This is a genomic window from Streptomyces sp. NPDC102490, assembly GCF_044765285.1.
Lineage (GTDB): Bacteria > Actinomycetota > Actinomycetes > Streptomycetales > Streptomycetaceae > Streptomyces.
Window position 1 is genome coordinate 341079 of record NZ_JBIWJU010000010.1, and the last position, 48202, is coordinate 389280.

Annotated in this window: 51 protein-coding genes (1 of these 51 running past the window's edge); 28 read left to right on the forward strand and 23 right to left on the reverse strand. The window is 72.2% G+C overall.

Going from position 1 to position 48202, the window contains the following annotated elements:
• The 5 genes from ACIRGB_RS24700 to ACIRGB_RS24720 form a co-directional block, all read left to right on the forward strand.
• A protein-coding gene (locus tag ACIRGB_RS24700; RefSeq protein WP_403868949.1) for an alpha/beta hydrolase family protein crosses the window boundary here: on the forward strand, positions 1–710 show its 3' portion. It extends 418 nt beyond the left edge of the window; 710 of the gene's 1128 nt are visible here — the last part of the coding sequence; its start codon lies off the left edge, out of view; its stop codon occupies positions 708–710.
• A 205-nt stretch (positions 711–915) separates the two neighbouring features.
• Positions 916–2334, forward strand: a complete 1419-nt coding sequence (locus tag ACIRGB_RS24705; RefSeq protein ID WP_403868952.1) for a hypothetical protein — start codon at positions 916–918, stop codon at positions 2332–2334.
• Between the two features lie 250 nt (positions 2335–2584).
• Positions 2585–4183, forward strand: coding sequence for an ABC-F family ATP-binding cassette domain-containing protein (locus ACIRGB_RS24710; RefSeq protein ID WP_398912475.1), 1599 nt, complete (start codon positions 2585–2587; stop codon positions 4181–4183).
• Positions 4184–4519: 336 nt separating this feature from the next.
• On the forward strand, positions 4520–4741 hold the full coding sequence (locus ACIRGB_RS24715; RefSeq protein WP_003976983.1) for a helix-turn-helix domain-containing protein: 222 nt from the start codon (positions 4520–4522) through the stop codon (positions 4739–4741).
• A gap of 158 nt (positions 4742–4899) precedes the next feature.
• Positions 4900–5703: an enoyl-CoA hydratase/isomerase family protein gene (locus ACIRGB_RS24720; protein WP_403868956.1), complete on the forward strand. Its 804-nt coding sequence runs from the start codon at positions 4900–4902 to the stop codon at positions 5701–5703.
• Between the two features lie 16 nt (positions 5704–5719).
• Here ACIRGB_RS24720 and ACIRGB_RS24725 read toward each other — a convergent pair whose 3' ends face one another.
• Entirely contained in the window at positions 5720–6478 is a 759-nt protein-coding gene (locus tag ACIRGB_RS24725; RefSeq protein ID WP_403868959.1) for a nucleopolyhedrovirus P10 family protein, read from the reverse strand.
• An 87-nt stretch (positions 6479–6565) separates the two neighbouring features.
• Here ACIRGB_RS24725 and ACIRGB_RS24730 point away from each other — a divergent pair, with 87 nt between their 5' ends.
• From ACIRGB_RS24730 to amaP, 5 genes are read left to right on the forward strand one after another with little or no spacing between them, the layout of a single operon-like run.
• Positions 6566–7048, forward strand: coding sequence for an Asp23/Gls24 family envelope stress response protein (locus ACIRGB_RS24730; protein ID WP_403868962.1), 483 nt, complete (start codon positions 6566–6568; stop codon positions 7046–7048).
• A gap of 58 nt (positions 7049–7106) precedes the next feature.
• Positions 7107–7292: a hypothetical protein gene (locus ACIRGB_RS24735; RefSeq protein ID WP_403868965.1), complete on the forward strand. Its 186-nt coding sequence runs from the start codon at positions 7107–7109 to the stop codon at positions 7290–7292.
• The gene (locus ACIRGB_RS24740; protein WP_403868967.1) at positions 7289–7672 is read left to right on the forward strand and encodes a hypothetical protein; all 384 of its coding nucleotides are present in this window, start codon (positions 7289–7291) and stop codon (positions 7670–7672) included. Before ACIRGB_RS24735 ends, ACIRGB_RS24740 begins: the two co-directional genes overlap by 4 nt.
• A complete protein-coding gene (locus ACIRGB_RS24745) occupies positions 7669–8349 on the forward strand; it encodes a DUF6286 domain-containing protein (RefSeq protein WP_403868970.1) in 681 nt (226 codons plus the stop codon). The genes ACIRGB_RS24740 and ACIRGB_RS24745 overlap by 4 nt, the downstream gene beginning before the upstream one ends.
• Entirely contained in the window at positions 8346–8933 is a 588-nt protein-coding gene (gene amaP / locus ACIRGB_RS24750) for an alkaline shock response membrane anchor protein AmaP (protein ID WP_403868973.1), read from the forward strand. The genes ACIRGB_RS24745 and amaP overlap by 4 nt, the downstream gene beginning before the upstream one ends.
• Before the next feature lie 262 nt (positions 8934–9195).
• Here amaP and ACIRGB_RS24755 read toward each other — a convergent pair whose 3' ends face one another.
• From ACIRGB_RS24755 to ACIRGB_RS24790, 8 genes are all read right to left on the reverse strand, one after another.
• The gene (locus ACIRGB_RS24755; RefSeq protein ID WP_403868976.1) at positions 9196–9951 is read right to left on the reverse strand and encodes an SDR family oxidoreductase; all 756 of its coding nucleotides are present in this window, start codon (positions 9949–9951) and stop codon (positions 9196–9198) included.
• A gap of 5 nt (positions 9952–9956) precedes the next feature.
• Positions 9957–11744: a glycoside hydrolase family 15 protein gene (locus ACIRGB_RS24760; RefSeq protein ID WP_403868979.1), complete on the reverse strand. Its 1788-nt coding sequence runs from the start codon at positions 11742–11744 to the stop codon at positions 9957–9959.
• Positions 11745–11807: 63 nt separating this feature from the next.
• Entirely contained in the window at positions 11808–12599 is a 792-nt protein-coding gene (locus tag ACIRGB_RS24765) for an SURF1 family protein (RefSeq protein WP_403868981.1), read from the reverse strand.
• A gap of 69 nt (positions 12600–12668) precedes the next feature.
• On the reverse strand, positions 12669–12902 hold the full coding sequence (locus ACIRGB_RS24770) for a hypothetical protein (RefSeq protein WP_052841811.1): 234 nt from the start codon (positions 12900–12902) through the stop codon (positions 12669–12671).
• Between the two features lie 63 nt (positions 12903–12965).
• On the reverse strand, positions 12966–13952 hold the full coding sequence (locus tag ACIRGB_RS24775) for a DEDDh family exonuclease (protein ID WP_403868984.1): 987 nt from the start codon (positions 13950–13952) through the stop codon (positions 12966–12968).
• A 115-nt stretch (positions 13953–14067) separates the two neighbouring features.
• Entirely contained in the window at positions 14068–15054 is a 987-nt protein-coding gene (locus ACIRGB_RS24780) for a CopD family protein (RefSeq protein WP_403868987.1), read from the reverse strand.
• Positions 15051–15614 carry a hypothetical protein gene (locus tag ACIRGB_RS24785; RefSeq protein WP_403868990.1) on the reverse strand — a complete coding sequence of 188 codons (564 nt, stop codon included), beginning with the start codon at positions 15612–15614 and terminating at the stop codon, positions 15051–15053. Before ACIRGB_RS24785 ends, ACIRGB_RS24780 begins: the two co-directional genes overlap by 4 nt.
• 83 nt (positions 15615–15697) lie before the next feature.
• On the reverse strand, positions 15698–17236 hold the full coding sequence (locus ACIRGB_RS24790; RefSeq protein WP_403868993.1) for a S8 family serine peptidase: 1539 nt from the start codon (positions 17234–17236) through the stop codon (positions 15698–15700).
• 355 nt (positions 17237–17591) lie between these two features.
• On the opposite strand from ACIRGB_RS24790, the gene ACIRGB_RS24795 reads away from it, so the two are divergent.
• The 3 genes from ACIRGB_RS24795 (at position 17592) to moaA (ending at position 20737) form a co-directional block, all read left to right on the forward strand.
• The gene (locus ACIRGB_RS24795; RefSeq protein WP_403868995.1) at positions 17592–17948 is read left to right on the forward strand and encodes a DUF485 domain-containing protein; all 357 of its coding nucleotides are present in this window, start codon (positions 17592–17594) and stop codon (positions 17946–17948) included.
• Positions 17945–19579 carry a cation acetate symporter gene (locus ACIRGB_RS24800; protein ID WP_403868998.1) on the forward strand — a complete coding sequence of 545 codons (1635 nt, stop codon included), beginning with the start codon at positions 17945–17947 and terminating at the stop codon, positions 19577–19579. The genes ACIRGB_RS24795 and ACIRGB_RS24800 overlap by 4 nt, the downstream gene beginning before the upstream one ends.
• 168 nt (positions 19580–19747) lie before the next feature.
• Positions 19748–20737 (forward strand): GTP 3',8-cyclase MoaA, encoded by a 990-nt coding sequence (gene moaA / locus ACIRGB_RS24805; RefSeq protein ID WP_403869001.1) that lies wholly within the window; start codon positions 19748–19750, stop codon positions 20735–20737.
• Positions 20738–20771: 34 nt separating this feature from the next.
• On the opposite strand, the gene ACIRGB_RS24810 is transcribed toward moaA, so the two are convergent.
• Together ACIRGB_RS24810 and ACIRGB_RS24815 are read right to left on the reverse strand one after the other, a co-directional pair.
• On the reverse strand, positions 20772–21002 hold the full coding sequence (locus ACIRGB_RS24810) for a hypothetical protein (RefSeq protein ID WP_403869004.1): 231 nt from the start codon (positions 21000–21002) through the stop codon (positions 20772–20774).
• Positions 21003–21211: 209 nt separating this feature from the next.
• Positions 21212–21610 carry a DUF3099 domain-containing protein gene (locus ACIRGB_RS24815; protein ID WP_403869007.1) on the reverse strand — a complete coding sequence of 133 codons (399 nt, stop codon included), beginning with the start codon at positions 21608–21610 and terminating at the stop codon, positions 21212–21214.
• 262 nt (positions 21611–21872) lie between these two features.
• Between ACIRGB_RS24815 and ACIRGB_RS24820 the strand changes: the two genes are divergently transcribed.
• Positions 21873–22154 (forward strand): GlsB/YeaQ/YmgE family stress response membrane protein, encoded by a 282-nt coding sequence (locus ACIRGB_RS24820; protein ID WP_403869010.1) that lies wholly within the window; start codon positions 21873–21875, stop codon positions 22152–22154.
• Positions 22155–22247: 93 nt separating this feature from the next.
• Here ACIRGB_RS24820 and tyrS read toward each other — a convergent pair whose 3' ends face one another.
• The 3 genes from tyrS to ACIRGB_RS24835 form a co-directional block, all read right to left on the reverse strand.
• Positions 22248–23516 carry a tyrosine--tRNA ligase gene (gene tyrS / locus ACIRGB_RS24825; RefSeq protein ID WP_403869013.1) on the reverse strand — a complete coding sequence of 423 codons (1269 nt, stop codon included), beginning with the start codon at positions 23514–23516 and terminating at the stop codon, positions 22248–22250.
• A gap of 73 nt (positions 23517–23589) precedes the next feature.
• Positions 23590–24987, reverse strand: a complete 1398-nt coding sequence (locus ACIRGB_RS24830; RefSeq protein WP_403869016.1) for a metallopeptidase TldD-related protein — start codon at positions 24985–24987, stop codon at positions 23590–23592.
• On the reverse strand, positions 24984–26507 hold the full coding sequence (locus ACIRGB_RS24835) for a TldD/PmbA family protein (protein WP_403869019.1): 1524 nt from the start codon (positions 26505–26507) through the stop codon (positions 24984–24986). Before ACIRGB_RS24835 ends, ACIRGB_RS24830 begins: the two co-directional genes overlap by 4 nt.
• Positions 26508–26783: 276 nt before the next feature.
• Between ACIRGB_RS24835 and fabG the strand changes: the two genes are divergently transcribed.
• Together fabG and fabI are read left to right on the forward strand one after the other, a co-directional pair.
• Entirely contained in the window at positions 26784–27488 is a 705-nt protein-coding gene (gene fabG / locus ACIRGB_RS24840) for a 3-oxoacyl-[acyl-carrier-protein] reductase (protein ID WP_403869022.1), read from the forward strand.
• Between the two features lie 5 nt (positions 27489–27493).
• Positions 27494–28261, forward strand: a complete 768-nt coding sequence (gene fabI, locus ACIRGB_RS24845; RefSeq protein ID WP_403869025.1) for an enoyl-ACP reductase FabI — start codon at positions 27494–27496, stop codon at positions 28259–28261.
• Positions 28262–28349: 88 nt separating this feature from the next.
• Here fabI and ACIRGB_RS24850 read toward each other — a convergent pair whose 3' ends face one another.
• Positions 28350–29042, reverse strand: a complete 693-nt coding sequence (locus ACIRGB_RS24850) for a FadR/GntR family transcriptional regulator (RefSeq protein ID WP_403869028.1) — start codon at positions 29040–29042, stop codon at positions 28350–28352.
• 58 nt (positions 29043–29100) lie between these two features.
• Between ACIRGB_RS24850 and ACIRGB_RS24855 the strand changes: the two genes are divergently transcribed.
• The 4 genes from ACIRGB_RS24855 (at position 29101) to ACIRGB_RS24870 (ending at position 31671) form a co-directional block, all read left to right on the forward strand.
• Positions 29101–30429, forward strand: a complete 1329-nt coding sequence (locus tag ACIRGB_RS24855) for a CynX/NimT family MFS transporter (RefSeq protein ID WP_403869031.1) — start codon at positions 29101–29103, stop codon at positions 30427–30429.
• Between the two features lie 124 nt (positions 30430–30553).
• Positions 30554–30670: an SGM_5486 family transporter-associated protein gene (locus ACIRGB_RS24860; RefSeq protein WP_037922852.1), complete on the forward strand. Its 117-nt coding sequence runs from the start codon at positions 30554–30556 to the stop codon at positions 30668–30670.
• Positions 30671–30853: 183 nt separating this feature from the next.
• Positions 30854–31060 carry a hypothetical protein gene (locus ACIRGB_RS24865; protein WP_403869034.1) on the forward strand — a complete coding sequence of 69 codons (207 nt, stop codon included), beginning with the start codon at positions 30854–30856 and terminating at the stop codon, positions 31058–31060.
• Between the two features lie 92 nt (positions 31061–31152).
• On the forward strand, positions 31153–31671 hold the full coding sequence (locus ACIRGB_RS24870) for a SixA phosphatase family protein (protein ID WP_403869037.1): 519 nt from the start codon (positions 31153–31155) through the stop codon (positions 31669–31671).
• A gap of 81 nt (positions 31672–31752) precedes the next feature.
• Here ACIRGB_RS24870 and serB read toward each other — a convergent pair whose 3' ends face one another.
• Positions 31753–32997: a phosphoserine phosphatase SerB gene (serB, locus tag ACIRGB_RS24875; RefSeq protein WP_403869040.1), complete on the reverse strand. Its 1245-nt coding sequence runs from the start codon at positions 32995–32997 to the stop codon at positions 31753–31755.
• 295 nt (positions 32998–33292) lie between these two features.
• On the opposite strand from serB, the gene ACIRGB_RS24880 reads away from it, so the two are divergent.
• Positions 33293–35878 carry an FHA domain-containing protein gene (locus tag ACIRGB_RS24880; RefSeq protein ID WP_403869043.1) on the forward strand — a complete coding sequence of 862 codons (2586 nt, stop codon included), beginning with the start codon at positions 33293–33295 and terminating at the stop codon, positions 35876–35878.
• Between the two features lie 124 nt (positions 35879–36002).
• On the opposite strand, the gene ACIRGB_RS24885 is transcribed toward ACIRGB_RS24880, so the two are convergent.
• The 3 genes from ACIRGB_RS24885 to ACIRGB_RS24895 form a co-directional block, all read right to left on the reverse strand.
• Positions 36003–36740, reverse strand: coding sequence for a transglycosylase SLT domain-containing protein (locus ACIRGB_RS24885; protein ID WP_403869046.1), 738 nt, complete (start codon positions 36738–36740; stop codon positions 36003–36005).
• A 353-nt stretch (positions 36741–37093) separates the two neighbouring features.
• Entirely contained in the window at positions 37094–38173 is a 1080-nt protein-coding gene (locus tag ACIRGB_RS24890) for an S-adenosylmethionine:tRNA ribosyltransferase-isomerase (protein WP_403869049.1), read from the reverse strand.
• Positions 38173–38868 carry an SDR family NAD(P)-dependent oxidoreductase gene (locus ACIRGB_RS24895; RefSeq protein ID WP_403869052.1) on the reverse strand — a complete coding sequence of 232 codons (696 nt, stop codon included), beginning with the start codon at positions 38866–38868 and terminating at the stop codon, positions 38173–38175. Before ACIRGB_RS24895 ends, ACIRGB_RS24890 begins: the two co-directional genes overlap by 1 nt.
• 218 nt (positions 38869–39086) lie before the next feature.
• Here ACIRGB_RS24895 and ACIRGB_RS24900 point away from each other — a divergent pair, with 218 nt between their 5' ends.
• From ACIRGB_RS24900 to chpE, 3 genes are all read left to right on the forward strand, one after another.
• On the forward strand, positions 39087–40232 hold the full coding sequence (locus ACIRGB_RS24900) for a GAF domain-containing sensor histidine kinase (protein ID WP_403869055.1): 1146 nt from the start codon (positions 39087–39089) through the stop codon (positions 40230–40232).
• Positions 40225–40866 (forward strand): response regulator, encoded by a 642-nt coding sequence (locus tag ACIRGB_RS24905; protein WP_403869058.1) that lies wholly within the window; start codon positions 40225–40227, stop codon positions 40864–40866. The genes ACIRGB_RS24900 and ACIRGB_RS24905 overlap by 8 nt, the downstream gene beginning before the upstream one ends.
• Positions 40867–41021: 155 nt before the next feature.
• Positions 41022–41270, forward strand: coding sequence for a chaplin ChpE (chpE, locus tag ACIRGB_RS24910; protein ID WP_030184918.1), 249 nt, complete (start codon positions 41022–41024; stop codon positions 41268–41270).
• 170 nt (positions 41271–41440) lie between these two features.
• Here the strand turns inward: chpE and ACIRGB_RS24915 are convergent, their stop codons facing one another.
• A complete protein-coding gene (locus ACIRGB_RS24915) occupies positions 41441–42223 on the reverse strand; it encodes a hypothetical protein (protein ID WP_403869063.1) in 783 nt (260 codons plus the stop codon).
• A gap of 152 nt (positions 42224–42375) precedes the next feature.
• Between ACIRGB_RS24915 and ACIRGB_RS24920 the strand changes: the two genes are divergently transcribed.
• From ACIRGB_RS24920 to ACIRGB_RS24930, 3 genes are all read left to right on the forward strand, one after another.
• Entirely contained in the window at positions 42376–43173 is a 798-nt protein-coding gene (locus tag ACIRGB_RS24920) for an ABC transporter ATP-binding protein (protein ID WP_403869066.1), read from the forward strand.
• A 54-nt stretch (positions 43174–43227) separates the two neighbouring features.
• The gene (locus ACIRGB_RS24925; RefSeq protein WP_403869069.1) at positions 43228–43659 is read left to right on the forward strand and encodes an NfeD family protein; all 432 of its coding nucleotides are present in this window, start codon (positions 43228–43230) and stop codon (positions 43657–43659) included.
• 179 nt (positions 43660–43838) lie between these two features.
• Positions 43839–44786, forward strand: a complete 948-nt coding sequence (locus ACIRGB_RS24930) for an SPFH domain-containing protein (RefSeq protein ID WP_403869072.1) — start codon at positions 43839–43841, stop codon at positions 44784–44786.
• 112 nt (positions 44787–44898) lie between these two features.
• On the opposite strand, the gene ACIRGB_RS24935 is transcribed toward ACIRGB_RS24930, so the two are convergent.
• The 3 genes from ACIRGB_RS24935 to ACIRGB_RS24945 all read right to left on the reverse strand — a co-directional run bounded on the left by ACIRGB_RS24935 (position 44899) and on the right by ACIRGB_RS24945 (position 46977).
• Positions 44899–45405 (reverse strand): HNH endonuclease, encoded by a 507-nt coding sequence (locus tag ACIRGB_RS24935; protein WP_403869075.1) that lies wholly within the window; start codon positions 45403–45405, stop codon positions 44899–44901.
• Positions 45406–45604: 199 nt separating this feature from the next.
• Positions 45605–46144: a YbhB/YbcL family Raf kinase inhibitor-like protein gene (locus ACIRGB_RS24940; RefSeq protein WP_403869078.1), complete on the reverse strand. Its 540-nt coding sequence runs from the start codon at positions 46142–46144 to the stop codon at positions 45605–45607.
• Between the two features lie 50 nt (positions 46145–46194).
• On the reverse strand, positions 46195–46977 hold the full coding sequence (locus ACIRGB_RS24945; RefSeq protein ID WP_403869081.1) for a sporulation protein: 783 nt from the start codon (positions 46975–46977) through the stop codon (positions 46195–46197).
• A 146-nt stretch (positions 46978–47123) separates the two neighbouring features.
• Between ACIRGB_RS24945 and ACIRGB_RS24950 the strand changes: the two genes are divergently transcribed.
• Positions 47124–47765, forward strand: coding sequence for a DNA-3-methyladenine glycosylase (locus ACIRGB_RS24950; protein ID WP_403869084.1), 642 nt, complete (start codon positions 47124–47126; stop codon positions 47763–47765).
• The last annotated feature ends 437 nt before the right edge of the window (positions 47766–48202 follow it).

The following is a 48202-nucleotide window of genomic DNA, read 5'->3' on the forward strand; positions in this document are numbered from 1 at the left end:
GGGAACTCGGTCCGCTCCCGGCCTGGTTCCTGCCCGGGGCCCGCCCGACCTGGGTCATCGCCGTGCACGGCCTGGCCGCCACCCGCGAACACGCCCTGAACGTGATCGCCCCCCTGCACCGCCGGAACGTGCCGGTGCTCGCCCTCGCCTACCGCGGCGACGTCGGGGCACCGCCCTCGCCCGACGGCCTGCACCACTTCGGCGAGACCGAGTGGCGCGACGTGGACGCCGCCGTCCGCTACGCCCTCGACCACGGCGCCCGCCAGGTCGTCCTGCTCGGCTGGTCCACCGGCGCCACCATGGCCCTGCGCACCGCCGCGCTCTCCGGCGTGCGCGAGCGCATCGCGGGGCTCGTGCTGGACTCCCCGGTGCTCAGCTGGGAGACCACCCTGCGCGCCCTGGCCGCCGCCCGCCGCACCCCCGGCGCGCTCCTGCCGCTCGCCGTCCGCGCCGCGCAGGGCCGCGCCGGGCTGCACGCCGACCGGGACGCCGGCACCGCCGGTCTGTACCGCCCGGCCGTCCCCACCCTGATCTTCCACGGCCCCGGCGACGCGGTGGCCCCCTGGCGCCTGTCCCGCCGCCTCGCCGACACCCACCCGCGTCTGGTCGCCCTCCACGCCGTCCGGGACGCCCCGCACGGCGCCATGTGGAACGCCGACCCCGCGGACTACGAGGAGACCCTCCGCCGCTTCATGACCCCACTGGTGTGATCCCCTCCCACGAACCCCTCCCGTGCCCCCGTCGCCCGCCCCGCGGCACCCGCCCGCGGGCGCGGCGAACCGGTTCCGTTCAACGCCGTACCACTGTCCTGATCCGGTGCCCGAACAGCGCGCCCGGGCTCCGCGACCACCGTTCCAGGAGGCCCCCGGGGCATTCCGTTTGGGTTTTCGGACCGTCAACCGGAAGACTGCACCCGTGACGTCCCGTATCCCGCGCGACTCCAGGCTCCGACTCGTCCGCCCGCGACCCCTGGCCGCCGCCCCCCCAGCGATGAATCAGCGGCGTCCACGCCGCCCCGCGCCGCGTCCCCCGGAAGGCACCCCCGCCCGCTCGGAGCTGGCCGGAATGGCACGCTCCGGTCTTGCCGACGCGGCCCGCGTCGCCCGCTGGGCCGACTCCGCACTCGGCCCCGGCCGCGGCAGCGCGACCGCCGACGGCAAAGCCACCCTGTCCGACGCCACCGCCGAGCACGCGGCGCGCGAACTGGGCCTGCCCGTGGCCAAGGTCCGCGCCGACTGGGACACCGCCCGCCTCGCCGGACTGGTCGAGGTGCAGGGCGGCACGGCCCGCCCCGGCTGGCGGCTGCGCGCCTGGAACCGCGACGACAGCGCCGTGCTGCGCGGCTGGGTCGCCCTCTTCGACGCCTGGTCACTCGCCCACCCCGAGCCCGCCGGGCAGGAACCCGCCGCGGTGGCCGAGGTCGTCTCCGCGATGCCCCAGCTGCTCTCCTTCCTCCAGCTGTCCGCCGGACCCGTCCCGGTGGCCCAGCTCCTGGACCTGCTGGAGCAGCGCGTCACCGAACTGCGCACCGAACGCTGCGAGGTGCCCTACGGCCCCCGGCTCGAACCCGGCACCCCGGGCTCCGAGCCGGACCCGGCCCCGGCCACCGACACCCCGCTCGCCCCCCTCCTCGACTGGGCCCTGCACGCCCTCGCCTCCGTCGGCGCCCTCACCTGCGGCGACGGACACGCCACGCTCACCCCGCTGGGCAACTGGGCGGTCTGGGTCAAGCTGGAGCAGATCTGCGTCGCCGCGCAGAGCCCGGCCGGCAACATCGAGCAGTCGGCCGAGGACATGCTCCGCGGCTGCGCCCAGCTCCGCCCCAACGCCGCCCGCGCCGAGTACCGCGCCTGGCTCGCCGCCCGCCCCGTGGGCAGCGCCGTCGCCGAACTGCTCGGGGCGGCACGCGGCGAGGACGCCCTGCTGCGCGGCCTCGCCTTCGAGGCGCTGCGCGTCGTCGGGGCCCCCGCCGAGCCCGACGTCCGCGGCGTCCTCGACGAGCCGACGCTCCGGCCGTACGCCCTGCTGTGGCTGGCCGAGCACGACGGCGTCGACCCCGAGGACGCCCACGAGGTCCTCACCCGCCCGGAGGCCACCTGGCTGTGGGTCGACACCGCGGCGGCCGTCGCCGACCACGGGGAGGCCCCGCTGCTGGTGCGGCACCTGGAGTCGGCGGTCCAGGCCACCGTCCCGGCGCTGCTCGCCGAGGTCCGCGCCGTCGGACACCCCCGCACCGTGCAGGTGCTGGTGGCGCTCGCCGCCGCGCACCCGGACCCCGCCCTGGCCAAGGCCGTACGCCGGGCGGCCTTCCAGGTCCACACCGGGGGCAGCTGACCGGCGGAGCCCCAGGGACGAACCGCCGGAGGCCCCCCGCGTGCTTCCGGCGGGCAGCCCGCGCACCCCGCGAGCGTGGTGAAGGGGACCCGTTCGCCCGGCCTTCCACCGGCCACCGACGACGCTCGCGGGGAAAAGCGGTTGCACCGCCCCGTTAGACTGGCCCTCATGGCCATTCTCCTCGTGCATTAGAGCGGCGGGAACCTCCACAGCCGCCCATCCCGCCACCCACCCGCCCAGGAGTCTGACCGTGATCTCCGCCTCCGGCATCGAGCTGCGCGCCGGTGCCCGTGTCCTCATCGAGAGCGCCACCTTCCGCGTCGCCAAGGGCGACCGCATCGGCCTGGTCGGCCGCAACGGCGCCGGCAAGACCACCCTCACCAAGGTCCTGGCCGGCGAGGGCCAGCCCGCCGCCGGCAACGTCACCCGCTCCGGCGAGGTCGGCTACCTCCCGCAGGACCCGCGCACCGGCGACCTCGACGTGCTCGCCCGCGACCGCATCCTCTCCGCGCGCGGCCTGGACGTCCTGATCCGCAAGATGCGCGAGAACGAACAGCGCATCGCCAACGGCCAGGGCGCCACCCGCGACAAGGCCCTCCGGCAGTACGAGCGCCAGGAGACCGAGTTCCTCACCAAGGGCGGGTACGCCGCCGAGGCCGAGGCCGCCACCATCGCCGCCGCGCTGAACCTGCCCGACCGGGTGCTCGGCCAGCCACTGCACACGCTCTCCGGCGGTCAGCGCCGCCGTATCGAGCTGGCCCGGATCCTGTTCTCGGACGCGGACACCCTGCTGCTCGACGAGCCGACCAACCACCTCGACGCGGACTCGATCATCTGGCTGCGCGACTACCTGAAGACCTACCGCGGCGGCTTCATCGTGATCTCCCACGACGTCGACCTGGTCGAGACGGTCGTCAACAAGGTGTTCTACCTGGACGCCAACCGCTCCCAGATCGACGTCTACAACATGGGCTGGAAGCTCTACCAGCAGCAGCGCGAGGCCGACGAGAAGCGCCGCAAGCGCGAGCGCGCCAACGCCGAGAAGAAGGCCGCCGCCCTGCACTCGCAGGCCGACAAGATGCGCGCCAAGGCCACCAAGACGGTCGCCGCGCAGAACATGGCCCGCCGCGCCGACAAGCTGCTCTCCGGCCTGGAGGCGGTCCGCCAGTCCGACAAGGTCGCCAAGCTCCGCTTCCCGGAGCCGGCGCCCTGCGGCAAGACCCCGCTGATGGCCGAGGGCCTTTCGAAGTCGTACGGCTCGCTGGAGATCTTCACCGACGTCGACCTGGCCATCGACAAGGGCTCCCGGGTCGTCATCCTGGGTCTCAACGGCGCAGGCAAGACCACGCTGCTGCGCCTCCTCGGCGGCGTCGAGAAGCCCGACACCGGCCAGGTGATCGAGGGCCACGGCCTCAAGCTCGGCTACTACGCGCAGGAGCACGAGACCCTCGACCCCGAGCGCACCGTCCTGGAGAACATGCGCTCGGCCAACCCGGACCTGGACCTGGTCGAGGTCCGCAAGACGCTGGGCTCGTTCCTGTTCTCCGGCGACGACGTCGACAAGCCCGCCGGTGTCCTCTCCGGCGGCGAGAAGACCCGTCTCGCGCTGGCCACCCTCGTGGTGTCCTCGGCGAACGTGCTGCTCCTCGACGAACCCACCAACAACCTCGACCCGGCCAGCCGCGAGGAGATCCTCGGAGCGCTGCGCACCTACAAGGGCGCCGTCGTCCTCGTCACCCACGACGAGGGCGCCGTCGAGGCGCTCCAGCCGGAGCGGATCATTCTGCTTCCGGACGGCGTCGAGGACCTGTGGGGCGCCGATTACGCGGACCTTGTCGCCCTCGCTTGATCGAATGGATGATCCACTGCTGATGGATCATTCGGCCGATCCGTGATCCACCATCTGTGTGAGATCTCCTCATCAAGAGGTGTGTCCTACACCGATTTCGCGGCCGGGCCCCTCATTGCCGGGGGCCCGGCCGCGCCGCCTTTCTGACCTGGAACGACGCGGCGAAACCCGTTCGGCCGAACGCGCCCGATTCCCTGGAATTACGGATTCCGTATGTGCGGACCCGCTCCTGTCGTCACCACCTTGTCTCATCGACCTTGCCGAATGGGTGGCCAGGAGGGCCGGGAGGGGTGATCATGAGGAGTACCAGAGCGCACTTCCCATGAGGAGGCACGGGTGGCCGAGACTCTGAAGAAGGGCAGCCGGGTAACCGGCGCCGCGCGCGACAAGCTCGCGGCAGACCTGAAGAAGAAGTACGACGCCGGTGCGAGCATCCGGGCGTTGGCCGAGGAAACCGGCCGCTCGTATGGCTTTGTGCACCGCATGCTCAGTGAGTCGGGTGTCACGCTCCGAGGGCGTGGCGGGGCTACCCGGGGCAAGAAGGCCACGTCGGCCTGATGCCCCGGGCGGCCCCTCGGCTCCGAAAGTGACGGTGGCCACCCGGTCGGTCGTCCGACCGTCCGGGTGGTTACTGTGCAGTCACTTAGCCCTGCCGTCGCACGGCGCACCGTCCGGCGCGCGGCGGGGACGACGACCGCATCTTTCGGAGGCGCCCCATGGCTTCGCCCGCCCACGACCCCGGTCCCGCACTCGACCAGGACGGCGTGCGGCTCACCGTCGACGACGCGATCGCCACGGTGACGCTGACCAACCCGGCCAAGCGCAACGCGCAGAGCCCCGCTCTGTGGCGGGCGCTGGCCGAGGCCGGCCGGCTGCTGCCGGGCTCCGTCCGCGCCGTGGTGCTGCGGGCCGAGGGCAAGTCCTTCTCGGCCGGGCTCGACCGGCAGGCGTTCACCCCCGAGGGCTTCGACGGCGAACCGTCGTTCATCGACCTCGCGCGGGGCGGCGACGCCGAGCTGGACGCGACCATCGCCGAGTACCAGGAGGCGTTCACCTGGTGGCGGCGCAGCGACCTCGTGTCGGTCGCCGCCGTGCAGGGGCACGCCATCGGGGCGGGCTTCCAGCTGGCCCTCGCCTGTGACCTGCGGGTCGTCGCGGACGACGTGCAGTTCGCCATGCGCGAGACCAGCCTGGGCCTGGTGCCGGACCTGACGGGCACGCATCCCCTGGTGTCCCTGGTCGGGTACGCCCGCGCGCTGGAGATCTGCGCGACCGGGCGGTTCGTCACCGCCGAGGAGGCCGTGAGCACCGGCCTGGCCAACCTCGCCGTGCCCGCGGACCAGCTCGCCCCCACCGTGCACGACCTGGTGTCGGCGATCCTGGCCGCACCGCGCGACGCGGTCGTCGAGACCAAGGCGCTGCTCCAGGGCGCCCTGACCCGGGACTACGAGGCCCAGCGCACCGCCGAACGGGCCGCCCAGGGACGCCGGCTGCGCGACCTGGCGGGGCTCGGCGAGTAGCAGCGCCGGGCGCCGCTCAGCCGACGTCCGTCACCACCACCGCCACCGACGGGCGGTCCGGCAGGGCCTCGGACACCACCGCGCGGACCCGCCGGGCCACCTCGACGGCCCGGTGGTCCGCGCGCACCGCCAGCTCCACCCGGACATGCCGGCGCGGCAGGGCACCCTCCCGCGCCGGCGGCACCGTCACCTGCACCGGACGGCCCAGCACCCCCGTCAGCCGGAGCACACCCGGCACCGCCCGCGCGGCCCGGGCGACGCGCCCCTCGTCGCCCTCGCCGTCGCCGTCACCCTCGCCTCCGCCGTCCGTCCCGTCGGGCCCCCCGGAGGGCCCCGGGCCGGGCCCGGCGCCCGCCCCCGGGGCCACCGTCTCGTCGAGCAGGCCGGTCACCCGCAGGTCCACGTCCGCCGCCGCGAGGCCGATCCGCTCTGCCGCCGCCTCGGTCAGCGCGGCCCGCAGCCGCGCGGCCGTCTCCGGCAGGGCCGCCGTCGGCCCCACGACCGCCGAGAAGTCGGCGGTCACCCGCAGCGGTCCGGGCGGCAGCGCGCTCGGCGGGGGCGGCACGGCGGGTTCCCGTACGTCGTCCGGGTCGGCGGTGCCGATCCGCAGGTCACCCGGACGCACCCCCGCCACCCGCCGGGCCTCCGCCAGCAGCACCTCCCGGGCCGCGCGCTCGGCGATCCACGCTCCGTCCTCCGGGCCGCCCAGCGGCAGCAGCCTGCCGAGACCCAGCTGCTCCCGCACCGCACGCGTCCACCGGTCCGCCGTCGTCATTCCCCCAGCCTGCCGCATCCGTGGCGCGAGTCACCGCAACCCCGCCTAACGTGGTCACAGGACTACGACCGAAAGGGACGTACGGCGATGAGCGACATGGAGACCCACCGGAGCGGGCAGGACACGATCGACACCCCCGGGGCGGCCAAGGGCCAGACGACGCGGCGCGGCGGCGGGGACCCCGGCACCCGGGGACGGACCACCATCGCCGACGGCGTCGTGGAGAAGATCACCGGAATGGCGGCACGGGACGTCGCCGGCGTGCACGCGATGGGCAGCGGGATGTCCCGCACCTTCGGCGCCGTGCGCGACCGGGTGCCCGGAGGGACCAAGTCCGGGGTGTCGCGCGGGGTGAAGGCCGAGGTCGGCGAGAAGCAGACCGCCCTCGATCTGGAGATCGTCGTCGAGTACGGCGTGTCGATCGCGGACGTGGCCCGTGATGTGCGGGAGAACGTGGTGGCGGCGGTGGAGCGGATGACCGGCCTGGAGGTCGTCGAGGTCAACATCGCGGTCAGCGACGTGAAGCTGCCCGACGAGGAGGACGAGGAACCGGAGCCCCGGATCAAGTGACGCGGACGCTGACCGAACGGTGAATCGTGAATCAAACGGTGAACGAGGGGAGCGCGCCATGAGCATGGCCGTGGTCGGCATGATCGCCGGCATGGCACTGGGCTTCGCCGGATACTTCGGCGGCTTCGGTGCCTTCCTGCTGGTGGCGGCCCTGGGGGCCGTCGGGTTCGTGGTGGGCCGCTTCCTGGAGGGGGACATGGACCCCGCCTACTTCTTCCGCACCCGCGACGACCGGCGGCGGTGACCGGCGTGAGCGAGGGGTCCGGTGAGCTCCTCGAACCCCTGGCCCGCGTGGCGCCGGGCGAGCGCGGTGCCACGCGGATCGCCGACCGGGTCGTCGCCAAGGTCGCCGCACGGGCGGCCCGCGAGGCGCTCGGCCCGCTCCACCCGGACGCCGCACGGCCGTACGCCACCGTCGACGTCCACCACGACACCGCCCGCGTCCGGGTGCACCTGGAACTCGACTACCCGTGCGACATCGGCGCCCGCTGCGGCCGGGTGCGTCACCAAGTGGTCCAGCGGGTACGTGCGTTGGTGGGCATGGCGGTACCGGAGGTCGCCGTCCAGGTGGAGCGGCTGCACCTGGCGGCGGAATACGGTGCGAGGCACGGGAGGACGCGATGAGCGAGCCCCAGAGCGCCGGGACGGGAGAGGGCAGCACCCAGCGCCTGCCCGTCGTGGAACGCGGCACGGAGCCGGGCGCGGCCCCGACCTCGGAGAAGCACGGGCCCGGCCTGCCGGACGACTCCGGAAGCGGACGGGCCGGCCGCTTCTGGTCCACGCGCCGCGTCCCCGCCGGCCTCGTCGCGCTGCTGCTCCTGATCCTCGCCGGGGCCTTCCTCTACGACGTCGTCGCGGTGCGCGCCGGCCGGACCGCGCTCGGCTGGCGCCGTGACCTGGCCCGGCAGCTCGCCGAACGGCCCGTCGACGACACCTGGGTGCTGGTCGGCGCGGGAGTCGCCGCGGCCCTCGGGCTCTGGCTGCTCCTGCTGGCCCTCACGCCCGGACTGCGCCGGGAGCTGCCGATGCGGCGCACCCACCCGGACGTACGCGCCGGGCTGCACCGGGACGCCGCCGCCACCGTGCTGCGCGACCGGGCCATGGAGGTCCCCGGAGTGCAGTCGGCGCGAGTGCGGATGCGCCGCCGCAGGGCCCGCGTACGGGCGCTGTCGCACTTCCGGGAACTGGACGACGTACGGGCCGATCTGCACGGCGCGCTCGACGACGCGGTGCGCGGTCTGGGCCTGGCCCGGCCGCCCGCGGTGTCGCTGCGGGTGGCGCGACCCGGACGGAAGGGGTGAGCGCGGTGCTCAGGACGGTGAACCGGGTACTGACCGCACTGGCGGGCCTGATCCTGCTGGCGCTCGGCGGCGCGGTGCTGGCCGTGGGCCTCGACGCCCCCGCGCCCTCCTGGTGGGTCCACCAAGGGCCGCACGACGTGCTGCTGAGCGACACCGAACGGACCCGCTGGCGGGACGCCGGCTGGTGGTGGCCGGTCGTCATCGCGGCCCTCGCCGTCCTGCTGCTGCTCGCCCTGTGGTGGCTGGTCGCGGTGGTACGCCGCCGCAGGCTCACCGAGGTCCTCGTCGACACCGGGGACGGCGAGGGCGCCGCGCTGCGCGGCCGGGCGCTCGAGGACGTCCTCGCCGGTGAGGCGGACCGCGTGGACGGGGTCGAACGGGCCGGGGTACGGCTCACCGGCCGCCGTGACGCCCCGGCGGCCCGCGTCCGGCTGCTCCTGGCCCCCCACGTGGACCCCGGCACCGCCCTGCACGACCTCACCACCGGGGCCCTGACCCACGCCCGCGAGTCGGCCGCCCTCACGTCCCTCCCGGCGGAAGTCCACCTCCGGGGCGTCAAGCACGGGGCGGAGCGGGTCAGCTGAGGGCACGCCCGGCCGCCGGGGACCGTCCTGTCCGGGCGCCCGAAAGCAGCCCACGGCGCGTCCCGCCCGGCCGGGCGGGTCAGCTGAGGGCGCGCCTGGCTGCCGGGGACTGTCCTGTCCCCGGCGTTTGAAAGCAGCCCACGGCGTGTCCCGCCCGGCCGACGGTTCTCGGGCGCGGTCCCGGGCCATCGGCGCGGGGCGGCGGCCGCCTCCAGGGCGGCTCGCCGGGCGTGGCGCCCGCGACCGGGGCCGTCCGGCCGTCCTAGAACCCGTGCCGCATGCCGCCGTCCACCGGCAGCATCACGCCCGTGATGTACGCCGCCGCGGGGGAGAGCAGGAACGCGGACGCGCGGCCGAACTCCTCCGGGGCGCCGTAGCGGCGCAGCGGGATGCGGGACTCGGCGGCCGCCCTGGTCGCCTCCGGGTCGGCGGACAGACCGTCCAGCTCGCGCACCCGGTCGGTGTCCACGCGGCCCGGCAGCAGGCCCACGACGCGGATGCCGCGCGGGCCCAGCTCGTCGGCGAGGGACTTGGCGAAGCCCGCGAGCCCGGGGCGCAGGCCGTTGGAGATGGTCAGGCCCGGGATCGGCTCGTGCACCGAGCCCGAGAGCACGAACCCGATCACCCCGCCGTCCGCCAGCTCGGCCGCCGCCGTCCGGGCCAGCCGCACCGCGCCGAGGAACACCGACTCGAACGCCGACTGCCACTGCTCGTCCGTGTTGTCGGCGACGAACCCGGGCGGCGGCCCGCCCACGCTGATCAGCACGCCGTCGAACCGGCCGAAGTGCTCCCGGGCGGTCGCGATCAGCCGTCCGGCGGCCTCCGGGTCGGCGTTGTCCGCGGCCACCCCCACCGCCCCCGGCCCCAGGGCCGAGGCCGCCTCCGAGGCGCTCTTCTCGTCCCTCCCCGTGACGACCACCTTCGCCCCGTCGGCGACCAGCTCCCGCGCGGCGGCGTTGCCCAGGCCCCGGGTGGCACCCGTGACGACGTACACCCGGTCCTTCAGTCCAAGATCCATGGCCCCTATCCTGCCTCCTCGTCCCCGAACAGGGCGAGGGCCGTGTTCACCAGGCCGACGTGGCTGAAGGCCTGCGGGAAGTTGCCGAGCTGGTGCCCGCTCACCGGGTCGTACTCCTCGGCCAGCAGCCCCACGTCGTTGGCGAGCGCCACCAGCCGCTCGAACAGCTCCCGGGCCTCCTTCGTCCGGCCGGTCGCGTGCAGCGCGTCCGCGTACCAGAACGAACACACCAGGAACGTCCCCTCGCCGCCCGGCAGACCGTCGACGGGATCGCCCTCGGTGCTGTAGCGCCGGACCAGGCCGTCCCGGGTCAGCTCCGCGCCGACCGCGTCGACCGTGCCGACCACGCGCGGGTCGTCCGGCGGCAGGAATCCCACGCGCGGGATGAGCAGCACCGAGGCGTCCAGCTCCCGCGAGCCGTAGTACTGGGTGAAGGTGTTGCGCGCCGGGTCGTAGCCCTTCTCGCACACCTCGCGGTGCACCTCGTCACGGAGCGCGCGCCAGCCGTCGAGGTCACCGCCGCCCAGCTCGGGATGGTCCTCCAGGGTGCGCACCGCCCGGTCCAGGGCCACCCACGTCATCACCTTCGAGTGCACGAACTGCCGGCGCCCGCCCCGCACCTCCCACAGCCCCTCGTCCGGTTCCCGCCACGCCGTGGCCAGGAACTCCACCAGGGCGCACTGCAACTCCCACATCTGCGGCCGGGGCTGCATCCCCGCCAGCCGGGCCAGCGACAGGGAGTCCATGACCTCGCCGTACACGTCCAGCTGGAGCTGGTTCACGGCGTCGTTGCCGATGCGCACGGGCCTGGACCCGGCGAAGCCGGACAGCCACGGCAGCTCGAACTCGGGCAGCCGTCGCTCGCCCGCCACGCCGTACATGATCTGGAGGTCCGCCGGGTTGCCCGCGACCGCGCGCAGCAGCCAGTCGCGCCAGGCCTCGGCCTCCTCCAGATAACCGGCCGACAGCAGGGCGCCCAGGGTGAGCGTGGAGTCCCGCAGCCAGCAGAAGCGGTAGTCCCAGTTGCGCACGCCGCCCGGCTCCTCCGGCAGCGAGGTGGTGGGGGCGGCCACGATGCCGCCGGTGGGCTGGTACGTGAGCGCCTTCAGCGTGATCAGGGAGCGGACCACGATGTCCCGGTGCGGGCCGTCGTAGCGGCAGCGCGCCGCCCACTCGCGCCAGTCCTCGACGCTGTGCTCCAGCGACACGTACGGGTCGATCAAGGACGGGCGGGGCTCGTGCGAGGGGTGCCAGGTCAGCACGAACGCGACCTTCTCGCCGGCGGCGACCGTGAACTCCGCGTGCGTCCCGAAGTCTTCGCCCCAGCTGTGCACCTCGGGCTCGCTGCGCAGCCACGCCGAGTCCGGCCCGGCGACGGCCACCCGGTGCCCGTCGGTCCGGCGCATCCAGGGGACGATCGAGCCGTGGTCGAAGCGCAGCCGGAGCACGCTGCGCACGGTGACCTCGCCGCTCAGGCCCTCGACTATGCGCACGAGGTCGGGGGCGCGGTCGCGCTGGGGCATCAGGTCGGTGACGCGGATCGCGCCGTCCTCGGTCTCCCACTCGGTGTCCAGGACGAGGGTGTCCGGCCGGTAGGCACGCCGCGTGCAGCGTTCGGCGCCCTCCGGGGCGATGCGCCAGTGGCCGTTGTCCTCGTCGCCGAGCAGTTTGGCGAAGCAGGCGGCCGAGTCGAAGCGGGGCAGGCAGAGCCAGTCCACGGAGCCGTCCGTGCCGACCAGGGCGGCGGTCTGCAGGTCGCCGATGAGCGCGTAGTCCTCGATGTGGGGGTGCACGGGTGACCTCTTCCCGGCCGGAGGCGGAGCAATCGGGTCCGCCCGCACCCTCCCGCCGCGCGGCTAGACGGCCGCGGGTTCCGCCTCCGCGGGCCGCACGTCCTCGGGGGTCTCCCGGTCGCGCTTCTCGCGGCGGACCAGGAACCACCAGCCGACCGGTACGGCCGCGGCGAACAGCCACCACTGGATGGCGTAGGCGAAGTTCAGCGCGGCGTTCTCGTTGCCGGGGCTGCCGATCGGCTCCGGGGTGCCGTTCTTCGGCTCCGGTGTCTTCAGGACCACGTATCCGCCGAGCACCCGGGCGTCCAGGCGCTCGGCCTGCTGCGCGCTGTTGATGAGCATGACCTGCCGGTCCGGGAGGCCCTGGAGGTCCTTGATGCCGCTCGCCTCGGTCGTCTCGTCGGGCATCAGCCGCCCGGTGAGGGTGAGCTCGCCCCGGGGCGGCGCGGGGACCTTCGGGAACGCGGTCTGGCTCGCGCCGTCCGCGGGGATCCAGCCCCGGTTGACCAGCAGGACCTTGCCGTCGTTCAGCACGAAGGGGGTCAGTACGTGGTAGCCGATGTTGTCGTCGGCGTCGGTGCGGCGGCGGACGACGACCTCGCGGTCCGCCTCGAAGCGGCCCTTCGCGGTGACGGTGCGGTACCGCTCGCGTGTGGTGATCTGCTTGCCGGGCGCGGTCAGCGACTCCACGGGCACCGGCGAGGCTTCGAGCGCGTGCGCGACCAGGTCGTTCCGGGCGGTGCGCTCCTCGTAGCGGTGCATCTGCCAGAAGCCCAGCCGGATCATCGTGGGGATGAGCAGCACGGCGACCAGCGTGAGGATCACCCACTGGCGGGACAAGAGGAAGCGGTACACCCCACGAACGGTACAACTCGGTCGTGGGGTGTCACGCGGCGGGTACGGGCTCGCGCCGGGCGGCCGGGCTCAGACCTTGTCGACGATCCCCGCCCTCCCCTCCGCGCGGGCGCAGTGGGCGCCGCAGAACCAGTGGCCCTCGACCTCGACGCCCTGGCCGATGATCTGCACCCGGCAGTGCTCGCAGATGGGAGCCATCCGGTGGATCGCGCAGGAGAAGCAGTCGAAGACGTGCACCGCTCCCTGGGCGTGGACCTCGAAGGACATTCCGTAGTTGTTGCCGCAGACTTCACATGTCGCCATGCGCCACAGGGTGGGCCGTCGCCGCGAACGCGGGCCAGCGGGCGCCGGGCGAGTCGCCCGGAATCACCCGTCCGCAGGCTCGACGTCCCCGAGCAGCTGCCCGAACGCCGCCTCGTCCACCACCGGCGTGCCGAACTGCCGGGCCTTGACCACCTTGGAGGTGCCCGAGTCCGGGTCGTTGGTGACCAGCAGGCTGGTCAGCCGGGACAGGCTCGTCGCGACGTGCAGCCCCGCCTCGACGGCGCGGTCCTCCAGCAGGTCGCGCTCGACGGAGGTGTCGCCCGAGAAGGCCACCCGCATGCCCTGCTTGAGCCGTTTGCCCTCTTCGTACCGGCCCGGGTTGGGATGGGTGCACGCGGGCCTTTTGCGGGAGGGGCGCCAGCTGTTCGGCCGGTAGCTCCCGTAGCCGGCCTGCTGCCCGATCCGGGGCGCGGGCCGGTCCGACCACTCGGTCAGCGGCCGGCACTCGTGCAGCGGCAGCCGCACGTCCCCGGCCGCCGCGGCGAGCAGGCTCGGCCGGAACGCCTCCGCCAGCACCCGCGCGTCGTCCAGCGCGTGGTGCGCCCGCTGCTGCACGACGCCGAAGTGCGCGGCCAGCGACTCCAGCTTGTGGTTGGGCAGCGGCAGGTCCAGCGCCTTGGACAGGGCGATGGTGCACAGCCGTTGACGCACCGGCGCCTCGCGCTGCGCGCGCGCGTACTCACGGGCGATCATCTGCCAGTCGAAGACCGCGTTGTGCGCGACGAGGACCCGCCCGTCGAGCCGGGCCGCGAACTCCTCGGCGACGTCCGGGAAGAGCGGCGCGTCCCGGAGCACCTCGCTCGTCAGACCGTGTATCCACACCGGGCCGGGATCGCGCTGCGGATTGACCAGGGTGTACCAGTGGTCCTCGACCTCGCCGCGGGCGTCCAGCCGGTAGACGGCCGCCGAGATGATGCGGTCGTCGCGGGCCAGGCCGGTGGTCTCCACGTCGACGACCGCGTACCCCTGCGGATACGCGGCCGGCCACGCCGTGGCGGGCGGCGCTGCGGTCGTGCGGTCTTCGAGCATGGTCAATGAGGATACGGGCCGGGACCGACACTCCGGTCCCGCAGGTGCCCCGTGCCGTCAAGTTCCGGGCGTCGGGGGAGCGTTGCGGCACCGCGCGGGCGCACGCGCCGGGCACTCACCACCGGATCGGCACCGGAAGGGCCGTCAGAAGCCCCGACACGGCCACCACCACGCCCAGGGCGACGACCTCCGCGCGCGCGGGGGAGCAGGCGGTCAGCGGGTCGGCCGCGCGGCTCAGCCGGACCCTGGCCCACAGCGCGAGGACGGCGACCGCGGCCACCAGGAGCACCTTGGCGAGCAGGACCCGCCCGTACGCGGTGTCCGTCAGCTGGTCCAGGAGCGTGCCCGCCGGCATCCGCCGCAGCGCACTGCACACCCCGGTCGCCGTGAGGGCCGCCAGCAGAACGGCCGCCACGCGCGCGTAGAGCCCCAGCAGGGCCGGCCCCGCCTGCGCGCCCCGCCACCGCCGCAGCATCCGCAGCGCGTACAGCAGGCCGCCCGCCCACAGGCAGGCGCAGGTCAGATGGACGAGGGTCAGCGCCGAGCCGAGCAGCGGGCCGTACTCGGTCGCGGGGTGCGCGCGCAGCGCGTCCGCGACGACCACCGCGGCCAGCGGCCACACCTGGAGCCCGGGCCGCCGCGAGGTCGCGCACAGCCAGGCCGCGAGGAATCCGTTGACCTCCAGGAGCGCGAGCCTGCCGTCGCGGGACTCGTAGAGGCCGCCGACGTCGATGTCGGCGACCGAGCCCGGCATCAGATTGCCCGTGGCCACCACCGAGGCAAGACCCAGCGCGGCGACGAGACCGGCGGCGGCCGCGTACGGCGACCAGCTGCGGGGCCGGTCCGGGGGAGCGCCGGGCAGCGAGCGGGCCAGGCGGTTCACGAAGAGTTCGCCGAGCGGGACGCTCAGCGCGGCGTAGAGCACCGTGCGCAGCAGGGCGATGCCGCCGGTGCCGGGCGCTTCGGCCTCCCCGGTGCCGCGCAGTGCGGGGGACGGGCCGAGCACGGGTATCAGGGCGCCGAGCGCCACCAGGACGAGTACGGCCACCGTCCGGCGGGTGCCGGAGGGCCGCGCGTGCCGTCCGGACGCAGCCGCGTTCACGAGCCCCGCTCCGCGTCGGCGGCGGGCGTGTCCGGCGAGTGGGAAGCGGCCGACCACCACAGCCGCACCTCCTTGCGCACGTCCGTGGGCCGCAGCTCCCACCCCTGGGCGAGGGCGACTTCGGCGACGTACCGTCCGCCCACGCCGCGGTAGTCGCGCCGGGGTATCTCGCACTCCACGGGCGGCCGCGCTTTCTTCGGTTCGCGCGGGGCGGAGGCCTGCTCGGTCCAGTTGCCCACCACCTTGTCCACCCGCGCCCGGTAGTAGGCGGTGTCCCCCTCGTGCCGCAGCTCGGGCCACGTCACGCACCAGGAACCGAGCCGGGCGATGCCGCCGAGGGTGTCGTCCATGAACCGCAGGTAGCCGCGTTCGAAGCCCTCGCTGACCGCCGCGATCGCGTCGGCGAACAGACCCACCACGAAGAGGACCGCGGCCACCGCCAGCCAGAACGCGCACAGCAGCGGGAAGAACAGCAGCGTCGCGACGAACTTCAGGGTCAGCGACCAGCGGGGGCGCACCGGTTCGGGTGCCCAGGCGGTGGGGTCTTCGTAGGTCTGCATGCCGCAGATACTGCCGCACGACGAGGGGGCGGCGGGCCGGGTGGGAACCGGACCGCCGCCCCCGCGTCACGTACGCGGACCGGCTACCAGGTCACCGCGTCCAGCGCGTCGGCCGTGCCCCAGCCGTAGAAGCCGTTGCGGTTCTTCGGGCCCTCGCACACCGCGTCGACCTTGCCGTCGCCGTCGATGTCGTAGGGGTCGGTGCACGCCGTGGCGTCGGCCTCGGCGTACAGCAGGGCCTTGACCGTGGCCGGGGAGGCGTGCGGGTGCGTCGACTTGATGAGGGCGGCGACGCCCGCGACGTGCGGCGAGGCCATCGACGTACCGGCCATGTAGCCCCACTTGCCGCCGGGCAGCGTGCCCAGGATCAGACCGCTGGTGGCGGGCGGCTGCGGCGTCTGGTAGGCCGTCGAGTCGCCGCCGGGCGCGGCGATGTCGATGACGCCCCGGCCGTAGTTGGAGAAGGACGACTTGAGGCCCTTGGCACCGGTGGCCGCGACGGTCACGACGCCGGGCAGCTGGGTCGGGATGTCCAGGCACTTCGACGGGTCGACCGTGCGGTCACCGGGCGTGGTGTCGTTCGGCGAGGACGGGTCGGTGATCTCGTCCGAGGCGAGGTCATAGTTCTCGTTGCCGGCCGCGGCGACGTTCACCGCGCCCTTCTTCTCCGCGTACCGCGAGGCCCGCGAGACGGCCTCGACGAGCGCCTTCTGGTCCGGGTCGTCCTTGCAGTTGAAGTACCACGGGTCGGTGTAGTAGCTGTTGTTGGTCACGTCGACGCCGTGCTCGGCCGCCCACATGAAGCCGCAGACCACGGCCTCGGTGTAGAAGAAGCCGTCGGGGTTGGAGACCTTGATGCCGGCGACCTTCACCCCGGGTGCCACACCGGTCATGCCGACGCCGTTCTTGGCGGCGGCTATCTCCCCGGCCACGTGGGTGCCGTGCGGGCTCTCCGCCGCGCTCGGCCGCCAGGCACCGTCGGCGGTGTCCGGCTTGCCCGCGACACAGTTGACGGAGGCCTGCCGGTCGAAGTTCGGGGCGATGTCCGGGTGGGTGTCGTCGACGCCGGTGTCGATGACGGCGACGGTCACCTTCTTGCTGCCCAGCGACTTCTCGTGCGCCTTGTCCGCCTTGATGGCGGGCAGGTCCCACTGCAACGGCTCCAGCGGGTCCTGGTCCCCGGCGGCCGCGGCGGCGGCCTTCGCGGCGGCCAGGTCCTTGGCGCCGAGCACCTGCGGGGCGCCCGTGTCGGTGGTGGCGGCCGAGGGCAGCGGCGCGGTGCGGGTGGCGCCGGCCGACTGGACGCCGCGCACCTTTCGGACGGTCTTGGCGAAGTCGGGGTCGGCGGAGTGGACGACGATCACGCCGATCCGGTCGTACGACGTGACGATCGTGCCGCCGGCCTCGGCTATCGCCCGTCGCAGGGTGGCCGAAGGACGGTGTCCGGGGGCGACGTTGACGACGTAGCTGAGCGAGGTCGCGTCCGCCGCCGTCGAGGGGGCGGTCTCCGCCGCGGGGGCCGCGGTGGCCGGGGTGCCCGGCAGGAGCGCCAGCGAGGCGGCCACGGCCAGTCCGGCCGGGAGCGCGAGGGCGCGGCGGTGACGCGGGTGGGGTGCGGTCATGCGAGGTGTCTCCAGTCCGTCGGGAAAGCTCGGGAAACGAGCCCGCGTCTGGAGCGCGGGTCGCGCGGGAAGCGCAGATGATCCATGGGGTCTCCACATCATCCGGGCAAACGGCACCGGCCCGGGGCACGGGTGAACGGCACGGGCAGGTACATGACGTAGTGGTGCAGGGTGAAGCTATCCCCCGATGTCGCCGGCCAGCAATGACCCGCTGAGGGTGACTTCGGAAAGTGCCACGGGTGTTGAACCGGTCCCGGCGGGGCGCCGTGTCGTTGGACAGGGAGCCCGAGCATCACCGGCCTCCTGTGAGAACACCGAGGTCCAAGCCGTCATGTCCGTCGTACGAGGAGACTCCGTGGCCACCGACGCACCACCCCCCGCGAAAGGGGAACGCCCGCTTCCGTCCGCCGAGGAGTTCTCCGAAGTGCAGCAGAGCGCTGAGTTCGCCGAACTGCGCCGCTCCTTCCGCTCCTTCGCGTTCCCGCTGACGATCGCCTTCGTGGCCTGGTACCTGCTCTACGTGCTGCTGTCGAACTACGCCGGCGGCTTCATGGGCACCAAGCTGTTCGGCAACATCAACGTCGCGTTCGTCTTCGGCATCGCCCAGTTCGTCACCACGTTCCTCATCGCCTGGTGGTACTCGCGGCACGCCGCCGCGAAGCTCGACCCCAAGGCCGAGGCCATCAAGTCCCGGATGGAGGGCGGCGCATGAGCCCCGCACAGTCCGTATTCGCCGCCGAACTGGCCGCCAACGAGGCCAGCGAGCACCGGCCGCTGATCATCACGCTCTTCGCCGTCTTCGTCGTCGCGACGCTCGGCATCACCGTGTGGGCGGGCCGCCAGACCAAGGACGCCGCCGACTTCTACGCGGGCGGCCGCCAGTTCAGCGCCTTCCAGAACGGCCTCGCCGTCTCCGGCGACTACATGTCGGCGGCGTCCTTCCTCGGCATCGCCGGCGCCATCGCCCTCTTCGGCTACGACGGCTTCCTGTACTCCATCGGCTTCCTGGTCGCCTGGCTGGTGGCCCTGCTCTTGGTGGCCGAGCCGCTCAGGAACTCCGGCCGCTACACCATGGGCGACGTCCTCGCCTACCGCATGCGCCAACGGCCCGTGCGCACCGCCGCCGGCACCTCCACCATCGTCGTCTCGATCTTCTACCTGCTGGCCCAGATGGCGGGCGCGGGCGTCCTGGTCTCGCTGCTGCTCGGCATCACCTCCGACGCGGGCAAGATCCTCATCGTCGCGCTCGTCGGCGTCCTGATGATCGTGTACGTCACCATCGGCGGCATGAAGGGCACCACCTGGGTCCAGATGGTCAAGGCCGTGCTGCTGATCGGCGGCACCATCCTGATCACCTTCCTGGTGCTGCTGAAGTTCGACTTCAACATCTCCGACCTGCTCGGCAAGGCGGCGGAGAACAGCGGCGCGGGCTCCGCCTTCCTGGAGCCCGGCCTCCAGTACGGCGCGACGGGCACCACCAAGCTGGACTTCATCTCCCTGGGCATCGCCCTGGTGCTCGGCACCGCCGGCCTGCCGCACATCCTGATCCGCTTCTACACGGTGCCCAACGCCAAGGCCGCCCGTAAGTCCGTGAACTGGGCGATCGGCATCATCGGCGCCTTCTACCTGATGACCATCGCCCTCGGCTTCGGCGCGGCGGCGCTCATCGGCAAGGACGAGATCATCGCGTCCAACCCGTCCGGCAACACGGCCGCGCCGCTGCTCGCGCTGCACGTGGGCGGCGTCGACTCGGCCTGGGGCGCGATCCTGCTCGCCACGATCTCGGCGGTGGCCTTCGCGACCATCCTCGCCGTCGTCGCGGGCCTCACCCTCGCCTCGTCCTCGTCCTTCGCGCACGACATCTACGCCAACGTCATCCGCAGGGGCCAGGCCACCGAGAAGGAGGAGATGCGGGCGGCCCGCTGGGCGACCGTCTTCATCGGCATCGTCTCCATCGCGCTCGGCGCCCTCGCCCGCGACCTGAACGTGGCCGGCCTGGTCGCGCTGGCCTTCGCGGTCGCCGCCTCCGCCAACCTGCCGACGATCCTCTACAGCCTGTTCTGGAAGCGGTTCACCACCCAGGGCGCCCTGTGGTCGATCTACGGCGGTCTGATCGTCGCCGTCGGCCTGGTGCTGTTCTCACCGGTCGTCTCCGGCGACCCGAAGGCGATGTTCCCGGACGTGGACTTCGCCTGGTTCCCGCTGAAGAACCCGGGCATCATCTCGATCCCGTTCGGCTTCCTGATGGGCTGGCTCGGCACGGTCCTGTCCAAGGAGGAGCCCGACGCGGCGAAGTACGCGGAGCTGGAGGTCCGGTCCCTGACCGGCACCGGAGCGCACTGACGCCCCCCGTCCGGCCGGAACCGGCGCGGCCGCTCGTAGCTCCCTACGACGCGGCCGCGTCCCACGTCGTGGGATCGGGCGGCTGTCGATGTCGGACCGGTCACGTAGGCTCGACGGTGTCGGAGGAGAGAAGTGCTCCGCCGATCCGCGTCGAGGGAGGGGGCCCACGTGCTCATCGACACCTACGGCCGAGTGGCCACCGACCTGAGGGTCTCGCTCACCGACCGCTGCAACCTGCGCTGCACCTACTGCATGCCCGAAGAGGGCCTCCAGTGGCTGGCCAAGCCCGATCTGCTCACCGACGACGAGATCGTCCGCCTCATCGGCATCGCGGTCACCTCCCTCGGCATCGAGGAGGTCCGGTTCACCGGCGGGGAGCCGCTGCTGCGCCCCGGCCTGGTCGGCATCGTCGAGCGCGTCGCCGCCCTCGACCCGCGCCCGCGGATGTCCCTCACCACCAACGGCATCGGCCTCAGGCGCACGGCCACGGCCCTGAAGGCCGCGGGCCTGGACCGGGTCAACGTCTCGCTGGACACCCTGCGCCCGGACGTCTTCAAGACCCTCACCCGCCGGGACCGCCACAAGGACGTCCTGGAGGGCCTCCAGGCCGCCCGCGAGGCAGGACTGACCCCCGTCAAGGTCAACACCGTGCTGATGCCGGGGCTGAACGACGACGAGGCGCCCGACCTGCTCGCCTGGGCCGTCGCGCACGACTACGAGCTGCGTTTCATCGAGCAGATGCCGCTGGACGCCCAGCACGGCTGGAAGCGCGAGGGCATGGTCACCGCCGGTGACATCCTGGCCTCCCTGCGCACCCGCTTCGAGCTGACCGCCGAGGGCTCCGAGGAGCGGGGCTCGGCCCCGGCCGAGCGCTGGCTGGTGGACGGCGGCCCGCACCGCGTGGGCGTCATCGCCTCCGTCACCCGCCCGTTCTGCTCGGCCTGCGACCGCACCCGCCTGACCGCGGACGGCCAGGTGCGCACCTGCCTGTTCGCCACCGAGGAGACCGACCTGCGCGCGGCCCTGCGCTCCGACGCCCCCGACGAGGAGATCGCCCGCATCTGGCGCCTGGCCATGTGGGGCAAGAAGGCGGGCGCGGGCCTCGACGACCCGGCCTTCGTCCAGCCCGACCGCCCGATGTCGGCGATCGGGGGCTGACCGGAGGCCGGACGCCGGGGGACGGGGGCAGGTCCTAGGACCTGTCGGACCCCTCCGGGGCTTCCCAGTCGGTGAGCGGGACCACGTCCTTCAGGAAGCCCCGCACCCCCAGGAACTGGGACAGGTGCTCGCGGTGCTCGTCGCACGCGATCCACGTCTTGCGGCGTTCCGGGGTGTGGAGCTTCGGGTTGTTCCACGCCAGCACCCACACGGCGGGGGTGCGGCAGCCCTTGGCGGAGCAGATCGGGGTGGTCTCGTCACTCACGGTTTCGTCTCACAGGTCCGCACACAAGGCGACGCCGAGCAGCCACGGGGGGAGCTGCCCGGCGTCGGTCCGTCGCTCCGACGGGGGATGCGGAGCGCGTACGAAGTATGTCACGGCCCACCCATCGCCCGGCACCGGAACAACACGATTCATCTGAGCATTTCTTCGGCCTGGCGCGGAATCGACGCCGCCGCACAGGGGGGCAACGGTCACGGCCGGCCGCGCGATTCACCGCCCGCGCCGGGCGCCGGATCGGCGGCTGCGCTCTCCGGTACGGATTCCGCCGCACCGTCCCCGGCCCGCGGCGGCATGATCATCGGCGGGGTCGGCACCGTCACGAACGTCGACGGCAAGGATGGCGCGTTCTCACGCCCGGCGTTGGCGATCACCACCGCGATGTACGGCAGGACCGCCCCGAGGACCAGGGCCACGATCGCGACGTGCCGTTCCACGTTCCACAGGCAGACCGCGAGGATCACCGACGCCGTACGGACCGACATCGAGATGATGTACCGACGCTGCCGCCCGCGCACGTCCTCCTGGAGGCCCGTCCGGGCCCCGGTGATCCGGAACACCTCGGCACTGCCGCCGGCACTCTGCTTCCGCATCTGGTTCCACCATCCGCCCGCATCGGACTCTCCCCGCCCCGCTCTGGTCCGCGGCCGCTCGGGGACTCCGGTCCCGGACAACTCACCACGTTACGCCGTGCCTGCGCCGCTCACGAGACCGGGGCACCCCCGATCCGGCCGCACCGCGTGCGCCGCCCGGCGTAGGCGTCGTCCCCCGTTCGGCCGTACGCGGCATGCGCCGTACGCGGTACGCCCGAACACTGGTGGCAATGCTCGCGTAGAGCCGGACGAGGAGGCAGCCATGGGCTGGTTGTGGGCGATCATCGTGGGATTCGTGCTCGGCTTGATCGCCAAGGCGATCATTCCCGGCAAGCAGCACATGCCGCTGTGGCTGACCACCATCTGCGGCATGATCGGCGCGATCGCCGGCAACGCGATCGCCCGCGCGGCCGGCGTCGACGCGACCGCCGGCATCGACTGGTGGCGGCACGTGTTCCAGCTGGTGGCGGCGATCATCGTCGTCGGCCTCGGCGACGCGGCCTACACGGCGATGCGCGGCAACAAGCGGCGCGAACGGGCCTGACCGGTCCCCGGGACCACCCGGGCGGGACAGGGCGAAGGGGCGTGCTCCGACAGCCGTACGGCACCGGAGCCCGCCCCTCGCGCGTGCGCCCGCTCAGGCGCCGGTGACCTCCACCGCGGCCAGGTTCTTCTTGCCGCGGCGCAGCACCAGCCAGCGCCCGTGCAGCAGGTCCTCCTTGGCGGGGACGGCGTCCTCACCGGTGACCTTGGCGTTGTTCACGTAGGCGCCGCCCTCCTTCACCGTGCGGCGCGCGGCGGACTTGCTGGCCACCAGACCCACCTCGGCGAACAGGTCGACGACCGGGGCCGGCTCGGCGACCCGGACGTGCGGCAGCTCGGAGAGGGCCGCGGCCAGGGTCCGCTCGTCCAGCTCCGCCAGCTCGCCCTGGCCGAAGAGGGCCTTGGACGCGGCGATCACGGCGGCCGTCTGGTCGGCGCCGTGCACCAGCGTCGTCAGCTCCTCGGCCAGCGCGCGCTGGGCGGCCCGGGCCTGCGGACGCTCCTCGGTCTGCCGCTCCAGCTCCTCCAGCTCCTCGCGGGAGCGGAAGGACAGGATGCGCAGGTACGTCGAGATGTCCCGGTCGTCCACGTTCAGCCAGAACTGGTAGAACGCGTACGGCGTCGTCATCTCCGGGTCGAGCCAGACGGCGCCGCCCTCGGTCTTGCCGAACTTGGTGCCGTCCGCCTTGGTCATCAGCGGGGTCGCGTAGGCGTGCACGGACGCGTCCGGCTCCAGCCGGTGCAGCAGGTCGAGGCCGGCCGTGAGGTTGCCCCACTGGTCGCTGCCGCCCTGCTGCATGGTGCAGCCGTACCTCCGGTAGAGCTGGAGGAAGTCCATCGCCTGGAGCAGCTGGTAGCTGAACTCCGTGTAGCTGATGCCCTCGGAGGACTCCAGACGCCGGGCGACGGAGTCCTTGGTCAGCATCTTGTTGACCCGGAAGTGCTTGCCGATGTCCCGGAGGAACTCGATCGCCGACAGGCCCTCGGTCCAGTCGAGGTTGTTGACCATCACCGCGGCGTTCTCGCCCTCGAAGGACAGGAACGGCTCGATCTGGCCGCGCAGCCGCTGCACCCAGCCCGCGACGGTCTCCGGCGAGTTCAGCGTGCGCTCCGCGGTCGGGCGCGGGTCGCCGATCTGGCCGGTGGCCCCGCCGACCAGCGCCAGCGGCCGGTGCCCGGCCTGCTGGAGCCGGCGCACGGTGAGCACCTGCACCAGGTGCCCCACGTGCAGGGACGGCGCGGTCGGGTCGAAACCGCAATAGAACGTGACGGGACCGTCCGCGAGAGCCTTGCGCAAAGCGTCCTCGTCGGTGGACTGGGCGAACAGCCCGCGCCACTTCAGCTCGTCGACGATGTCCGTCACGGTTCTCGTGTCTCCTACGTGCTCATGCGTGCTTGATGATCTTCGGGCAGTCGGGTGACGGCCGACTACGAGGTTATACGCCCTGGCTGACAGAGCTCATATTGAAATCGGGGACCCGCAGCGCCGGCATCGCGGCCCTGGTGAACCAGTCGCCCCACTCCCTGGGCAGCGTCTTCTCCGTGCGCCCGGCCTCCGAGGCCCGCCCCAGCAGGCCCACCGGCGACTCGTTGAACCGGAAGTTGTTCACCTCGCCGACCACCTCGCCGTGCTCGACGAGATAGACGCCGTCCCGGGTCAGCCCGGTCAGCAGCAGCGTCGCGGGGTCGACCTCGCGGATGTACCAGAGGCAGGTCAGCAGCAGCCCGCGCTCCGTGCTCGCGACCATGTCGTCCAGGGACCGGCCGGGGTCGCCGCCGTCCAGGATCAGGTTCCCGATCGCGGGTGCCACCGGCAGCCCGGCCAGGCCCGCGCCGTGCCGGGTGGTCGTCAGCCGGTGCAGCTCACCCGCGCGGATCCAGTCGGTCGCCGTGACCGGCAGCCCGTTGTCGAACACCGACTGGTCGCCGCCCGAGGAGTGCGCGACCACGAACGGCGCGCTCTCCAGACCGGGCTCGTGCGGATCACTGCGCAGCGTCAGTGGCAGCGCACCGAGCCGCTCGCCGAGCCGGGTGCCGCCGCCGGGCTTGGAGAACACCGTGCGCCCCTCGACCGCGTCCCGCCCGGAGGCCGACCAGTACTGGTAGATCAGCAGGTCCGCGACCGCGGTGGGCGGCAGCAGCGTCTCGTACCGCCCCGCGGGCAGCTCCACCCGCCGCTCCGCCCAGCCGAGCCGTACGGCCAGCTCGGCGTCGACGGCCGCCGGGTCGACGTCCTTGAAGTCCCGGGTGGCGTGCCCCGCCCACGCCGACCGGGTCCGGTCCGGCGACTTGGCGTTCAGCTCCAGCGTCCCGTTCGGCTGGTCGTGCCGCAGCCTGAGCCCCGTGGACGTACCGAGGTACGTCGAGGTCATCTCGTGGTTCGCGAACCCGTACAGTTCCCGGCCGCCCGCACGCGCGCGGGCGAACGCCTCCCCGAGCGCCGGCGCGAAGTCGGCGAACACCGCCGACGAGGTCTCGGCGGGCGCGTCGGTGAAGTCCGGCGACGCGGGCCCGCCCGTGACCAGCGGCTGGGCGTCCTCGGCCGGACCCGCGCCCCGCGCGGCGGCCTCGGCGGCGCGCACCAGGGGCTCCAGTTCGTCCGCGGTCACGGCCGAGCGCGACACGACCCCGGACGCCGTGCCCTGCTGCCCGTCGACGGTGGCGACGACGGTGAGCGTGCGCCCGCGCGTGACGCCGTTGGTGGTGAGCGCGTTGCCCGCCCAGCGCAGGTTGGCGGTGGACTCCTCGTCGGCGATGACGACGCACCCGTCCGCCCGGGACAGCTCCAGCGCCCGCTCGACGATCTCGTGCGGCTTGCTGCTGCGGACGCTCATCGACCGGCCTCCTGCGTGGTGTTGAGGATGTTGACTCCCTTGAAGAGGGCGGACGGGCAGCCGTGCGAGACGGCCGCGACCTGGCCCGGCTGGGCCTTGCCGCAGTTGAAGGCGCCGCCCAGGACATACGTCTGCGGACCGCCGACGGCCGCCATGGACCCCCAGAAGTCGGTGGTCGTCGCCTGGTACGCCACGTCCCGCAGCTGTCCGGCGAGCCGCCCGTTCTCGATCCGGAAGAAGCGCTGGCCGGTGAACTGGAAGTTGTAGCGCTGCATGTCGATGGACCAGGACCGGTCGCCGACGACGTAGATGCCGCGGTCGACGCCCCCGATCAGGTCCTCGGTCGACAGCCCGCCCGGATCGGGACGCAGCGACACGTTGGCCATCCGCTGCACCGGCACGTGCGCGGGGGAGTCGGCGTAGGCGCACCCGTTGGACCGCTCGAACCCGGTGAGCCGCGCGATCCGCCGGTCGAGCTGGTATCCGACCAGCGTGCCGTCCTTGACCAGGTCCCAGGACTGGCCCTCGACGCCCTCGTCGTCGTATCCGATGGTCGCCAGCCCGTGCTCGGCGGTGCGGTCGCCGGTCACGTTCATCAGCTCGGAGCCGTAGCGCAGCTTGCCGAGCTGGTCGAAGGTGGCGAAGGAGGTGCCGGCGTAGGCGGCCTCGTAGCCGAGGGCGCGGTCCAGCTCGGTGGCGTGCCCGATGGACTCGTGGATGGTCAGCCACAGGTTCGACGGATCGACGACCAGGTCGTACAGCCCCGCCTCGACGCTCGGCGCCCGCATCTTCTCCGCGAGCAGCTCCGGAATCTCGGCCAGCTCCGCGTCCCAGTTCCAGCCGGTCCCGGTCAGGTACTCCCAGCCCCGGCCGGCCGGCGGCGCCAGCGTGCGCATGGAGTCGAACTCGCCGCTGGAGTCGTCCACCGACACGGCGGTGAGCACCGGGTGCAGCCGCACCCGCTGCTGCGTGGTCACGGTCCCGGCGGTGTCGGCGTAGAACTTGTTCTCGTGCACGGTGAGCAGCGAGGCGTCCACGTGGTCGACCCCGTCGGCCGCCAGCAGCCGCGCGCTCCAGTCCGCCAGCAGCGCCGACTTCTCCGCGTCGGGCACGGTGAAGGGGTCGATGTCGTACGCCGAGACCCAGGTCTTGTCGGCGTGCACCGGCTCACCGGCCAGCTCGACCCTCTCGTCCGACCCGGCCGCCCTGATCACCTGCGCCGACAGCTTCGCCATCGCCACCGCCTGCGAGGCGACCTTGGCGGCGGCGTCCAGGGTCAGGTCCACGCCGGACGCGAACCCCCACGTGCCGCCGTGCACGACCCGCACCGCGTACCCGAGGTCGGTGGTGTCCGAGGACCCGGCGGGCCGGGCGTCCCTGAGCCGCCAGGAGGCGCTGCGCACCCGTTCGAGACGGAAGTCGGCGTGCTCCGCGCCGAGGGCACGCGCGCGTGCGAGGGCGGCGTCGGCGAGGGCGCGTAGGGGGAGTGCCGTGAAGGCTTGGTCGATGCTGTGGGGCACCTGCGTCTCTTTCTGTCGGCGTGACCGGTCGTCTGCCGCGACACCGGGGGCTGCGCCGCATCATGTCGCGTCGGGACCCCGGCGACCACACCCTTTCCGACCGGGCCGGGGAACGGTTCTGTAGGGACCCGACAGACAGCCCCGTAAGCCACTGTGGGTGCCCGAGTCTCTGCGCGGGACCCGGGACCGATAGATTTTCGAGGAAGCCGCCTGCCGTCGCCGCCCGCCGTACGGGTGACCGGACGGGTGGACGACCGCTAGGGAAAGGGTGATCCGTTGAGCCGCTCGGTTCTCGTCACCGGAGGAAACCGGGGCATCGGCCTCGCCATCGCCCGCGCCTTCGCCGACGCCGGCGACAACGTCGCGATCACGTACCGCTCGGGTGAGCCCCCGGAGGGCTTCCTGGCCGTCAAGTGCGACATCACCGACAGCGAGCAGGTGGAGCAGGCCTACAAGGAGATCGAGGAGACACACGGTCCCGTCGAGGTCCTGGTCGCCAACGCCGGTGTCACCAAGGACCAGCTCCTGATGCGCATGTCGGAGGAGGACTTCACCTCCGTCGTCGAGACCAACCTCACCGGCACCTTCCGCGTGGTCAAGCGCGCCAACCGCGCCATGCTGCGCGCCAAGAAGGGCCGCGTCGTCCTCATCTCGTCGGTGGTCGGGCTGCTCGGCTCCGCGGGGCAGGCGAACTACGCCGCCTCCAAGGCCGGCCTGGTCGGCTTCGCGCGTTCCCTCGCCCGTGAGCTGGGGTCGCGCAACATCACCTTCAACGTCGTCGCGCCCGGTTTCGTCGACACCGACATGACCAAGGTGCTCACCGACGAGCAGCGGGCCACCATCGTGTCGCAGGTGCCGCTGGGGCGGTACGCGCGGCCGGAGGAGATCGCCGCGACGGTGCGGTTCCTCGCCTCGGACGACGCCTCGTACATCACTGGAGCCGTCATCCCCGTTGACGGCGGACTGGGAATGGGTCACTGAACACCATGAGCGGAATTCTCGAGGGCAAGCGCGTCCTGATCACCGGCGTGCTGACGGAGTCCTCCATCGCCTTCCACGCCGCGAAGCTGGCCCAGGAGCAGGGCGCCGAGGTCATCCTCACCGCGTTCCCGCGGCCCACCCTGACCGAGCGCATCGCCAAGAAGCTGCCGAAGCCCGCCAAGGTCATCGAGCTGGACGTCACCAACGAGGAGCACCTCGCCCGCCTCGCCGACGTCGTCGGCGAGGAGCTGGGCAGCCTCGACGGCGTCGTGCACTCCATCGGCTTCGCCCCGCAGGACGCCCTCGGCGGCAACTTCCTCAACGCGCCGTTCGAGTCGGTCGCCACCGCCATGCACGTCTCGGCGTTCTCCCTGAAGTCGCTGACCATGGCCTGCCTGCCGCTGATGCAGAACGGCGGTTCGATCGTCGGCCTCACCTTCGACGCGCAGTTCGCCTGGCCGCAGTACGACTGGATGGGCCCGGCCAAGGCCGCGCTGGAGGCCACCAGCCGCTACATGGCCCGTGACCTGGGCAAGCAGAACATCCGCTGCAACCTGATCTCGGCGGGCCCGATCGGTTCCATGGCCGCCAAGTCCATCCCGGGCTTCAGCGAGCTGGCCGCCGTGTGGGACACCCGCTCGCCGCTGGAGTGGGACCTGAAGGATCCGGAGCCGGCCGGCCGCGGCATCGTCGCGCTGCTGAGCGACTGGTTCCCCAAGACCACGGGCGAGATCGTCCACGTCGACGGCGGACTGCACGCCATCGGCGCCTGACCGGACACCTCGCCGAGGGCCCGCGTCCCGTAGGGGGTGCGGGCCCTCGTGCCGTGCCGGAGCGGCTCGGCGACGCGACCGGTACGGGTCAGCCGCCCGAGGACGGGCCGAACAGCCCCGGACGGCACACGAACGGATAGGCGGCGGCCTCCTCGGCCGCCGTGGCCGCGTCGCCCGCGCGGATCGCGTCCACCAGCCGGCCGTGGTCCATGTGCGCCGCCGGGGACATGCCCTCGCCCACGTCGCCCCGCAGCCAGTCCCGCAGCACCTCGCTCAGGTCCGCGTACATCGCGGTCATCACGTCGTTGTGCGAGGCGGCCACGACGGCCAGGTGGAAGGTGGCGTCGGCCGCCACGAAGGCCTCCGCCTCGCCCGACTCCCAGGCTTCCTCCCGCCGCAGCAGCAGGGCGTCGATCTGCTTGAGGTCCTTCTCCGTGCGCCGTTGGGCGGCCAGGCGCGCGGCGGCCGACTCCAGCGTGGAACGCAGCTCGGCGATGTGCTGGGGTGCGGCGTCGGCGAAGCGGCGCTGCATGACGCCGGCCAGCTCGCTGGTCGCCACGACGTACGTGCCCGAGCCCTGGCGGATGTCCAGCAGACCGTTGTGGGCCAGCGCGCGCACGGCCTCACGGATCGTGTTCCGGGCGACGCCGAGCTGCTCGACCAGTTCGGGCTCGGTGGGGATGCGGGAGCCGACCGGCCACTCGCCCGAGGCGATCTGCTGCCGCAGCGCGGCGATGACCTGCTCGGAGAGTGCCGAACGACGGGGATGGCTCAACGGCATGGCTCACCTTCGCACACGAGCGGACGAGCGAGTGGACAAGTAATCATCCCATGATTCTATGATGGGCCTCATGGCTAGTGACGAAACCCGGACGGAGACACGCACACAGGCGCGTGTCGGAAGCGGTGTGGCCGAGGTACCCGGCGAGGCACCCGCCACGCGCGCGTGGACGACGTGGACGACCCGGCTGCTCGTCCTCGGCATCGTCCTGGCCGCGGTGAACCTGCGCCCCGCCATCACGAGCCTGGGTGCGCTCCTGGAGGAGGTCCGCGACGGGCTCGGCATGAGCGGCAGCATCGCTGGACTGCTCACCTCCGTGCCGCCGCTGTGCTTCGCCGTCTTCGGGGTCACCGCCCCCCGGCTGGCCCGCCGCTTCGGGCCCGGCGCGGTGGTCTGCGCCGGCATGGTCGCCATCACCGCGGGCCTGCTGATACGCCCGTACGCCGGCGGCACGGGCGGCTTCCTGGCCGCCACCGCCCTGGCGCTGATGGGCATCGCGGTCAGCAACGTCCTGATGCCGGTCATCGTCAAGCGATACTTCCCCGACCGCGTCGGTTCCATGACCGGCCTGTACTCGATGGCCCTCGCCCTCGGCACCTCCGTCGCCGCCGCGGCGACCGTGCCCCTGACGAACGCGCTGGGCGGTCACTGGCAGCCCGGCCTCGCGCTCTGGGCGGTGCTGCCCGCGCTGGCCGTCCTGCCCTGGATCCCGTTCGTACGGGACCGGAAGGCGCCGGCCTCCACGGTGCCCTCCACCCCGCCGTCGGGACGGGAGGGCGAGGAGCCCGCGGAACAGCCCCCGCTGCGGATCACCCGCAGCCGCACGGCCTGGGCGCTCGCCGTCTTCTTCGGCCTCCAGGCCACCGCCGCCTACATCACGATGGGCTGGATGGCGCAGATCTTCCGCGACTCGGGCGTCTCCGCCGGCACCGCCGGGCTGCTGCTCGCCGTCATCATGGTGATGGGCGTGCCGCTCGCCTTCGTCATCCCGCGCGTGGCGACCCGCCTGCCCCACCAGGGCCCCATCGTGCTGGTCCTGGGCCTGTGCGGGCTCGCCGGATACGCCGGCCTGTACTTCGCGCCGGTCGGCGGCGCCTGGGCCTGGGCCCTGCTGCTCGGCATCTCCAACTGCGCCTTCCCGCTGGCGCTGACCATGGTCGGCATGCGGGCCAGGACCGGAGCGGGCGTCGCCCAGCTGTCCGCCTTCGCGCAGAGCACCGGCTACCTGATCTCCATCCCGGGCCCGCTCCTGGTGGGCGTGCTCTACCAGCACAGCGGCGGCTGGGGGCTGCCGATCGCCCTGATGAGCGCGCTGATGGTGCCGCAGATCGTGGTGGGCGTCCTGGCCGGGCGCAACCGCACGGTGGAGGACGAGGCGGCCCGCTGACCCGGGCGCACGGCGGGCCGGGCCCCGCGGCGCGCCGACCACCACCACCGGCGGTGGCCTGGCCCGCCGTCGTCGCCGGTGGCCCGCCGGGAGCCGCCCGCGCGGGGGATGCGAGACTTTCCCCATGCCAGTCCTCGACCCGAACCCCCAGCACGGCCAGAAGAAGATGCTGATCGTCTTCGGCGCCTTCCTCGCGATCTTCGTGATCATCGGCGTCATCGCGACCATCGCCTCGCCGTGACCCCGTTCCCGGCGGCCGGACGGTGGGGTTAACCCCCCGTCCCCTAGGGGGTCAGGGTCAGGGTCAAGTGGGTGGACCTCCGGATGGGTTGGGCCCCGCGGATTCCGTACCTTCGAGATGTGCCCGCCACCGGCGGGCCGCGGAGCACGGACCAGGGACGCCCGAAGACCAGCGGAGGCACTCATGTCGGCCCCTACCTACACCCGGCCTCCCCAGGCGACCCGGGGCGGCGTCGACGGCCGGCTGCCCTGGTGGGCCCTCGCCCTGCCCGTGCTCGCCTTCGTCGCGCTGCTCCTGCTGATACTCGAGCCCGCCGACGCCCACGCGGCCGCCGAGCAGCCCGCGATGGCCCACCTCCTGGAGCGGCTGGAGCAGCTGACCGCGCGCTGAGCCCCGACCGCGGGCTCCCGCCCGCGTCCCGTGGTGAGCCCGCATGTCAACTCCCAGAGCCCCATGGCCTGTTTCATGCGAAGCTGGATGACATGAGCGTCGCAGAACCCCGCAGGATTGTTCTCTTCCGGCATGCGAAAGCCGACTGGCCACAGGTGACCGACCACGAGCGACCGCTCGCCGACCGGGGCCGCATGGACGCCGCGGAGGCCGGGCGTCGGCTGGCGGACACCGGCGTGCCCTTCGACCAGGCCCTGTGCTCGACCTCGGTGCGGACCCGTGAGACCTGGAAGCTCGCCGTCCAGGAGTTCCCGCACCGGCCGAAAACCGTCTACGAGGAGCGGATCTACGAGGCCTCGCCCGGCGAGCTGATCGCCGTGCTCAACGAGACCCCCGACGACCTGCGGAACGTGCTGGTGATCGGCCACAACCCGGGCATGGAGGCGCTGACCGAGATCCTGGCCGGCTCGGCCGAGGACGAGGCCCGCGAGCGGATCAACCGCCGGGGCTTCCGGACCGCCGCCTTCGCCGTGCTGACCTTCACGGGCTCCTGGAAGGACGTGGAGCCCGGCCGGGCCGCCTTGGTCGACTTCTGGGCGCCGACCGACTGACCCGCCCCCACGCGACAGGGCCCGGCACCCTCGCGGTCCGGGCCCGCGCCGTGCCGGGCGTCCGTCGGTTCTTCCGCCGGGTCAGGGCCGTTCGGCGGGCAGCCCGAGGCTCTCGCCCAGGCCCTCCTCCAGCGTGTCCGCGGCCTCGACCTCCTCGCGGGTGATGCCCAGCAGATAGAGCACGGTGTCCAGGAAGGGCACGTTCACCGCGGTGTGCGCCGCCTCGCGCACCACCGGCTTGGCGTTGAAGGCGACCCCCAGCCCGGCCGCGTTCAGCATGTCCAGGTCGTTGGCGCCGTCACCGATCGCCACGGTCTGCGACAGCGGTACCCCCGCCTCGGCGGCGAACCGGCGCAGCAGCCGCGCCTTGCCCGCCCGGTCCACGATCTCCCCGGTGACCCGGCCGGTCAGCCGGCCGTCGACGATCTCCAGCGTGTTGGCCTGGGCGAAGTCCAGCCCCAGCTGCTCCCGCAAGGCGTCGGTGACCTGGGTGAAGCCGCCGGAGACGACGCCCACCTGGTAGCCGAGCCGCTTCAGCGTGCGGATCAGGGTGCGGGCACCCGGCGTCAGCCGCACCTCGGCGCGCACCTTGTCCACCACCGAGGCGTCAAGGCCCGCCAGCAGGGCCACGCGCGCGTGCAGCGACTGCTCGAAGTCCAGCTCCCCGCGCATCGCGGCCGCCGTCACCTCGGCGACCTTGTCCTCGCACCCGGCGTGCGCGGCGAACAGCTCGATGACCTCGTCCTGGATCAACGTGGAGTCCACGTCCATCACCACCAGGCGCTGCGCCCGCCGGTGCAGCCCCGCCGCGACGACCGCGACGTCCACGCCGAGCGCCGCGGCCTCGGTGGCCAGGGCCGTGCGCAGCGGCTCGGTCGCCACACCGGACACCGCGAATTCGACGGCGGTCACCGGGTACTTGGCCAGCCGGAAGATACGGTCGATGTTGCTCCCGGACTCGGTGATCCGGGCCGCTATGGCGGCGGTCGCCTCCGCGGTGAGCGGGTGCCCGAGCACCGTGACCAGGGAGCGGCCGAGGCCGCGCGGCCGGTTGTCGCCGATGCCGGAGATGATCTCCGCCTGCAACTTCAGCGACTCCGCCCAGCTGTGGACGGTCGCCCGCAGATCGCCCTCCAGACCACGGGGCGGCTCGGTCACGAGCGCGCACAGCACGATCCGGCCACGGGTGACGACCTGCTCGATGTCGACGACATCGACGGAGTAGGCGGCGAGAGTGTCGAACAGGCCGGCCGTGATGCCGGGCCGGTCCTTGCCGAAGATCTTGACGAGAAGCGTGGGAACGTCAGAGGTCTGCGAAGCGCTCATGGTGCTCCCACCGTATCCGGCACGCGGTGCCGCCCGCCCCCTAGGTCCGACTGGCGGACAGGAGTCGCGGGGGAGCGGCGCGAGCGGCCCGGTCCTCCGTCCCGGCGGGCCCGCACCACCCGCGCGGCACCGCGTGCCCAGCACGTCGCCCCACGGCACACGGGTACCCACCCACTCTTCACAAGGCCCGACTTTCGGTCAGGCCCCCGAGCCTGAAATAGTTCCCCCCGATGTTCGACATCCCTAGACTCCCCGCGACGGGAGCACATCGGGGGACAACTCAGTGGGGCATGGAGTGCCGGAACTCGTACTGGAATCCAATGGACGGACCTGGACGCTCGATCCGTCCCGGTCATACGCGCTAGGACGCGATCCGCAGGGGGAGCTTGTCTTCGACGACGCCAGGGTGTCCTGGCGGCATGCCACGATCAGTTTCAACGGCCGCAGTTGGGTGGTCGACGACCACGGCAGCACCAACGGCACGTTCGTGCACGGGCAGCGGGTCCAGCAGCTGGAGCTCGGCGCCGGCACGGTGCTGAACCTGGGCAACGCGACCGACGGCCCGCGGGTGAGCCTGACCGGCGCCCAGGCCCCGGCCGGCACGCCGCAGGCCCAGCCGCAGCAGCAGCCGTACGCCGCACAGGGCGCGAACGCGGGCTGGGCGCAGCAGGCGCCGCCCGCGCAGGAGCCGTTCCAGCAGCAGGCACCGCCCCAGCAGGCGCCGCCGCAGCACGGGCAGCAGCACCAGGCCCAGCAGGCCGGCTGGCAGCAACAGCAACAGCCACCGCAGCAGGCCGCGCCGCACTTCCCCCAGCAGCAGGGATCAGGCGGCGCGGCGGGGGCGCCACCGGTCCACGGGGACCGCAGCCCGACCACGTTCCACCAGTTCTCGCTCGGCCGCGTCATGCGCATCGGCCGTGCCCTGGAGAACGACCTGGTCGTCTCCGACCTCCAGGTCTCGCGCCACCACGCGGAGTTCCACTCGACGCCCGACGGGCGCATGGAGATCCGCGACCTCGGCTCGCACAACGGCACGTACGTCAACGGCCAGCCGATCGCCAAGGGCGGCTCCCAGCTGCTCGGCCCGACCGACGTCGTGGGTGTCGGCCACTCGACGTTCCAGATCGTCGGCGACCGGCTCGAGGAGTTCGTCGACACCGGTGAGGTCTCCTTCTCCGCCCGGCACCTGACCGTCACGGTCGACGGCGGCAAGCAGATCCTCAAGGACGTCTCCTTCGGCGTCCCCGAGAAGTCGCTGATCGCCGTCATCGGCCCGTCCGGCTCCGGCAAGTCGACCCTGCTCAAGGCGCTCACCGGTTACCGGCCCGCCGACCAGGGCGAGGTCCTCTACGACAACCGGAACCTCTACAAGCAGTTCGCCGAGCTGCGCCAGCGCATCGGTCTGGTCCCGCAGGACGACATCCTGCACAAGGAGCTGACCGTCAAGAAGGCGCTCAAGTACGCGGCGAAGCTCCGCTTCCCGGCCGACACCACGGGCGCGGAGCGCAACGCCCGCATCGACGAGGTGCTGCGCGAGCTGAAGCTGGACATCCACAAGGACAAGAAGGTCACGTCCCTGTCCGGCGGCCAGCGCAAGCGCGTGTCCGTCGCCCTGGAACTGCTCACCAAGCCGTCGCTGATCTTCCTGGACGAGCCGACCTCCGGCCTCGACCCGGGCATGGACCGTGACGTCATGCAGCTGCTGCGCGGTCTCGCCGACGACGGCCGCACCGTGCTCGTCGTCACCCACTCGGTGGCCGAGCTGGCGACCTGCGACAAGCTGCTGGTGATGGCGCCGGGCGGTTCCGTGGCCTACTTCGGCCCGCCGAAGGAGGCGCTGAACTTCTTCGGCTACGACACCTGGGCCGACGTCTTCTCCGCCTTCGAGAACTACCGCGACTACGACTGGGCGGGCCGCTGGAAGGGCTCGCAGCACTACCAGATGTACGCCGCGGACCTCGACGCCGTCGCGCCGCAGTCCGTACAGGTACCGCCGATGCAGGCGATGAAGCCGCCGAAGCCGCAGGGCTGGATGTCCCAGTTCGTCACGCTGGTGCGGCGCTACGTGTCGGTGATCGCCTCCGACAAGGGCTTCCTGGCCCTGATGGTGATCCTGCCGGCGGTGCTGGGCGCGGTCAGCCTGCTCATCGACCCGGACAAGGGCCTGCTGCCCAACCCGGCGAACCCGCAGACCGGCCGGATCATCCCCAACGGCACCGCCACCACGGTCCTGCTGATCCTCGCGGTCGGCGCCTGCTTCGCCGGTGCCGCGAACTCGGTCCGTGAGCTGATCAAGGAACGGGTGATCTACGAGCGGGAACGCGCGACCGGCCTGTCCCGGTCGGCGTACCTGATGTCCAAGGTCTTCGTGCTCGGCCTGATCACGGTGTTCCAGGGCCTGCTGGTCGGTGTGATCGGCTTCGCCACCCGCGAGATCCCCGACGAGGGGCTGGTCCTGGGCGGCGCGACGCTGGTCGAGCTGTCCCTGCCGATCATGGCGCTGGGCTTCGCCTCGATGATGTTCGGCCTGGTCATCTCCTCGCTGGTGAAGACCGCCGAGAAGACCATGCCGCTGCTGGTGATGTTCGCGATCATCCAGGTCGTCTTCACCGGCTGCCTCTTCGCCCTGAACGACGCGGTCGGCGTCAACCAGTTCTCGTACCTGATGCCCTCGCGCTGGGCGGTCGCCGCAGCCGGTGCCACGCTGGACTTCAACAAGATCAGCCCGCCCGAGAAGGGGGCCGAGGCGGACCCGCTGTGGGAGCACACCGTGGGCGCCTGGGGCATGGACATGGCCGCGCTGATCGTCCTCGGCGTGATCTGCGGCTTCTTCGTCGCCCGCTTCCTGCGCCGGCACGAGCCCGAGGTCATGCGCAAGTAGACCGAGGTCCGGCGGGCCCGAAGGCGCCCGCGCACGCCCCGAAGGGCGGCACCCCGTCAGGAGGGTGCCGCCCTTCGGCGTACGGTGCGGCGTCGGCGACGTCGTGAAGAGGTCCGCGCCGACCTCAGTACGCGCTGTCGACGTTGTCCATGGTGCCGTACTTGTCCGCGGCGTAGTTGCACGCGGCGGCGATGTTGGCGACCGGGTCGTAGATGTTCCAGGAGGTACCGGGCACGTGGTACGCCTTGAACGTCGGCGGGATGACCTGGAGCAGGCCCTTCGACGGGATGCCGTTGATGGCGTTGATGTCCCAGTCGTTGATGGCCTTCGGGTTGCCGGACGACTCCCGCATGATGTTGCGGTGGATGCCGTCGTAGGTACCGGGGATGTCGTGCTTGGCCATGATGGCCCGGGCCTCGCGGATCCAGCCGTCGAGGGTGTTCGGGTAGGACTTCGGCGCGGCCTTCTTGACCTCGGTGCGCTTGGCGGACCGGCTGGCGGTCTCCTTCGCCTCACGCTTGGCGGCGGCCTTCTCGGCGGCGGCCTTCTTCACGGTGGTCGCCTTCTTGCCGGCGGTCGCCTTCTTGGCGGCCGCCTCCTGCTTGGCCTCGATGGCGGCGACCTTCTGGCTCGCGCCGGCGAGCTGGCCGGTGACACCGGCGTGCACGTCCTGGATCTGCTTGGTGCTGTACGCCACCTTGGCCGTCGGAGCGGCCTCACTCGTGGTCGTCGTCTGACCGCTGGCCGGGACGGCGGTGAAGGCGACGGCGGCGGCGCCGAGCGTGCCGACACCGGCTATCGCGATCTTGTGGGTGCGGTTCAGGGAACGACTGCGACCACGGGGAAGGATGTTCTTGAGCATGGCGGGATAGACCTCTTCGAATAGCGCGGAGGTCGCTCTCGTCCGGTGGGGACAGTTGGTGCTTCCGGCACAAACGCCGCGGGGGAGAACCCACGGCGCTGAGCGACGAGAGCAATTCTTAGCGGCCGCAAAATCCGGAGGCAAAGGTGTGACGTACGATCCGCGATAGTGGATCACGGAACGACAAAGCGGGGCAGATTGGACCATCTGCCCCGCTCAAAACGGACGAGTCGCTCTCCTACTCCCCTTCGTACGTGACGTGCGCCCTATGTGCGGGCTCACATCGGCCCCCCGCCTTTCTCACTGCTAGTTGCTGGAGCAATGCAAAGTGTGAGTGGGTGTCCGCAGCCCTCCTACGGCAGGAGGAGATGGACGTCCCCGAACTCGTGCCACAGGTAGCGCCCCCGCACCGCCGCCTCGTACCCGCGGTCGATCGCCGCCCGCCCCGCCACCGCCTCCAGCATCAGCAGATGCGAGGCCTCCGGCTCGTGCAGCCCCGTCAGCAGGCCCTCCACCACCCGCACCCCGCGCTCCGGCGTCACCACCAGATCCGTCCACCCGGCCCGCGCCCGTACCACCCCGTCGGCCCCGGCCGCCGACTCCACCGCCCGTACGGCCGTCGTCCCCACCGCCACCACCCGCCCGTCACCGGCGCGCGCGGCGTTGATCAACCGCGCCGACGCCCCAGGCACGGCGAACCGCTCCGGATACGGCGGCTCGTGCGACTCCGCCGAGGCCACCCCCGTGTGCAGCGACACCGGCGCGAACTGCACCCCGCGGCTTACCAGCTCCGCCACCAGCCGCGCCGTGAAGGGCCGCGCCGCGCTCGGCATCTCCGCACTGCCCGTCCCGTCCCCGCTCGGCAGCGCGAACACCGTCTGGTAGACGGACAGCGGCTGGTCCCGCTCCGTGTAGGAGTACCGAATGGGCCGCCCGTGCTCCCGCAGCAGCGCGGGCACCCCGGCTCCCGACACCCGCGCCCACCACAGCCGCTCCCCGCGCGCGCTCAGCGGCTCCTCCAGCACCAGCCGCCCGCCCCCGGGCAGCCGCACCCTCGTCCCCCTCAGGCCGCCGCACCCGCGCCCCGCCACGCCGTCCACTGCTCCCGCACGCGCGCGCGTGGTGCCCCTCCCGTCCGGTTCCCGCAGCTCCACCGCCCACCGGCCGTCGTCCCCGCGCGTGGAGAAGTGCACCACCACGCGCGTGTGCCCGATCCGGCCGTCCACCGCGGCGGCCAGCGTGGGCGAGGTGTTGACCACCAGCAGATCACCGGCCCGCAGCAGCCCCGGCAGCTCCACGAACGCGTGGTGCGACACCTCGGTGCCGCGCGACACCAGCAGCCGTACGCCGTCCCGGTCGAGCCCCGGCTCCCGCTGCTCGACCGGCACCCGGGCCGACAGTTCCTCCGGGACCCGTACCGCCAGCGACGACATCAGCGTGCCTCCAGCAGCGCCGGAGCCCCGTAGCGCCCGCTCGCCGGACGCTCGTCCAGCAGCCGCAGCAGCGCCGGCACGACACTCGCCGGGTCCGGCCGCGGGTCGTCGTCGTCCGGCACGGCCGCCGCGTACAGGTCCGTGGCCATGTCCCCGGGATCGACCGCCCAGACCCGCAGTCCCGGCTCCTCGGCGCCCAGCACCGCCGCCAGCTGGTCCAGGGCCGCCTTGGACGCCCCGTAGCCGCCCCACGTCTCGTATGCCTCGGCGGCCGCGTCCGAGCTGAGGGTCACCACCGCGCCCGCGGGCGCCGCCCGCAGCAGCGGCAGCGCCTCACGGACCAGGCCCAGCGCGGCCACCACGTTCACCTCCAGCGCCCGCCGCAGACCCTCCAGGGGCAGCTCCGCCAGCCGCACCAGCGGCTCGGCGCCCAGCGCGCTCGCGTTGCTGACCAGCAGATCCACGCCGCCCAGCCGCCGGGCCTCCGTCACCAGCCCGGTCCGGTGCCAGGAATCGGTCACGTCGCCCGGCAGCGCCGTCACGCGCGTGCCGTACGCCTCCAGCGCCGTCGCCGCCTCCTTCAGCACCTCGGGGCTCCTGGCGTCCAGCACCAGGTCCCACCCCCGTGCCGCCAGGGCCTCGGCGAGCGCCCGGCCCAGTCCCTTGGACGCCCCCGTGATGATCGCAACCGGCATGACACCCGTCCCCTTCGTCGTCCCCGCCGTCCGTCCGGCCGGCGTGATCCTCAACGTAGGAAGCGGAGCTCATCCGTCGCCTCGGGCACGGGCCCCGACCGGCCAGGGCCCTTCGCCCTAGGTCCGACGGGCGGGACCGTCGACCTAGGCCCACCGCCCTAGGCGGAGCCCGTCACCGGTCCGATCCCGCCCGCACCCCCCGCGGGTACCGTGAGGACATGAGTCACGGCCCCCGGTCCGGCCTCACCGCGGTGAGTTCCGCGCTGCTGGCCATGAGCAGGCACCTCGAGGTGCGCGACGTCCTCAAGACGATCGTCGCCTCGGCCCGCGAACTGCTCGACGCGCAGTACGCCGCCCTCGGCGTCCCCGACGACCACGGCGGTTTCGCCCAGTTCGTGGTCGACGGCGTCAGCGACGAGCAGTGGAAGGCCATCGGCCCGCTGCCGCGTCAGCACGGCATCCTCGCCGCGATGCTCCAGGAGGCCACCCCCGAGCGGCTGGGAGACGTCCGCAAGGACCCCCGCTTCGGCGGCTGGCCCTCCGCCCACCCCGACCTGGTCGACTTCCTGGGCCTGCCGATCCGCGACGGCGACGAGGTGCTCGGGGCCCTGTTCCTGGCCAACAAGAGCTGTGTGAAACCCGAGGGCACCTGCGGTTTCACGCAGGACGACGAGGAACTGCTCGGCATCCTCGCCCAGCACGCCGCCATCGCCCTCACCAACGCGCGCCTGTACGAGCGCAGCCGCGAGCTGACCATCGCCGAGGAGCGCTCCCGCCTCGCCCACGAACTGCACGACGCGGTGAGCCAGAAGCTGTTCTCGCTGCGCCTGACCGCCCAGGCCGCCACCGCCCTGGTCGACCGCGACCCCGCGCGGGCCAAGGGCGAGCTGCACCAGGTCGCCACGCTCGCCGCCGAGGCCGCCGACGAACTGCGCGCCGCCGTCGTCGAGCTGCGTCCCGCCGCGCTGGAGGAGGACGGCCTCGTCGCCACCCTGCGCACCCAGATCCAGGTCCTCGACCGCGCCCACACCGCGCGCGTGACCTTCACCAGTCACGGCGTCAAGGCCCTGCCCGCCGCCCAGGAGGAGGCGATGCTGCGCGTCGCCCAGGAGGCACTGCACAACGCCCTGCGCCACTCCGGGGCGGAGCACGTCCGGGTGACCCTGCACCGGCAGGGCACCGGAACCGTCCTGCGGATCACCGACGACGGCGGCGGTTTCGACCCGCGCACGGTACGCCGCGCCGGACGCCACCTCGGCCTGGTCTCGATGCGCGACCGGGCGAGCGGCACCGGCGGCCGGCTGACCGTGCGGTCCGCGCCCGGCGAGGGCACCACGATCGAGATGGAGGTTCCCGGTGGCTGAGGCGATCAAGGTGCTGCTCGTCGACGACCACCAGGTGGTCCGCCGGGGGCTGCGCACCTTCCTGGAGGTACAGGACGACATCGAGGTGGTCGGCGAGGCCGCGGACGGCGCCGCCGGCGTCGACCGGGCCGAGGAGCTGAAACCCGACGTGATCCTCATGGACGTCAAGATGCCGGGCATGGACGGCGTCGAAGCGCTGCGCAGGCTCCGAGAACTGGACAACCACGCGCGCGTGCTGATCGTCACCAGCTTCACCGAGCAGCGCACCGTGGTCCCGGCCCTGCGCGCGGGCGCGGCCGGGTACGTGTACAAGGACGTCGACCCCGACGCGCTGGCCGGTGCCATCCGTTCCGTCCACGCCGGCCACATCCTGCTCCAGCCCGAGGTCGCGGGCGCCCTCCTGAGTCAGGAGGAGAACGGCTCCGGGCCAGGCCGGGCCGGGTCCCTCACGGAGCGGGAGCGCGAGGTGCTGGGCCTGATAGCGGACGGCCGCTCCAACCGGGAGATCGCTCGGGCGCTGGTCCTCTCGGAGAAGACGGTCAAGACCCACGTCTCGAACATCCTGATGAAACTCGACCTCGCCGACCGCACCCAGGCCGCCCTGTGGGCCGTACGCCACGGCGTGGCGGGCTGACCCCGTACGCGGCGGCACGGCGGAGGGTTCCCCTCCGGTCGGAGATTCATACCGTCGTGGGAATGTCCCCCATATGGCGCATCCTTCGAGGGGTCCGGCCGTTCTTCAGTGCGCACCACGGCGACTGCCGCGGTGACCGCAAGGAGGGCTTGTAAGTGAAGAACCTGAAGAAGGCAGCGGCCGTGACGATGGTGGCCGGCGGCCTGATCGCGGCCGGCGCGGGCATGGCCTCCGCCACCGACGGCGGCTCCCACGCCCATGGCGAGGCCATCGGCTCCCCGGGCGTCGCCTCCGGCAACCTGGTCCAGGCGCCGATCCACATCCCGGTCAACGCCGTCGGCAACAGCGTCAACGTCATCGGCGTCCTGAACCCGGCCTTCGGCAACCTGGGCGTCAACCACTGACGTCGGTCACGCACGATGCCTGCGGCCTCCCCGGACTTCCGGGAGGCCGCATCGGCATCATCCAGCCCGTCCGGCGTTTGAGGACGAGGCCGTTCAGGCCGAAAACGGGGGTCAGAGGGCGCAGCCCCCGGGACGGTCACACCAGCACGGAGCACAGGCCGGAGAAACGCTCACCGCATCCCCCGCTCCACCACAACGGAGTTGTACGCCGCGACCTGCGCCCGCCGAGCCACCCGCTCCACCGGCCTGAGCGCCTCCCCCCGCGCGGCCATCTCGGACGCGCTCACCGCACCCCCGTGCCCGTTCTCGGACGCCAGCGACACCAGCATCCCCACCCGCTGCGCCAACTCCAGCACCCGCACCGCCCGCGGCGGATACCCCGGCGCCAGCACCTCCCGCCCCCGCTCCGCCCGCGCCCGGTAGGCGGCGACCGCCGCCTCCGCCACCGGCCCCGACCCGGCCACGTCCAGCCGCGTCAGCACCTCCGTCGCATCCCGCAACGCCTCCGCCAGCTCCCGCTCCGCCTCCCCGAGCGAGGGCACGTCCGCCGGCGGCGCCTCCCGCACCGGCAGGCAGTGCCAGACGACCTCGACGTGCACGTCACCCTCGGGCCCCGCCTCGTACACCTCCGGCACCAGCCCCAGCGCGACCCCCTCGCAGATCACCGCCTCCTCGGCCTCCAGCGCCCGCGCGTTGAACTCCGGCGGCCCGCTCAGCCCCAGCGGGTGCCCCGGCGCGGGCAGCGCGATCCGCAGCCCGGACGCCCCGAGCGCCCGCAGCCGCCCCAACGCCAGCGTGAGACCGACCGGCGCGTCCTCACCCGGCAGCCCCTCCACCCGGTGCACCGCGTCCTCACCCACGACCGCGACCGCGGCGTCGTCCGGCGAGACCAAGTGGGCAATAAGGGCATTTCCCCAGGCGGCAAGGCGCCCTGCGCGTGGTTCCGAGAGCATCCCCCCACCCTAAGGACCGGACCGATGGAACGGTGCGGCCGACCGGTGGCGTAGATTTCCTGGAGGGGCCTGCGCCCACCGGCGCCGCGGCCCAGTCACAGGTGTACGCGACAGCCGAGACCGGCCACAATGCAAGGGGAGACAACGCGCTCATGAGCGATGTTCTGGAGCTTCAGGACGTATCCGTGGTCCGCGAGGGCCGGGCTCTGGTGGACCAGGTCTCCTGGTCGGTCAAGGAGGGCGAGCGCTGGGTCATCCTCGGCCCCAACGGCGCCGGCAAGACCACCCTCCTCAACGTCGCGTCCAGCTACCTCTACCCGAGCACCGGCACCGCCACCATCCTCGGCGAGACCCTCGGCAAGCCCGGCACCGACGTCTTCGAACTGCGCCCCCGCATCGGCGTCGCCGGCATCGCCATGGCCGACAAGCTGCCCCGGCGCCAGACCGTCCTGCAGACCGTGCTCACCGCCGCGTACGGCATGACCGCCGGCTGGCAGGAGGAGTACGAGGACATCGACGAACAGCGCGCCCGCGCCTTCCTCGACCGCCTCGGCATGACCGATTACCTGGACCGCAGGTTCGGCACCCTCTCCGAGGGCGAGCGCAAGCGCACGCTGATCGCCCGCGCCCTGATGACCGACCCCGAACTGCTGCTCCTCGACGAGCCGGCCGCCGGCCTCGACCTCGGTGGCCGCGAGGACCTCGTCCGCCGCCTCGGCCGACTGGCCCGCGACCCCATCGCGCCCTCCATGATCATGGTGACCCACCACGTCGAGGAGATCGCCCCGGGCTTCACCCACGTCCTGATGATCCGTCAGGGCAAGGTCCTGGCCGCCGGACCGCTGGAGCTCGAACTCACCTCCCGCAACCTGTCCCTGTGCTTCGGACTCCCGCTCATCGTCGAGCAGTCCGGCGACCGGTGGACCGCGAAGGGGCTCCCGCTGTCCTGACCCGCCCCCCGTGCGCCCTGTCCCCGGTGGTCCCAACGGACCTACCATGACAGCGTGAACGACATCGACGCATGGGTGTGGTGGCTCGTCGCCGCGGCAGCGCTCGGAATCCCGCTCGTCGTGACCGCGATGCCGGAGTTCGGGATGTTCGCCGTCGGCGCGGTCGCCGCGGCCGTCGCCTCCGGACTGGGCGCGGACCTCGTCGTCCAGGTACTCGTCTTCGTCATCGTCTCGGTCGCCCTGATCGCCGTCGTCCGGCCCATCGCCGCTCGACACCGCTCCCAACAGCCCCAACTGGCCACGGGAGTCGACGCCCTGAGAGGCAGACAGGCCGTCGTGACGGAGCGGGTGGACGGCTCGGGCGGCCGGATCAAACTGGCCGGCGAGATCTGGTCGGCACGGGCCCTGGACACCGGGCGTGCCTTCGAGCCCGGCGAGGAAGTGGACGTCGTGGAGATCGACGGGGCCACAGCCGTCATCATGTGACCTGGTCGAGCACAAGTGGCCCGAACCTCCCCCGCGTCGTACGACGGTCTGACAGACTCGACCAGCAAGATCCTCAACAGCCGTAGGATCAGCAGTAGTCAGGATCAGCCAGGCCCAACAGGACCTGGTCAACAGGATCTGCCGGAGCGCCGAGGCGGAGAAGGGGACGGACACCCACGATGGAACCGGTCATCATCGTCCTGATCATCCTGGTGGTGTTGGTCTTCATCGCCCTGATCAAGACCATCCAGGTCATTCCACAGGCCAGCGCCGCCATCGTCGAGCGCTTCGGCCGCTACACGCGGACACTCAACGCGGGCCTCAACATCGTGGTCCCGTTCATCGACACCATCCGCAACCGCATCGACCTGCGCGAACAGGTCGTCCCCTTCCCGCCGCAGCCGGTCATCACCCAGGACAACCTGGTCGTCAACATCGACACCGTCATCTACTACCAGGTGACCGACGCCCGCGCCGCGACCTACGAGGTCGCCAGCTACATCCAGGCGATCGAGCAGCTCACCGTCACCACCCTGCGCAACATCATCGGCGGCATGGACCTGGAGCGGACCCTGACCTCCCGCGAGGAGATCAACGCGGCCCTGCGCGGCGTCCTCGACGAGGCCACCGGCAAGTGGGGCATCCGCGTCAACCGCGTCGAGCTGAAGGCCATCGAACCGCCCACCTCCATCCAGGACTCGATGGAGAAGCAGATGCGCGCCGACCGCGACAAGCGCGCCGCGATCCTCCAGGCCGAAGGTGTCCGGCAGTCCGAGATCCTGCGCGCCGAGGGCGAGAAGCAGTCCCAGATCCTGCGCGCCGAGGGTGAGGCCAAGGCCGCCGCCCTGCGCGCCGAGGGCGAGGCCCAGGCCGTCCGCACGGTCTTCGAGGCCATCCACGCCGGCGACCCGGACCAGAAGCTGCTCTCCTACCAGTACCTCCAGATGCTCCCCAAGATCGCCGAGGGCGACGCCAACAAGCTCTGGATCGTCCCCAGCGAAATCGGCGACGCCCTCAAGGGCCTCTCCGGCGCCATGGGCAACATCGGCAACCTGGGCGGCGGTTCAGGCAACGGCGGCGCAAGCGTCCCGCCCCAGGAACGCCGCGAGAAGCCAACGATCGACTGAGGGTTCTTGTGAACGCCGGGCAGTCCCTACGCCCCCAGGGGCGCGGGGAACTGCGCGACCAGCCACAGCGCACCCGCAGTCAGCGACGCACCTCAACCTCTACGGCGCAGACTCACGCCGCGTCCAACACCAACCACTCCGGCAACGCCGCGAAGTCCTCCCGGCCCAGCGCCAGCAACATCGCATCCGCGGGAGTCGGCTCGAACGGCTGCCGCAACAGCGGCATCCCCGCCTGCTCCGGCGTCCGGTTCGCCTTGCGGTGATTGTCCTCCGCACACGAGGCCACCGTGTTCAGCCACGTGTCCTGCCCGCCGTGCGACCGCGGCACCACGTGGTCCACGGTCGTCGCCCGCCGCCCGCAGTACGCGCACCGGTGCCGGTCCCGGACCAGCACCCCCCGCCGCGACCACGGAGCGCGTCTTCGGAACGGCACCCGTACGTATTGGCACAGCCTGATCACCCGTGGCGCGGGTATGTCCAGCGCGGCTCCGCGCATCCGCAGCGAGGGGTGGGCCTGCTCGACGACGGCCTTGTCCTGGAGCACCAGCACGACGGCTCGATTCAGCGTCACCGTCGACAACGGCTCGAAGCTCGCGTTCAGCACCAGCGTGTCCCGCATACCAGCCCACCTCCCGTGCGCACCGGCCCACCCCCCTGGCGGGCTGGAACAACTCTGGCCGGGCACGCCGGGATGGACAACGCAATATCTGCTGCTCCGGCGAGGGAGGCGCCCCCGCCACCCCCGGCAACAAAAATGCCCGCCCCTGATCCATTCCAAGACCGGGGGCGGGCAAACGTTCCATGAACGCTCGGAACAGTCAGCTGTCCGCGGGCACCTCGTACTCACCGATGAGCTGGGCCCGCGCGAGCGTGTGGAACCGCAGGTTGAAACCGACGAAGGCCGGAGTGCCGTCCGCGTCGGGACCGAGCTTCTCCTGGTCCACGGCGTACACCGTGAACACATACCGGTGCGGGCCGTCACCGGCCGGCGGCGCGGCACCGCCGAACTCCTTGGCGCCGTAGTCGTTGCGCGCCTGTACGGCGCCCGGGGGCAGCCCTTCGAACGTGCCGCTGCCCGCACCCGCCGGCAGCTCGGTCACCGAGGCCGGGATGTCGAACACCACCCAGTGCCAGAACCCGCTGCCCGTCGGGGCGTCCGGGTCGTAGCACGTCACGGCGAAGCTCTTGGTCTCGGCGGGGAACCCCTCCCACCGCAGGTGCGGCGAGGTGTTCCCGGCGGAGTAGACCTGGTCGTCCTTGAGCGTCCCGCCCTCCCGGACGTCCTCACTCGTGACGGTGAACGACGGCACGGGCGGGTGGAAGTCATGGGGGAGCGGACGCCGCTTCAGCTCGGTCACCTCGGTACCTCCTGATCTTTCTGGTGCAGAGATGACCGAGCCTAGATCCATCAGAACCAGTTGCGCTTGCTGCCCACCTCGGAGAGCCACTGGTTGAGGTACGCCGTCCAGTCGGTGCCCTGGTAGTCGTTCAGCCCGACCTTGAAGGAACGGAACGTGTCGCTGCCCTCGCTGAACAGACCGGGCTTCTTGTCCATCTCCAGCACGACGTCCATCGCCTGCGCGTCGGCCACGAAGCTCAGCTCGACCTGGTTCAGCCCGCGGTACTGCTGCGGCGGGAAGAACTCGATCTCCTGGTAGAAGGGCAGCTGCTGCCGCGTCCCCCGGATGTGACCGCGCTCCATGTCCGCGCTCTTGAAGCGGAAGCCCAGGCCGATGAACGCGTCCAGGATCGCCTTCTGCGCCGGCAGCGGGTGCACGTTGATCGGGTCCAGGTCACCGGAGTCCACGGCGCGCGCGATCTCCAGCTCCGTGGTGACGCCGATGTTCATCCCGCGCAGCGACTGCCCGTCGATCATGGTGATCGGCGTCTCCCACGGGATCTCCAGACCGAACGGCACCGCGTGCACCGCACCGGCCTTCAGCTGGAAGGCACCCCCGAGCCGCACCTTGGTGAACTCGATGTCCTGCTTGTACTCCTGGTCGCCGCTCTCCACCTCGACCTTGGCCTGGAGCCCGACCGACAGCCCCTCGATCTCCTGGTCGACGGACCCTCCCTGGATCCGCACCTCGCCCTGGACGACACCCCCCGGTACGACGTTGACCTCGTTCAGCACGGTCTCCACCGAAGCCCCGCCGGCCCCCAGGCTCGCGAGCAGCTTCTTGAACGCCATGTCTCTCCCTCTCCAGGCTTGCGTGTGAATCCTCGATCCCTACAAACGCGATCCGGTCGTGGCCGGTTCCGCGCCCCACACCCTGGCAAGGCGGACGCTCCCTGACCACCCCGCGCACGGTCCCGGCTGCGTTACGCTCGGACGGCATGATCGCGAGCCCCGACCGTACGCCCTTGCCCAGGGAATTCTTCGACCGCCCCATCCTCGAGGTGGCCCCCGACCTCCTGGGCCGCGTCCTGGTGCGCAGCACCCCCGACGGCCCGATCGCCCTCCGCCTGACGGAGGTGGAGGCCTACGACGGTCAGAACGACCCCGGCTCCCACGCCTACCGGGGTCGCACCCCCCGCAACGACGTGATGTTCGGTCCCCCCGGACACGTGTACGTCTACTTCACCTACGGCATGTGGTTCTGCATGAACCTGGTGTGCGGTCCCGAGGGCAGGGCGAGCGCGGTCCTGCTCCGCGCCGGCGAGATCATCGAGGGCGCCGAGCTGGCCCGGACCCGTCGGCAATCCGCCCGTAACGACAAGGAACTGGCCAAAGGCCCGGCCCGCCTCGCCACCGCCCTGGGCGTGGACCGCGCCTTGAACGGCACGGACGCGTGCACAACCGAGGACACCCCGCTGCGCGTCCTGGCCGGCGCCGCCGTCCCCGGTGACCAGGTACGCAACGGTCCCAGGACCGGGGTGGCCGGCGAAGGCGGCGTGCACCCCTGGCGCTACTGGGTCGCCGACGACCCGACGGTCAGCCCCTACCGGGCGCATGTCCCCAGGAAGCGCCGAAGTTGACTCTCCTTTGGCAGACGCGTAACGTGGCCCGAGCCGCTTGACCCGGGTACGGCAATCGCCTGCAGCCGGAAGCGGCCAACCCACTACCTACGACTTCCCTCAGCGGGAGCGAATTCGGCATGCCCGCATGCCTGAATTCAAACTCGCGGGACTCGATTATGAGTCCCCGGAGAAATCGGCTAACGTAGTGAATGTCGAAAGGCCGACGAGCGAAAGCCCGAACGCAATCGACAAACCCCGCCGGCCGGGAATCGGATCGAAAAGGATCTGATAGAGTCGGAAACGCAAGACCGAAGGGAAGCGCCCGGAGGAAAGCCCGAGAGGGTGAGTACAAAGGAAGCATCCGTTCCTTGAGAACTCAACAGCGTGCCAAAAGTCAACGCCAGATATGTTGATACCCCGACCTGATCGGTTTGTCCGTTCGGGTTGAGGTTCCT

Coding starts and splice junctions, on each gene's coding strand:
- ACIRGB_RS24720 (WP_403868956.1), top strand. CDS start 4,900: ATGGCTTCGCCCGCCCACGACCCCGGTCCCGCACTCGACCAGGACGGC.
- ACIRGB_RS24725 (WP_403868959.1), bottom strand. CDS start 6,478: ATGACGACGGCGGACCGGTGGACGCGTGCGGTGCGGGAGCAGCTGGGT.
- ACIRGB_RS24730 (WP_403868962.1), top strand. CDS start 6,566: ATGAGCGACATGGAGACCCACCGGAGCGGGCAGGACACGATCGACACC.
- ACIRGB_RS24735 (WP_403868965.1), top strand. CDS start 7,107: ATGAGCATGGCCGTGGTCGGCATGATCGCCGGCATGGCACTGGGCTTC.
- ACIRGB_RS24745 (WP_403868970.1), top strand. CDS start 7,669: ATGAGCGAGCCCCAGAGCGCCGGGACGGGAGAGGGCAGCACCCAGCGC.
- ACIRGB_RS24755 (WP_403868976.1), bottom strand. CDS start 9,951: ATGGATCTTGGACTGAAGGACCGGGTGTACGTCGTCACGGGTGCCACC.
- ACIRGB_RS24770 (WP_052841811.1), bottom strand. CDS start 12,902: ATGGCGACATGTGAAGTCTGCGGCAACAACTACGGAATGTCCTTCGAG.
- ACIRGB_RS24775 (WP_403868984.1), bottom strand. CDS start 13,952: ATGCTCGAAGACCGCACGACCGCAGCGCCGCCCGCCACGGCGTGGCCG.
- ACIRGB_RS24785 (WP_403868990.1), bottom strand. CDS start 15,614: ATGCAGACCTACGAAGACCCCACCGCCTGGGCACCCGAACCGGTGCGC.
- ACIRGB_RS24790 (WP_403868993.1), bottom strand. CDS start 17,236: ATGACCGCACCCCACCCGCGTCACCGCCGCGCCCTCGCGCTCCCGGCC.
- ACIRGB_RS24800 (WP_403868998.1), top strand. CDS start 17,945: ATGAGCCCCGCACAGTCCGTATTCGCCGCCGAACTGGCCGCCAACGAG.
- ACIRGB_RS24815 (WP_403869007.1), bottom strand. CDS start 21,610: ATGCGGAAGCAGAGTGCCGGCGGCAGTGCCGAGGTGTTCCGGATCACC.
- ACIRGB_RS24820 (WP_403869010.1), top strand. CDS start 21,873: ATGGGCTGGTTGTGGGCGATCATCGTGGGATTCGTGCTCGGCTTGATC.
- ACIRGB_RS24830 (WP_403869016.1), bottom strand. CDS start 24,987: ATGAGCGTCCGCAGCAGCAAGCCGCACGAGATCGTCGAGCGGGCGCTG.
- fabI (WP_403869025.1), top strand. CDS start 27,494: ATGAGCGGAATTCTCGAGGGCAAGCGCGTCCTGATCACCGGCGTGCTG.
- ACIRGB_RS24850 (WP_403869028.1), bottom strand. CDS start 29,042: ATGCCGTTGAGCCATCCCCGTCGTTCGGCACTCTCCGAGCAGGTCATC.
- ACIRGB_RS24855 (WP_403869031.1), top strand. CDS start 29,101: ATGATGGGCCTCATGGCTAGTGACGAAACCCGGACGGAGACACGCACA.
- ACIRGB_RS24860 (WP_037922852.1), top strand. CDS start 30,554: ATGCCAGTCCTCGACCCGAACCCCCAGCACGGCCAGAAGAAGATGCTG.
- ACIRGB_RS24865 (WP_403869034.1), top strand. CDS start 30,854: ATGTCGGCCCCTACCTACACCCGGCCTCCCCAGGCGACCCGGGGCGGC.
- ACIRGB_RS24870 (WP_403869037.1), top strand. CDS start 31,153: ATGAGCGTCGCAGAACCCCGCAGGATTGTTCTCTTCCGGCATGCGAAA.
- serB (WP_403869040.1), bottom strand. CDS start 32,997: ATGAGCGCTTCGCAGACCTCTGACGTTCCCACGCTTCTCGTCAAGATC.
- ACIRGB_RS24885 (WP_403869046.1), bottom strand. CDS start 36,740: ATGCTCAAGAACATCCTTCCCCGTGGTCGCAGTCGTTCCCTGAACCGC.
- ACIRGB_RS24890 (WP_403869049.1), bottom strand. CDS start 38,173: ATGTCGTCGCTGGCGGTACGGGTCCCGGAGGAACTGTCGGCCCGGGTG.
- ACIRGB_RS24895 (WP_403869052.1), bottom strand. CDS start 38,868: ATGCCGGTTGCGATCATCACGGGGGCGTCCAAGGGACTGGGCCGGGCG.
- ACIRGB_RS24900 (WP_403869055.1), top strand. CDS start 39,087: ATGAGTCACGGCCCCCGGTCCGGCCTCACCGCGGTGAGTTCCGCGCTG.
- ACIRGB_RS24915 (WP_403869063.1), bottom strand. CDS start 42,223: ATGCTCTCGGAACCACGCGCAGGGCGCCTTGCCGCCTGGGGAAATGCC.
- ACIRGB_RS24920 (WP_403869066.1), top strand. CDS start 42,376: ATGAGCGATGTTCTGGAGCTTCAGGACGTATCCGTGGTCCGCGAGGGC.
- ACIRGB_RS24930 (WP_403869072.1), top strand. CDS start 43,839: ATGGAACCGGTCATCATCGTCCTGATCATCCTGGTGGTGTTGGTCTTC.
- ACIRGB_RS24935 (WP_403869075.1), bottom strand. CDS start 45,405: ATGCGGGACACGCTGGTGCTGAACGCGAGCTTCGAGCCGTTGTCGACG.
- ACIRGB_RS24945 (WP_403869081.1), bottom strand. CDS start 46,977: ATGGCGTTCAAGAAGCTGCTCGCGAGCCTGGGGGCCGGCGGGGCTTCG.
- ACIRGB_RS24950 (WP_403869084.1), top strand. CDS start 47,124: ATGATCGCGAGCCCCGACCGTACGCCCTTGCCCAGGGAATTCTTCGAC.